The sequence below is a fragment of the Pseudoalteromonas sp. L23 genome, assembly GCF_021728455.1.
Taxonomy (GTDB): Bacteria; Pseudomonadota; Gammaproteobacteria; order Enterobacterales; family Alteromonadaceae; genus Pseudoalteromonas.
In genome coordinates this window covers 194,688-252,358 of record NZ_JAKKCW010000005.1, presented here as the reverse complement: position 1 = coordinate 252,358, position 57,671 = coordinate 194,688, and the positions used below count along the sequence as shown (strand labels likewise).

Sequence of the window (57,671 nt, the reverse complement as noted above, 5' to 3'; positions counted from 1 at the left end):
CATCTAAACCAATAATTGCCGCCATTGAACCCGTACCAGCAGGAACTGCTTCTTGCATGTATAAACCACGTTTTTCAACTAACTTAACGGCATCTGCAAGGGTTAATACTTCTGCACATACTAATGCAGAGTATTCGCCTAGACTATGGCCTGCAAACGTCAGTTCAGCTTCAACACCTTTCTCTTGCCACGCTCTAAAGATAGCGACACTTGCGGTCAATAATGCTGGTTGAGTACGGTGCGTTTGGTTTAATTCTTCTTCAGGACCGTTTAGCACAAGTTCGGCTAAATCGTAGCCTAGTGCTTCTGACGCTTCAGCGAACGTCGCTTTAACGATGTCAGAAGATGCTAATAATTCTGATAACATGCCCACGCTTTGTGAGCCCTGCCCTGGGAAAAATAATGCGATTTTTTGTGACATATTGTGCTCTTATTTTCTCTGTTGTCGCCACGTCCTCATGTCACTTAGAAGTGTTAGGGATGCGGACCTGACGGTTGTTTTTCTGTGTCGACCTGAGCAAACACCGTTTGGATCTTTTCAGGGATCTTACGTTGTACTTCTTGCGCAGCTTCTTCAATCGCGGCTAAAAATGCCTTCGTTGTGGCATTTCCGTGACTTTTCACAACAATACCGCGCAATCCTACCAGACTTGCACCGTTATACTGGTCGGGGTTCACCCTTCTATACAATTTTTTTATAACGGGTCGAAGTAAAAAGGCCAACGCTTTATAAAAAAAGTGCTTTTTTAACGCTTTGCTAAACTTATGCATGATGAGTTTGGCAATCCCTTCACAGGTTTTCAAGGCAACGTTGCCGACAAATCCCTCACACACAATAACATCGGCTTTGCCAGAGAACATATCGCTCCCCTCACAATAGCCTTGATAATTAATAACAGATGAGGATTTCATTAATTTTGCAGCTTGCTTGATACCATCATGACCTTTGATTTCTTCAGAGCCAATGTTTAGCAAGCACACTTTAGGTGAAGGAATATTTAATGCCTCTCCAGCCACGATTGAGCCCATAATACCAAACTGATAGAGGGTCTCAGGGTCACAATGCACATTCGCACCAAGATCAAGCAGATAAACGGGCTGTTTTTTCTCTGTTGGAACGGCTGAAATTAACGCGGGACGCTTGATGCCAGGCAACATTTTTAGCACATAGTGGGCCATAAAAAAGAGCGCACCTGTATTGCCTGAACTTACACAAGCCTGCGCTTCGCCAGATTTCACCAAATCAAGCGCAATACGCATTGAAGACTGCTTTTTATTTCTAAGTGCAGAGGCAGGTTCACAACCGTTAGTGACGACTTCTTTACAGTGTTTAATTTTGAGTCTTGGATGATCCAGCATATTTGCTTTAGTCAAAGCACTTTCAATAACTTGCTGATTACCACAGAGGATTAGATTTAAATTTGGGTGCTTAAGCACAGCAGCGATGGCTGCGGGGATAGATGAACGGGGGCCGTAATCGCCCCCCATCATATCTAACGCAATGGTTAGATCAGTCAGCATAAAGTAATCTCTTACTTAGAAATTACTTTAACGCCTTTGTAGTAACCGTCAGCAGTCACGTGGTGACGACGATGAGTCTCGCCAGAAACCTGATCTACAGTTAGAGCTGGTCCACTGATCGCATCGTGTGAACGACGCATACCACGACGTGCGCGTGACTTCTTGCTTTTTTGTACCGCCATTAGCCTTCTCCTAAGAATCTTTCTTAAGTTGTTTCAAAATTTCAAATGGATTTGGTTTGCTATCTTCTGCTTCAATTTCACCAAAGCTCTTTGGCTTATCAGAATAAGAGCATAGTGCTTCATCATGCGTCGGGACTATCGGAATCGCGAGTAGCAGTTCATCTTCGACGATTTGTCTTAGATTAACTTCACCCTCTTCATCCAGTTCCAACACATCATAACGCTCGGGAAGATCATCCGACTCTGCACCTAATCCGACTGGCGAATACGCAAAGTCTTGTTCCAAATCCAACCCTAATTCATCATTACAACGCTGACATACAACAGTTAGATGGGCTCGGACTTTGCCTTGCACAACAACCAAACCTTGTTCGTCGATGTTGAAATGAATGTCTACCGCTATTTCACTATTTTGATCACGCACAACTTGCTGCAATCGAGAAAGTTCTTCAAGCATTACAACACCGTCATAAGATGCTCGACGTTGCGCTGCTCTGCATGGATCAATAGTGATGGGAATTTTCACCTTTTGCATAGGGGCTGCATCATATAGATAGTTACTGTGTTAGTCAAAGTAAAAATACACTTTCCCTTTGTTTTTCGCGTTATTGCGCATTATCCTGTTGGCAATGTTGTCACAAAGATAAAAATCTCATGAAAACGCCCCTTATTCTAGCCTCAAGTTCGCCATTTAGGCAGTCAATTTTGAAAAAATTAATGCTTCCTTTTGCATCTTTTTCACCGGATGTAGATGAGCAAACACTCGAAGGTGAATCAGCGCAGCAACTTGTTGCACGGTTGAGCGAATCAAAAGCCAAAGCAGCAATAGCAAAATATCAACAAGGTGTGGTGATTGGTTCAGACCAAGTCGCGCTGTTCAACGGTGAGATCCTAGGAAAGCCGCATAATAAAGAGAACGCGATTAAGCAACTAAGCCTATTTAGTAATAATCGCGTGACTTTTTTGACTGGTTTAACCGTTTTCGACATTGAAAGCGGCAAAACGGTCACTGAAGTAGTACCGTTCTACGTTTACTTTCGCCAACTTACCCAAGCACAGATCAGTAACTATTGTGATGCGGAAACACCTTACAACTGTGCTGGAAGCTTTAAAAGCGAAGGATTAGGGATCTGTCTGTTTGATAAACTTGAAGGAGAAGACCCCAATACCCTGATTGGCCTTCCCCTTATTCAACTCACTAAAACACTGCTCACATTTGGTATTGATGTGCTCGCTGAGCAATCAGGCCAACAATAGGTTAGACAAGTCATGATAGTTATCGCAAATATGGGCAGCCGATGTTTGCGATAACAGCTCTCTTGTTGCAACACCCATAGTGACGCCGATCGCGTCAATGCCTGCATTCTCCGCTAAATTCATATCAATTATCGTATCGCCTATCATGACAGCCTCTGTAGCTTCCACATTTAGTTCAGCCAAAATCTGAAGCAACATATCGGGATGCGGTTTAGACTCCGCCTCACATGCTGTCCGTGTCGTGACGAAAACATCACTCAACCCGCTTTCTGTCATCAGACGGTCAAGCCCGACTCGGCTTTTTCCTGTTGCAACCGCAACTTTGACTCCATTGCCATGTAATTGCTTTAAAAGTGTTTCAGCGCCTTCAAATAGAGGCGCTGGAGTTTTATCTTGATGTTTATAGATATACTTATAAGCCGCTATTAAAGACGCTAATTTGTCTTCATGATTTGGAAAAAGTGTCAGTATCGCTTTATCGAGAGACAGGCCGATAATACTTTTCGCCGCTTCGTTACTGACGGGTGCAATTCCACAAGATTCAGCAGCTTGATGAATAGTGTTTACGATTTTTGGCACAGAGTCCATGACGGTACCATCCCAGTCGAAAATTACACACTTATAACGCATGTTACTTCCTTAATTTAACTAAGCATGCTTCCAAAGCCCCATCCAATGGCGCCTCTACATGGTGTGTCGTTTCTGTTTTTGGGTGCATAAATCTGAGTTCTTTGGCATGCAAAAACAGCCTATTTAATCCCACTTCACGCATTTTGGCATCAAACACCTGATCGCCATACTTATCATCACACGCAATCGGATGTCCTTTACATTGAGTATGCACTCGGATCTGGTGCGTTCTGCCTGTTACTGGTGACGCCTGCACTAAAGTTGCGGACTCAAAACGCTCGACGACTCTAAAACGAGTATGAGAAGGCTTGCCTTGCTCATGATCCACTCGCACCACTCGCTCACCTGACTTTAAGGTATTTTTACGTAGCGGTTCGGTGACATTTTTATGTTTGGCATCCCATTGCCCTGAAACCAGCGCAAGGTAATTCTTCTCCATGGTCTTTTCTCTTAACTGTTCATGAAGTCCTTTAAGCACAGCGCGGCGCTTTGAAATCAACAAACAACCCGATGTGTCGCGGTCCAAACGGTGCACCAACTCCAAACTTTGCTCTTGTGGGCGTAATGCTCTTAATGCTTCAATTAAGCCATAGCTTAAGCCGCTGCCACCATGTACCGCCATACCGGCTGGTTTATTTATAACTATCAGATACTTATCTTCATAAAGAATGGCATCTTCTAAGTTTGCGACTTTATCTAGATTTTTAGGCACAAACTCTGTTTTCTCCGCAACACGCACAGGTGGAATACGGATTTCATCATTGATTTGTAGTTTATATACAGGCTTCACCCGCTTTTTGTTTACGCGCACTTCCCCTTTACGAAGAATTTTATATACGGCGCTTTTTGGCACCCCTTTCAAATGCGTAACTAAAAAGTTATCGATCCTTTGACCTTCTTGGTCTTCCGTCACGGTAACGAAGCTAACTTGTAATGCGGGTTTCTCTGACATTGCCTAATCACTGATTTGAGTAATAATTTAGTTGCTATCTCGACATTATTAGTGGGATAATCAGGCCGCAAATTTTTGCGAGGTGCTTTTTATCGCAAAAACAATATCGTGATGCACATCTTGGATGGCAGATCATACAGATTAGAGCTAATATTTCCAAAGCTTTTATCATGCATCTAAGATAAACACGTGCGAACAGTCAATGCGAAGCGCGTAATATTTCGTTTAATGACTGGACACGATGAACAAACCAAAAAGCAAGAAATTAAAATTTGTCTGATACGTTTACCACAGTTGCAGTAATACCCGTGCATAGCAGGCCGCAACTCGTGAATAACCACAAAGCAATCAAGTCAAAAGATGGTGATAGCCAAGCTTGGCAAACCAAGCTCAACTTGCCCCGTGCATGACTACTTTGTGAAACGAATAAACGTGCAAAGAGCGAACGTTGGATCAGTGATTTTACCCTGATTTAAAGCGGAAACTGTGAATATGTTCCCTTTCCCCCAGTCGTGAGACTGCATCATTTAATAGGAACATCCAAGGTGTAGCACGCTGTCGCTGGCAAGACGTATCAGGCGCTGTAAATAATTAAGTAGAGAATTACAATATGAAACGTATGCTGATCAATGCAACGCAGCAAGAAGAAATGCGCGTGGCACTGGTTGACGGCCAGCGTCTATACGATCTAGATATAGAAAGCCCTGGTCACGAACAGAAAAAAGCCAATATCTATAAGGGTAAAATTACCCGTATCGAACCATCCCTAGAAGCCGCATTTGTTGATTATGGCGCTGAGCGTCACGGATTCCTTCCTTTAAAAGAAATCGCTAAAACGTATTTCCCAGATGGCTATACATTCAATGGTCGCCCTAACATCAAAGACGTGATCAAAGAAGGTCAAGAAGTCATCGTTCAGGTTGATAAAGAAGAACGTGGTCAAAAAGGCGCGGCACTCACAACATTTATCAGCGTTGCAGGTAGTTACTTGGTGTTAATGCCTAATAACCCGAGAGCTGGCGGTATTTCACGTCGTATCGAAGGTGACGAGCGCATTGAGCTTAAAGAAGCATTGAGTCGCTTAAACGTACCTAAAGGTATGGGTCTTATCGTACGCACCGCGGGCGTAGGTAAATCTTTCGAAGAACTAGAGTACGACCTTAAGGCGCTACTCGTTCATTGGGACGCAATCCAAAACGCAGCAAATAGCGGTAAAGCACCTTTCTTAATTCACCAAGAAAGTAACGTGATCTTCCGTGCTATTCGCGATTATTTACGTCGTGATATCGGTGAGATTCTAATTGATAAACCGCGTGTTTTTGAAGAAGCGAAAGCGCATATCGAGCGTTTCCGTCCAGATTTCATCAATCGTGTTAAGCTTTATCAAAACGATGTGCCGTTATTCACGCATTATCAAATTGAGAGTCAGATTGAGTCAGCTTTCCAGCGTGAAGTGCGTTTGCCTTCAGGTGGTTCTATCGTTATTGATCCAACAGAAGCACTCACTTCTATCGATATCAACTCGTCAAAAGCGACGAAAGGTGGCGATATCGAAGAGACTGCGCTGAATACTAACCTAGAAGCGGCTGACGAGATTGCACGCCAGTTACGTTTACGTGACTTAGGTGGATTAATCGTTATCGACTTTATCGATATGACCCCGCCTCGCCATCAACGTGAAGTAGAAAACCGCTTGAAAGAAGCCGTTCGTACTGACCGTGCTCGCGTGCAAATCGGTAAGATTTCTCGTTTCGGCTTATTAGAAATGTCGCGTCAACGTTTGCGTCCGTCTTTAGGTGAAGCGAGCCAACATACGTGTCCACGCTGTGACGGCCAAGGCACCATTCGCTCAAACGAATCCATTGCTTTGTCTATCTTGCGTCTAATCGAAGAAGAAGCGATCAAAGATAATACCGCTCAGGTCAACGCCCAAGTGCCTGTCGCTGTTGGTGCTTATCTATTAAATGAAAAGCGTCGTTCTGTGCAACGCATCGAAAAGCGCCACGAGTGCCACGTTGTTATCATCCCTAATCAACACCTAGAAACACCTCACTATGAAGTGGTTAGGTTGCGTAAAGATGAAACAACAGAAGCTGCAAGCTATGAGCAGATCACCGCGCCAGAGCCTGAAGTCGTTGAAATTGCTCGAGCTCAAGCGATTGTGAAAGAGGAGCCTGTGTTAAAAGGTGTCGTTATGCCTGATGCACCAGCACCGGCGCCTGCGCCAGCCCCTACTCCAGCTCAAACAGCAAAACCACAAACGCGTAAGCCACAAGCACAACCTGCTCAAAACGGCACCAGCCTGTTTGCAAAGATTGGTCAATGGTTCAAGAGCCTATTTGCTAGTGACAGCGATAACCAAGAAGAAAACAAGCCTTCTGAAGAAAAATCATCACGCGATAACAACCGTGATAATCGCCGTCGCAATAATAACAATCGTCGTCGTAACAATAACCGCCGTCGTAACGATCAACAAAAAGACACAACGGTTGAATCGAAAGACGAAAACAACAGTAACGAGCAACGTGGTGATAACCGCAAACGCCGTCGTCCAAATAACAGAAAGCGCCAAGATCAGGACAAAGCAAACCGTCCAGCTAAGGAGCCTGTAAACGATAACGTTGAAACGGTTCAGGCTAAAGACGCGCCAGTTAAAGAAGCGACAGTAAAACCACGCAGACAAAGACGTAATCTTCGCAAGAAGGTACGTGTGGAAGAAACCAATGCGCAGGATACTAACACGTCAGAGCAAGCTAGCACTGAAGAAGTGAAAGTAGAAGCAAAGCCGCTTGAACAACCAGCGAAAACGGCAGCTGAGTCTAAAGCTGAACAAAAGCCAAGGCAAAGAAAAGCGAAACCTGTCGCGGACAAATCAGAACAAGAGTCTGCAACTAACGAACATGTAGCAGCACCTTCTGAACAAGCTGACGTACACGCTCAAGCAAAGCAGCAAGAAACTGCTAACACTGAGCGCCACGAACAAAACGATGTTACCGAGGTGGTATCTGCCGAACTTTCAGAATCGCAAAATGATGACGAAAATAAAGAAGGCCGCACTCGCTCTAGACGTTCTCCGCGTCATCTGAGAGCGGCAGGTCAACGTCGCCGTCGTCAGGATACGCCTGAAAAAGGTCAAGCTGCTGCATTTGTGCCCGTTGCAGATCAAGCAGCTGCAGAATACGAAGCAGAGCTAAAAGCAAAATCTTCTTCTGACATTGACGTTCAAGAAGGTGTACAGCAAGAAGCAAATACAGTTGAGACTCAATTGTCACCTGAAGCGGTAACTGAAGATAATGCGCCAGCGGCAGAAGTGACAGTTTCTGAGACACACACTGATGCAGAGCAGCATGTCGAAACTAAGCCAGCCGAAGCACAGGTTGACGAAAATGCAGCGCAAGAAGCGGAGCCTGTAAAAGAAGTTGAGGCAAGTACTGCTGAAGCACCATTGCAACAAGCTGCACAGCCCGAAACATCCGCAAGCGCTGACGAAGTAGTCGCAGAAGCAGTAGAAGCTATGCCGCCAGAAGCAGCAAAAGAGGTGAAAGCTGAGCCAATCGCTGACACAGTAGAGGCTGAACAAGTTGAATCGACAGAGGAAAAAGTTGAGGCTGAAACTGCAGTTGTAGAAGAAACTCAGGCTTCTGACACTGAGGCAACACCTGAAGTTCAGGAGCCAGCAGCCGAGGCACCGGCAGCAGAAGCGGTTGAGGAAACAACAGCTGCTGAAACTGTTACTGAATCTTCAACTGAAGATACACCAGTCGCTGAAACAGTTGAAGCACCTACTCAACAAGTAGTAAACAGCAATTCAGTACAAAGCCGTATACGCTTCAACCAAACGGCTGCCGCGCCAATGACAAAAGCACAAAGTGTGATTGAGGATGTCGTGGTAGAAACACCATCTGCGATGCCACATGAACAGCGTCAGACTGTGGCGAATAGCGGATCAGGTGTTGGCTCTAAGTCACCAACAGGCAGAGCAAGCGCCGACATGGCCTCTCCTGCTCAGGTTGACTAAGCAGTAATTGAAAAGCCAGTCTTTTTAGACTGGCTTTTTTGTGTCCGAATTTTACTGAGCAGACAAATGGTAATACCAGTCCTTCGTAGCACTCCGTGTTATTTATCAGTAGAATGCCGTCAATTCTTTGATCGTTAAAGTCAAAAGTATGATCACACTTAAGAGATTTAAAAACGCCTCTTTAAAAGGTGACCTATTCGGTGGTGTAACCACTGCAATTATTTCTTTACCACTCGCACTCGCTTTTGGTGTTGCCTCTGGTGCTGGCGCAGAAGCTGGGATGTGGGGCGCAATTTTAGTTGGCTTATTTGCCGCGCTGTTCGGTGGTTCAACCTCCCTCATTTCTGAACCAACCGGCCCAATGACTGTTATCATGACAGCAGTACTCACCGCCATGATGAGCAAGTACCCCGAGAATGGTCTTGCGATGGGCTTTACTGTTGTCATGATGGCAGGTGCTTTTCAGGTTTTACTCGGTACGCTCAAGTTAGGTAAATACGTTACCTTGATGCCTTACAGCGTCATCTCCGGATTTATGTCTGGTATTGGTGTTATCCTCATTATTTTGCAGCTTGCTCCTTTACTTGGACATCAAGCGCCTGCAGGTGGTGTTGTTGGCACTTTGTCTAACTTGCCCAGCCTGCTGATGGACTTACACTTTTCTGAGTTGTTCCTCGGGGTGATCACACTTGCAATCTTATTCAAAATGCCAAGTAAGTGGCGCCAGTACGTGCCAGCTCAACTGGTCGCACTCGTCGCCGTTACACTGCTTTCAATTATTATTTTTGATACCGATAGTATTCGCCGCATCGGAGAAATTCCAAGTGGCCTGCCAAGTATTGTGTTGCCAGTATTATCACCAGAGCTCTTCGTTGAAATGCTTATCGACGCATTGGTACTGGGCACTTTGGGTTGTATAGATACGTTGCTAACAGCAGTAATAGCCGACAGTTTAACGCGAACCGAGCATGATTCTGATAAGGAGCTCAGAGGCCAAGGTATTGCCAATATGATAGCTGGCCTTTTTGGTGCATTGCCAGGTGCTGGCGCAACGATGGGAACTGTGGTCAATATTCAAGTGGGCGCTCGCTCGCCCATCGCTGGCATATTCAGGGCACTAATTTTGATGGCCATAGTCTTTATCGCGGGCAGTTTGACCGAGCCAATCCCAATGGCGGTGCTTGCTGGTATTGCAGTGTATGTTGGTTTTAATATTCTGGATTGGAGTTTTATCCAGCGTGCTCATAAGCTTAGTGTCAGTCAAATGGCGATTATGTATGGCGTAATGCTCCTTACCGTTTTTGTTGACCTGATTGTTGCCGTGGGCCTTGGCGTATTTATCTCTAATGTGATGATCATAGAGAGATTAAGCCGAGTGCAAGCTAATCATGTTAAAGCAATTAGCGACAGTGATAGCGATGAAGATGTGCCACTAACAAAAAAGGAAAGCGAGCTGTTAGATAAAGCCAACGGTAAACTATTATTCTTTTATCTTTCCGGGCCAATGATTTTTAGCGTCTCAAAAGCAATCGCAAGACAACACCGCAAGATTAGTGAATACAAAGCCATGGTATTAGATTTAAGCGACGTAGCTATGATTGATGTCACCGTGGGCTTAGCCATTGAAAATGCGATTACAGATGCGCTTGATGCTGACTGTAGCGTGTTTATCTATTCACCGAATTTGGAGACCACCGATAAGCTCAAGCGCTTAAACATTCACGACCGTCTAGGCGACCGTGCATTTTGTGATAGTCGCGAGATAGCGCTCAGCCAAGCCATTGATACTATGGCTAAAACTTATTAAAGTGCGCACTTAAGTGATCCAGTAATAACCGTAAGCTGGTCGCGACAAATTGTCTGGGTGGATACAGCGCCCAGACGCCCTCTTCCTCAGGTCTAAAGTTGGTTAGTACCTCCGTTAACTCACCACTCTCTAGCGCCTCTTGCACGTAATAATGTGGTAACTGTACCAAACCTAAGCCTTGCTTTGCTGCTTCCAAGAGCCCCCAACCACTGTTGCAACGCAGTGGCCCCGCCACTTTAATTTGTCGCGTTTTACCGTGCTCAACAAAGCGCCATTCGCTACTATTGCCAATCAAACATTTATGATTGCCAAGCTCAGCGAGCGTATGCGGTTGGCCAAATTGATTTAAATAGATATTCGCGCCACACACCATGGTTTTACGTGTGGTTAGCCGTTTGGCGCGCAGTGATGAATCCTGTAACTTACCGAGTCGAATTGCCAAGTCAAAGCCCTTATCGAGCAAGTCGACTTGATTGTTCGTCAAATGCATTTCAACCTCAACTTTTGGATACAAACGCATAAAGTCAACCACGGCAGGCATGACATAAGATTCGCCGTACATTACCGGTGCGGTAAGCTTAAGTTTGCCTGTTGGCTGTCTATCACGTTGACGGATTGCAGCAGTGGCGTCATCTAATCCATGCTGCAAATGCTTTGCGTGAGATAAAAACACTTCACCTTCCTGAGTCAGCGCTAATTTTCGGGTGGTGCGCGTCAAAAGTTGTATGTTGAGCCGCTCCTCTAACATTTTCACTCGGCGACTAATTTGCGCAACCGAAGTATTTAACTGAGTTGCAGCCCCACTAAATGAGCCATTACTCGCGACCGCTACAAACTCATCAATGCCAATCCATCTATCCATTATTACATATACGTAAAAGTCTTTATGATTTTTATAGATTATCAAAAATCATAATGTAGTTATACTGCTTTCAACTTTTAAGAAAGGAACAAACCATGTCTGAATTTATTAAATCTAAAGCAGCAATCGCTTGGGGCCCAGGTCAACCGCTTAGTATTGAAGAAGTTGATGTTATGCCACCGAAAAAAGGCGAAGTCTTAGTTAAAATCACCGCAACAGGCGTATGTCATACCGATGCTTTCACTTTGTCTGGCGACGATCCTGAAGGCGTATTCCCAGCAATCTTAGGTCATGAAGGTGCAGGTATTGTTGAAGCGATTGGTGAAGGCGTTACTAGCGTTGCCGTTGGCGACCATGTGATCCCATTGTACACACCGGAATGTGGCGAATGTAAGTTCTGTAAGTCTGGTAAAACGAACCTTTGTCAGCAGATCCGTGAAACCCAAGGTAAAGGCTTGATGCCTGATGGCACAACCCGCTTTTATAAAGACGGCCAACCAATTTATCACTACATGGGCACGTCAACGTTCTCTGAGTACACTGTGCTGCCAGAAATCTCTTTGGCTAAAGTAAACAAAGCAGCGCCTCTTGAGGAGATCTGTTTGCTTGGCTGTGGTGTCACCACAGGAATGGGCGCAGTAATGAATACCGCTAAAGTGCAAAAAGGCGATACCGTCGCCATTTTCGGCCTAGGTGGTATCGGCTTGTCCGCTATCATTGGCGCGGCAATGGCTGGCGCGAGTCGGATCATCGGTATCGACATCAATGAAGATAAGTTTGAGCTGGCGACAAAGCTTGGGGCAACCGATCTTATCAACCCGAAAGACTTCGACAAACCTATCCAAGAAGTGATCGTTGAAATGACCGATGGCGGTGTGGATTTCTCGTTCGAATGTATCGGTAACGTAGATGTTATGAGAAGTGCCCTTGAGTGCTGTCACAAAGGTTGGGGTGAGTCTGTCATCATCGGTGTTGCAGGCGCTGGACAAGAGATTTCAACACGTCCATTCCAATTGGTTACCGGTCGCGTATGGCGCGGCAGTGCTTTTGGTGGCGTAAAAGGTCGCTCAGAGCTTCCTGAGATTGTTGAACGCTATATGGCTGGTGAATTCAAACTCAATGACTTTATCACTCATACCATGAAGCTCGAAGATATTAATGAAGCCTTTGATTTAATGCATGAAGGCAAGAGTATCCGCTCAGTGATCCATTACTAGTACCCGCTCAAGGACGCACAGGTTGCGTCCTATTTCGCTTAATTAAGGAGCACTTGATGGAACTGATTTCCAGCAACAAAGTATCCGGCGGTTGGCATAAGCGCTACACACATACCAGCCAGTCGACACAGTGTGAAATGACCTTCGCCATTTTTTTACCTGAAATTGTCAACGAGGGACAACAAGTCCCGGTTTTATATTGGCTCTCAGGGTTAACCTGCAGCGATGAAAACTTCATGCAAAAAGCAGGCGCGTTTAAAAAAGCCAACGAGCTTGGTATCGCTATTGTCGCGCCAGATACAAGCCCGCGTGGAGAAGGCGTTGCAGATGATGAAAATGGCGCTTATGACTTTGGTCTAGGTGCGGGGTTTTACGTCAATGCGACACAGGCACCGTATAGTCAACATTATCAAATGTATGACTACGTGACCGAAGAGCTGCCCCAGTTAATCGAAGCGCACTTCCCTGTTAGTCCGCAAAAAGCCATTAGTGGTCACTCCATGGGGGGGCATGGTGCGTTAATTATTGGGCTTAGAAACCCTGATGCCTATACGAGTATCTCAGCGTTTAGTCCAATCGTGAACCCAAGTAACTGCCCCTGGGGTCAAAAAGCGCTAACAGGATATTTAGGGGACGACAAACAGCGCTGGCAACAATATGACGCGACCGAATTATTGTCGCACTATGTTAGTCCAACGAAACGTCCGATACTCATTGAGCAAGGTTCAAGTGACCAGTTTTTAGACGAGCAGTTAAAGCCTTGGTTATTCGAACAAGCTGCAGAAAAAGCAGGCTACCCTATCACGCTAAACATGCATGAAGGTTACGATCATAGCTATTTCTTTATCTCGAGCTTTATTGAAAATCATCTTGAGTTTCATGCTAACTATATGAGATGAGCCTGACTGCCGCTTGCGCTTTGAGCACTAAGCTAAAAATAAAAAAGGCGTACTCCCTGTACGCCTTGCTTGCTTAACATTAGGGCCTGTTTATCTTCCAAGTTTGTTTTTGCAGCAGTTTGATTGGTATTTATACAAGGCAGAGCCTGCGTAGCATAGTTGTTCTATGTGAGTCAGGCGATAACACAGTAGAAATGCCAATCAAGCGCTGCCCTTTGGGTTCACCTGAGTGCGCTTTGTTCATTGTTGCTCAACTTTTGCCTAGATTACTAGGTGGCAAGTCGAGCGTCGCGACCAAAACACACTCAGAAGAACAAAAATCAAACAGCAAAGGTCAACAGGCCCTATTCTTTGTATCAAATCATCAGATTAAATCGCCGTATGGATTCGTTGGGCAAAGCTGTATACTTTGCTCGAACCCAGGAATGGCTAACTCTTGCTGACTTAAATTCAATTCAGACTCATCAATCATGCCATTGCCAAAACGGTAAATGAGTTCGTACTGACCATAATCGGCCGCTTGCTGATATGCAATTTGCCTTTGTGTTGTAATGGCAAGTTGTTGCTCATAATTTGCAAACTCAGCTTGGCTATAGCGCTTGCTTAGTAGCTGCTTCGTGAGCTTTGGAGAAAGTACAGTTGCCGTTGCATTGTTGCCGCCAAAGCCCTTGGAGTTTATAAAGGCGATATCCATTGGCTCGCACTCATAGTGCTCGGTACGAATATCTAAATGCTCGGCGTGAACATCTTCTGCTACTGCATTGATTGTGGTGATCCCGGGCATAATATTGTATTCGAACACCCCAAGTGCCATCGCAAGCTGGTCGCCAGACGCCGGCGCGATGGTATGACCAACATAGGCTTTTGGCGCCGCCACTTTCCAACCATTAATCGCAAAGGTTTCTGCAACTTTGTGATAGATACGCGACTCAGTGACCCGGTTTTGTGGTGTGCTTGAGCCATGTGCCAAAATAAAGCTGCGTTTTACTAAAGCCTCTGTGCCTGCGATTTGCTGAGCCAGCGCGACCGATTTTGCCATGGTTATATAGTTACCAGGTCCAGGTGCCGTAATCGACTTTTTCACGCCGTCTGCATTGACATATACGTCAGCCACAGAGCCCATGATCTGCGCGCCAAGTTCAATTGCTAAGGCGTCATCCATCAAAATCGCCACTTGTGCCCCTTCACCAATCGTAAAGCCACAGTTTTCACCAAAAGGACGACTTGTTTTGCGATAATCTACATGCTCAGTACCATCAAGTTTACGCAAACCTTCTTCATTTGCGAGTGCGCCCATATTACCGAAGCCTTCGATGATCTCTGGTGTAATGGCACACTCAACACTGGCTACAATCGCCACTCGAGTACGGCCAGCCTGAATATCATTCACTGCAGCGCGGAGGTTATATAGAAACGTCGCACAGGCACCTGATGTCGTAAACGTTGTGCCAACGCTGCCAGTAACATAAGCATTGATAAAGTCAGTGGACATGGTGTTGAGTCCTAGCGCTAACTGCTTAGTGCTTACTCGGTCGCCACGCAAACGACTACGTACTAATCCACCTAAGCCCTCATCATTCATTTGCCCTGCCACAGAGGCGGAGTAAGTGCCGATTTGGTCCGGTCGCACGCAGTTCATTACCTTGTCCCACTCAAGACCCGTTGAGCGGATAGCGTCGGTTGCAGCAAAAATCGTCGCCTGAAGACCGCGTGGTTGGTAACGGCTGTTATACATGAGTGACGGCTCAAAGCCTGTTGGTAATTGACCAGCGGCTTTAATTGGATTGTCTCTATAGCTATCGTGCTTAACTTCAATCTGGTCCGCAATGGTTACTTCAACCGTTTTTGGATCAAGCTCAATCACTTGCCAAGCTGCAGGAACAGGCTCTGGTAAGTCACGTTTACGACAACTGAATACTATCTTGCTGTCATCATTTGCTTTCATTGTGAGCTTTTGCTGCCAAGGGGTCGCATCTACATCAAAATGGTTTTTTTCGATTTTACGGATCAACGTTCCCGCTATGATCTGCTCACCAAAACGCGACTCAATCTCCACCTCTTGAACAACTTGGTCGTTTTGGTCAATCAGCTGGCCATTTTCATAACGCACTAAGTTCATTAAACTCGCAAGGCCCAAATAGGTCTCTTGTCGGTCTTTAGCATTTAGCTTATCGAGTACAATACGTTTGTAGCCTTGATGGAAAGAGGTGCGCCCCGCGGCGTTAATACCCCCCATTCCTACAATAATTGGCAATGCTGTCATGTCGTTCCTACTTCTGAACTAAGATAATGACTTGATTTTAATTGCATTCGAATTTAAGTTTTTACAAAATACGCCACATATAAATCATTTTTCGCCAAAATTAAGAGGTCGGAGCAGATGAAATCCTATACTAAGGTCGCCATTGTGCTTTACAAGCATATGCTCGTTACCAGTGTCACCTTACCGCTGGAAATGCTCAAAGCCGGACAAGCCTTTGCTAAAGTACATCTAAAAGAGGCTTATGTTCCTTTAGAAGTTCTCCTTTGCAGCAGCCAAGGCGAGGCGGTCAACGCCGATAATTACCTGACACTTGAGGCACAAAGTGACTTTAGCTCATTGCCTTTATATGACTACATTATTGTGCCAAGTATATGGCGAAATCCAAGACCTATTGTAAGACAAAACCAAGCGCTGAGTGAGTCACTTGCGGATGCATGGGGAGCAGGAAGCACACTGATAGGTGTTGGTACAGGTGTTTGCTTTTTAGCAAGTTCAGGCCTGCTTGACGGGCATTCAGCAACGACCCACTGGCATTTTGCCAAACAATTTTCTCAGCTATACCCCAATGTTGAATTAAAACCGGATTACTTTATCACTCAATCAGAGCGGATCTACACTGTAGCCAGCTTAAATGCGCTGGCTGATGTTATTGTACATATTATTGAACTACTGTACGGGATAGATGCCGCACACCATGTGCAGCAAAACTTTTCTCATGAAATTCGTAAACCATACGAAGAACAGCGCTATTTAGAAGGGGCTGTGGACCGTCATGCTGACGAGCAAATTGCCGCAATTCAATTTTGGCTGAAAAATAACGCCGCATCGGAAATCTCTTTACCCGCTGTCGCGGCGCAATTTGATTTGAGTTATCGCACCTTTAACCGCCGCTTTAAACAAGCAACAGGACAAACCGCCGTTGCCTACTTGCAACAGGTGCGTATAGAAATGTGTAAAGAGCTACTCGCGAGCAGTAACCTCTCCATTCAAGATATTGCCCTTGCTTCTGGATTTAATTCACAAGGGCAATTAAGTAGAGTATTTAGGCAATTAATGGGAAAGTCACCAAGCACATACCGGGCAATAGTAAGAAAGAAATTGTTCTCGTAGCAACTCGTAGCAAAACGAGAGTAAACTACTCTACAGTATTTGCATCACGGTTAACGTTTGCTGTTGGCCGTTGAAGAAAAACGAAATATCTTCGTCTACCGTTAACCCCTTTAGCCGCTTGCCAAGAGGCGCATCAAACGTTAACACCAACACTGGTGTTTCTTTATGTTGGATTTTTAGCCCGCCTTCGCAAGGCGCAAAATAGAACCAATGACAGTTGCCCTGCTCGTCTTCAATTTCAACTAGTGCGTTATGTGCAATTGTATTGCTTACAGCTAGAGCCAACTGATTCAATATTGTTTGTTTTGCCAAATGCATGGCATCAACGCGCTCACTTTGTCCTTCTGCCAAATACCCATATTCGATACTCAACGAGTCATATTGTGTTTCAGCAGCACTTTGTTCATGGGTAGCATCAGCACGTGCACTGTTTGCCGCTTCAGTGGCTTCAATCAGCTTTTGTTCAAGTGCAAACTTGAGATATTCGATAAAAACAGATTTATTCATTGGTAGTTTACAGCTATTGGATGACTGGTAGTAACAGACTGGCCGTTAACGGTTAGCGCCAAACGTAAAATCCAACGCATAGATTTATCCGTGCAAACACCGACCATGGTTTTTGCTATCAGTGTGTTTTGGTCAAAGAACACGGGAATTCTCCCCATGTTCATATTTTCTCCCTCAAGCCATGCCGAAACGACCTCTACTTTAGTCGCACTTTTTAGCCCAATGGTAAATTCTGTTTCAGGTTGAACCTGCTTTGAGCCTAGATAAATCTGCACTTGTGGAGTTAAATCACAGGGCGTTGAAAAATTACAGACATTTCTTGTTACTGAACTTTCACTTTTTTCTGAACTTTCATGTATAATAATAGTCGGGTCTGAACAGGCCACGAGGAAAACACCTAGCAACCCGATTGTTAATTGCTTTGCAATCATGAGGGATTTACCGTCACTTCTGAATCCTGCGCAGTGTACGCAAGTTTCAGGGCAAATGCTAGGTTGCTTAAGAAGCGAACAAAAAGCGCGTGAAAACTTGATTGATGTCATAATTTTAGGCGTTTTAGGTATCTTTTCATAAGCAAAAAAATTATCATTTCCTCGCAAAAATAAAGGTTTCTCGGGCTGGTTAGGTTTTCACTCATCTTTTGAGTTAAAACATGACGGGCTTGAAGAAATATAACTAGGGCCTGTAATTCAGGTAATTCATTTCTAATCGCAATAAATTGCAGCGGAATCCAGAAAATGAGCCAAACAGTAGCATCACAAACTGAGTACAATTATAAAGTTGTACGCCAATTCGCTATCATGACAGTGATTTGGGGCATTGTTGGCATGGGTGTAGGTGTATTTATCGCAGCGCAACTTGCGTGGCCTGCGTTAAACTTCGACATTCCATGGTTAACTTACTCTAGACTTCGTCCGTTACACACGAACGCAGTAATCTTTGCATTTGGTACAAGTGCACTATTTGCAACCTCTTACTATGTTGTTCAGCGCACGTGTCAAACGCGCCTGTTCTCTGACAAACTTGCCGCATTTACCTTCTGGGGTTGGCAAGCCATCATCGTATCTGCGGCTATCACGCTTCCTCTAGGTATTACTTCTTCAAAAGAATACGCTGAACTAGAGTGGCCGATTGATATCGCAATCGCGGTAGTATGGGTTACTTATGCTGTAGTATTCTTTGGTACTCTTATCAAGCGTAAAGTGTCACACATCTATGTAGCAAACTGGTTCTACGCTGGTTTCATTATCACTGTTGCAGTGCTTCACATTGTAAACAGTATGGCTATTCCTGTATCACTTACTAAATCTTATTCAATCTACGCAGGTGCTGTAGATGCGATGGTTCAGTGGTGGTATGGTCACAACGCAGTAGGCTTCCTACTTACCGCTGGTTTCTTAGGTATGATGTACTACTTTGTACCAAAACAAGCAGGTCGTCCAGTTTACTCTTACCGTCTATCGGTTGTTCACTTCTGGGCACTTGTTTCTCTATATATTTGGGCTGGTCCTCACCACCTTCACTACACAGCACTACCTGACTGGACACAGTCTCTAGGTATGGTGATGTCAGTTATCCTATTCGTTCCTTCTTGGGGCGGTATGATCAACGGTATCATGACGCTGTCTGGCGCTTGGCACAAACTACGTACTGACCCAGTACTGCGTTTCTTAGTTGTGTCTCTATCGTTTTACGGTATGTCTACGTTCGAAGGCCCAATGATGGCTATTAAGTCTGTAAATGCGCTTTCACATTACACAGACTGGACAGTAGGTCACGTACACTCTGGTGCACTAGGTTGGGTTGCGATGATTTCTATCGGTGCAATTTACCACCTAATCCCTGCCCTATTTGGTCACGGTAACATGTACAGCATCAAGCTAGTTAACACGCATTTCTGGCTACACACTGTTGGTGTTGTGCTTTATATCGTTGCAATGTGGATCTCTGGTGTTATGCAAGGCCTAATGTGGCGCGCAGTAAATGCTGACGGTACATTAATGTACAGCTTTGTTCAGTCACTAGAAGCTTCTAAGCCTTTCTATATCATGCGATTCCTAGGCGGTGTATTCATCGTAGTTGGTATGCTGGTAATGGCTTACAACGTATTCCGTACGGTTACTGCAAAAAGTGGTCAACTTGCCACTGATGCAAACCCGCAAGTGGCTTAAGGGGTATTGAGTATGAGCAACAATAACTCAACAAACAAACACGAAATCGTTGAAAAGAACGTTGGCCTGATGGCTATCCTAACGGTATTCGCGATTAGCTTCGGTGCACTAGTTGAAATTACTCCACTAATGTTCCAAAAAGATACCACTCAGCCAGTAGAAGGCTTACGCCCGCTTACCGCGCTTGAAATGGAAGGTCGTGACATCTTCGTACGTGAAGGTTGTTACAACTGTCACTCACAGATGGTTCGTCCATTCCGTGATGAAGTTGAGCGCTACGGTCACTACTCTGTAGCCGGTGAGTCAGTATGGGATCACCCATTCCAGTGGGGCTCTAAACGTACAGGTCCAGATTTGGCACGTGTTGGTCAGCGTTATTCTGACGACTGGCACTATGCGCACTTAATGGATCCTCGCTCGGTGGTACCTGAGTCAAACATGCCAGGCTACCCTTGGCTTGATAGCACTAAAGTAGATACCACTTATACTCTGAAAAAATTACAAGTGTTCCGTGATGCATTTGGTATTGATAAGTCGTCAGACCGCTACAATGGCAAAGGCTACGGTGATGATGCTGAACTACAAGCGCAAGTGGATGAAATCCACGCGATGAACGGTGGTGAAGGTGCGACAGAAATGCAAGCACTTATCGCTTACTTACAACAACTTGGCACACATTTGAAGTAATTGTTATGGATTACGGCACATACAGAGGCATTTTGACTCTGGTAATTTTGGTACTGTTTATAGTGATTGTTGTGTGGGCATATAGCAAGCGCTCTAAGCGCCGTTTCGACGACGCTGCTAATGCCATTTTTGAAGATGAGAAAAAACATAACAACACTATCTCTAACGAGGAAAAGGAGTCTGAAAAATGACTAGCTTTTGGAGTATTTGGGTTATTGTACTAACCCTAGCGTGTCTAGCTCTGATTTTCGGCCTGCTAATTTGGAACCTGAAAAACTACACAGGTGTCAAAGAAGGCGAAAGCTGTGGTCACGAGTTCGACGGAATTGAGGAATTAAATAATCCACTACCAAAGTGGTGGACTTACATGTTCTTCGCGACTTTTGTTTGGTCAGTATATTATCTTGCTGCTTACCCAGGTCTTGGTAACTTTAAAGGTTTCTTAAACTGGACGAGCTCTAACCAAGGTATTACTACCTTGGCAGAGTCTAAGAAAGCAGTCGCTGAAGCACATGAAAATGGCCAGTGGGTACAACTTGATAAAGAAGTTGAAGCAGCACAAGACCGTTTTGGCCCTATCTTCCAAGAATTTGCAAAGCAAGACGTACTTGCGCTTGCAAAGAATGAAGAAGCACTTGAAATCGGTCAACGTTTATTCTCGCAAAACTGTGCTCAGTGTCATGGCTCTGATGCTCGTGGTGGCGCAGGCTTCCCTAACCTAACTGATAAAGACTGGTTATATGGTGGCACGCCTGACAAGATCAAAGAAACACTGCTTAACGGTCGTGTTGCAGCGATGCCAGCTTGGCAAGATGCACTTGGTGATCAAGGCGTAAAAGAAATGACTGCTTATGTACTAAGCCTTTCTGGACGTACTGTTAACCAAAAAGATGCTGAAGCAGGTAAAGCTAAGTTTGCAATGTGTGCAGCTTGTCATGGTATGGATGGTAAAGGTTCTGTTGCACATAACCTGCCGTTCGGTGCACCAAACTTAACCGATAATATCTGGCTATACGGTGGTTCTCAACGCGCAGTTGAAGACACACTTCGCCACGGTCGTGCGGGTGTTATGCCAGCATGGAAAGATATCTTAGGTGAAGATAAAGTACACCTTCTAACAGCGTATGTTTATAGCTTGTCACAAGACCAATAAGCTTAGCTTTTAGAACATTATTTGAGATCAAAAAAGCCTCCATTTGGAGGCTTTTTTTTAGGTATTTACCGCAACTTACGGTAGAATACGAGCAAGTTTTATAGCCATGTGAGCAACTATGAACCCTACCCCTTGGTATAAGAATTTTTGGCCTTGGTTTTTAATTTTTTTCCCACTCGTTACTGTCGTTGCCTGTGTTTTTCTCATCACGTTTGCAGTCGGTAATGGTCCTGATATGGTCGTTGATGACTACTACAAAAAAGGTAAAGCAATCAATCTAGAGCTGAGTAAGTTTGATAAAGCAAAAGCGCTCTATTTACATGGTGACCTGCAAGTAGCAGAGCAAAAAGTCACCTTTAAATTTACCAAGGGCGACGCTTCTAAAGTTCATGCATTAAAGCTTTCGTTTTACCACCGCACTATTGAGAAATACGATTTTGCAGTCACGCTGACTAAAAACGCCAGCGGCGAGTTTACGGGCTTATTTGATGAACCACATAGCGGTGTGTTCACGGTATTTATAGAGCCTATGGACAACAGTTGGAAAATGAAAGAAAAAATCCAACTGCCACATGATGGTATTATCGCGGTCACTCCACAGTATAAGTAAGCTGCCATGGCAAATTCGTGTTTTCATTGTTTGGAGCCTATTCCTAAAGGGTTTGTAGGCTCGGTTACCTTTGAGGGTAGCGCACAACCGGTTTGCTGTATTGGCTGTCAGGCCGTTGCCGAAACCATTATTTCTCAAGGTATGAGTGACTACTATACTTACCGCACAGAAAGTGCAGGTAAAGTTGAAGAGCTTGTACCTGAACAACTCAAAATGCTACTCAGCTATGATAACGACGAGATCCAAGAGGACTTCGTCGAAATTAGCGGAGAACATAAAGAGGTACTGCTCAGTGTTGAAGGAATAAGCTGCGCCGCTTGTGCTTGGCTTATCGAAAAGCAACTGCTGGCGCTCGGTGGTATCGTTCGTGTTGATGTTAACACCTCCACTCACCGCGCCATGATTGTATGGCAAGATAAACACGTTAAGCTTAGCGATATCATTAAATCTTTGATGGAAATCGGCTATAAGGCCTACCCATTTCAAGCCGATGAAGAAGCTGCACAGAAACAAGCCGTAGCGAAAGCATACATCCGTCGTTTAGGCGTTGCTGGCCTCATGACTATGCAAGTGATGATGTTTGCATTTGCCATGTACTTTGGCATGTTTTCAGGCATGGAAGAGAACTTTGAACAGTACTTTCGTTGGATAAGTCTCGTGCTTGCCTCTCCTGTTATTCTGTATTCAGCGATGCCATTTTTAACGAATGCGGTTAAAGGGCTGAAAGCTAAACAACTGAATATGGATCTCCCTGTTTCACTTGCTATATTCGGAGCTTACGGCGCCAGTACTTACGCGACTTTTATGGAAGTCGGCGAAGTCTATTTTGAATCCATCTGTATGTTTACCTTCTTGCTGTTGTTAGGTAAATACCTTGAGTTCAGGGCCAGATTAAAAGCCAGTGAGTTTACTGCAAACCTGCAAAAGCTGCTGCCATTGACCGCCAGAAAGGTTGATGAGAATAACAATGAGCAACATATTGCCGCCAAAAAGCTAAAACTGAACGATCTGATATTAGTTAAGGCTGGAGAAACTATCCCTGCGGATGGCTTAGTGATCAAAGGCCATACCACAGTTGATGAGTCGATGATGACAGGCGAACATTTGCCAGTTAAGAAATATCAAGGCCATCAAGTGTATGCTGGAACCGTGAATCACGACGGTATAATTACGTTAGAGATCAATAAAATTGGGCAAAATACCCTGCTCAACCAAATTATTCGACTGCAACATAACGCACTAACCAAACGCCCTAAGTTGGTGGAAATCACCGATAAAGTCGCGCAGTGGTTTGTTGCCTGTCTATTAGTTTTTGCCTCAATTACCGCCATCGGCTGGTATCCCATTTCACCAGATAAGGCTTTTTGGGTCACGATTTCGGTGCTAGTAGCAACCTGTCCTTGTGCATTGAGCCTAGCTATACCCACCGCGCTGACTTGCGCCGTGGCGTCACTTACAAAGAAAGGGATCTTGATTAAAGAGGCCCATGTATTAGAAACGGCAACCAAATTAACGCGTGTTGCCTTTGACAAAACAGGCACACTGACCGAAGGCCGTTTCTCAATCAAACATATCGAATTGCTACAAACTGACTATAACGAGCAACAAGTCTTGGATTTTGCAGCAGCGTTAGAGCGGTTTTCTGAGCACCCTATCGCTCGCGCATTTGCACATATCACCCCAACCGAAAACCTAGTCCAAGATGTTGAAGTTGTGTCTGGTTCAGGTATCCGTGGTCACTGGCAAGGAATCACTATTGCCCTTGGGAAAAGCCATTGGTTTGATAACCACGCGTCATTTGCTCAAGCAACCTTGTTCATTGATAACAACGCAGTCGCTGACTTTTACTTCAATGACAAAGTAAAAAGCAATGCAGAAACAGTTGTTGAACAGTTACAACAAGCGGGCCTTACATGCCATATGCTAACTGGGGATAGCTCCAATGCAGGTAAAGAGTTATCGCAGCAGTTAGCATTAGATAGCTACCAAAGCGCTTGCACACCAGAGATTAAGCAACAAGCCGTTGAGGCTTGGTCCAAACAAGGCGAGATTGTCGCTATGGTAGGTGATGGCATCAACGATAGCCCAGTATTCAATAGCGCTCACTTGTCAGTTGCGATGGATACCGGCGCTGATATCTCAAAAAATACCGCTGATGTAGTGTTGTTAAATAGCGATTTGAATGCCATTCTAGCCCTTCAGCAAGTAGCGAAACAAACGCGCAGAATAGTAAAGCAAAACTTAACCATATCACTTTTGTATAACGGCTCCATTTTGCCACTCGCTGCACTTGGCCTTATTCCACCTTGGATAGCAGTTATTGGCATGTCAGCCAGCTCGATCATCGTGATCGGTAATTCATTAAGGTTATTAAAGCTATGAGTATCATCTACGTATTAATACCTATCGCCATTTTATTCGTCATTATTGCTATTGGTATTTTCTTTTGGGCAGTAAAAAGCGAACAATTTTCAGATTTGAATAAACAGGGCCACAGCATCTTATTCGATGATGATAAAGCGCAAACGGGTGATAAGTCCGTAAAACCATCAAATGACAAAAGTAATAACGACAACTAGCATGAATGAGATAAGCTTGCTGAGTGCATTTGTGATGGGGCTTGCGGGAAGTGGCCACTGCTTGGTGATGTGTGGCAGTATTGCCAGCTCGCTACAACTGGCGAGCAAGCAACTTTCTGCGGTGGTTGTTACCCTGTTGTATAATATCGGACGTATCTCCAGCTATGCGCTTGCTGGCAGCCTTGTTGCCCTACTCGGGGCAAGTCTCGCCAAGCAAAACACATCTCTCGCCATTATATTACAATTGATGAGTGGTATTTTTATGGTGCTTGTCGCTATCTACGTAATGCGCTTAGCCAGTACCTTAAAATGGCTAGAGTCGTTTGCTAAAAGCTTAATTTGGCAACATATTGTTAAGCTCAATCGCTACTTAGTCCCGGTCAACACAAAAACCAAAGCATTTTGCTACGGCGCCTTATGGGGCTGGCTACCCTGTGGCCTAGTTTATTCGGCTTTAACATGGACATTACAAGCGAGATCAGCAACTGAAGGCGCACTCATTATGCTCGCCTTTGGTGTCGGCACAATGCCTGCAATGATTGTAATAGGACAATCGGCTCAGCTGCTACAAAAGTTTATAAATCATTTAGTTACACGTATTATTATGGGTAATTTATTGATTTGGTATGGTGTTTATTTAATTATTATTGCAACTGATAAGTTAGTACATTAACCTATCCTTATCTAAGCAAACTCATCATTTAAGATTATTGGTTAGCGCTTTGAGATTAGGAGCTCCAATTGATAACCAAATTTTCTTTTGCGTGTCATATGAGTTTGTGGCGATCTGTAGTACCAAAGCCGTTATGCTTTGTACTAGGTTGCCTTCACGTGCGTCATAGACTTATGGAAATTTTATGGACTTAAGTAATCAAAACCGCTCAAAGAGCCAATGCACAATCAGCTGCAATAATTGCAGTATCAGTCAACTTTGTCTCCCATTTTCGCTCAATGGCAGTGAAATGGACAAGCTAGATGAGATCATTGAACGTAAAAAGCCGCTTCATAAAGGAGATTTTCTTTTCGAGTCAGGTGCGCCATTAAATGCTATCTTTGCCGTTCGTTCCGGCTCATTTAAAAGCTACACACTGTCTGAACAAGGTGATGAGCAGATCACAGGATTTCACCTTGCGGGCGATCTTGTGGGTTTTGATGCCATTAATAAAATGCAGCACCAAAGCTTCGCACAAGCTTTAGAAACCTCTATGGTATGCGAAATCCCTTTTGACACCCTTGATGAGTTAGCTGGTAAGCTGCCAAAACTGCGCCAACAGATCATGCGATTAATGAGCAGTGAAATCAATTACGACCAAGAAATGTTGTTATTACTGAATAAAAAGACTGCTGAAGAACGCTTAGCAACTTTTATCTATAACCTTTCAAATCGCTTTGGCGAGCGTGGTTTTTCTCGTAAAGAATTCCGCTTTACGATGACGCGCGGTGAAATTGGTAACTACTTGGGTCTTACTGTAGAAACCATTAGTCGTTTACTCAGCCGTTTCCAAAAAGCTGGAACAATAAAGGTCGAAGGCAAGTTCATTACCATTATTGATGCTGCAGCCCTAGCTGAAACAGCCGCGATTGCATCTTGATTTAGAACAAACTATTTATCGTTAAGACTTTATCCTTAGATAGGATCGGTTACACTCAATAAGGTCAGAGGTGAAAAGCTTCTGACCTTATTTGTATACCGTTTTAAGGAGATAGTCGTGGATAAAATCAAAAGTATACTCACCGTAATTGATCCAACTAAAGAGCGCCAAAATAGCTTAGAACGCTCTATCAATCTTGCCAAGCGTACCGGTGCAGCCATCACTGCATTTATGTCTATTTATGACTTCTCCTATGAAATGACCACGATGTTGTCTAAAGACGAGCGTGAAGCAATGCGTGAAGCGGTGATCAAAGACAGAGAAGCATGGCTTGCCGATATGGTTAAGGACTTTTCTGATGTGAGTATCCAAACTAAAGTGTTGTGGCACAATCGCCCCTACGAAGCGATCATCAAAACCGTGCTTGCGCATGATTATGATTTGGTCATTAAATCTACGCATCAACACGACACCCTGAAATCAGTGATCTTCACCCCAACCGATTGGCATTTAATTCGCAAATGCCCTGCGCCTCTATTACTGGTTAAAGATCACGCTTGGCCAGATCAAGGCAACATTATTGCAGCGGTAAACTCTGTCAGCGATAACGAGCAACATCAAGAACTTAATAAACGTATCATTACGGATGCTCAGTTTTTATGTGAATTAGCCAATGCCAAATTGAGCCTGGTAAACACCTATCCAGCAACGCCTGTTAATATTGCCATTGAAATTCCCGAGTTTAACCCATCGCAATACAATGAAGCCGTGAAAAAACACCATGAAGACGAAACGTTTGCACTTGCAGAAACTTATTCAATAGATAAAAGCGACTGCATCATCAAAGAAGGTCTACCAGAGGACGTTATCCCCTACGTTGCTAAAGAAAAAGACGCTGAGTTGGTGGTCATTGGCACTGTCGGTCGCACTGGACTGAGTGCAGCGCTGGTTGGCAATACTGCTGAACATGTGATTGATAGCTTAGATTGTGATGTCTTAGCACTAAAGCCTGATGGCTATAAATCCCCATTAGAAGACTAAGGCGTAGACTCGGAATAACAGCTGCTAGAGAAAAGAGCTGATCACAAGTTTAGATTGGAATGTGCGGCAAATACACAGCCACACATTCCATTTACTTGAGCTGTGCAAGCCAAAAAGTAAAATAGTTAAGAAGTATAAGACTATTTAGGCTAGTCTGGGTAAATCACTATTGAGAATTAAATATTGGTTACATCAATGAACAATGATTCATCAATGTTTGTCGAGGAAACCACTGCTTCGTTAAAATCATAAGCTTCTCGCTCACCGTCTCTATCTAGAGGCAAACTTTCAAAATCAAAGAGTTCAGTGTCAGCCAGTTGGCTTGGACTAACATTCTGAATTGATTTGAAAATATTCTCTACTCGACCTGGCGTCTTCTTGTCCCACTCAACCAACATAGATTTAATATTTTGACGTTGCAGGTTTTCTTGCGAACCACATAGGTTGCACGGAATAATAGGAAAATCCTTGTGTTCAGCGTATTGAATAAGATCTTTTTCACGTGCATAAGTGAGTGGGCGGATCACCACATTACGACCATCATCAGAACGTAGTTTGGGTGGCATCGCTTTCATTCTCGCACCGTAGAACATGTTTAAAAACAGCGTTTCAACAATATCATCTAAGTGATGACCCAGTGCGATTTTTGTCGCGCCAATCTTTTCAGCAAATGAATACAAAGTACCACGGCGCAAGCGTGAACAAAGGCCACAAGTCGTTTTTCCCTCTGGTACTTTTTCTTTTACGACTGAGTAGGTATCTTTATCAATGATATAATAAGGAATGTCTAACGTTTCGAAGTACTCTGGCAAAATATGCTCTGGGAATCCAGGCTGCTTTTGATCCAGATTGACCGCGACCACATCAAAGTGAATTGGTGCCGCTTTTTTTAGGCTAAGTAAAATATCCAGCATGGCGAATGAATCCTTACCACCGCTGATACAAGCCATCACCACATCGCCTTCTTCAATCATATTGTAATCTTTGATGGCGTTGCCGACATTACGGCGCAGACGCTTTTGCAGCTTATTAAACTCTAAAACTTCTTTGCGATTATCTTGCTCTGTCATGGTGTTAGGTGCCGTATTCATACTTACTCAACTGCGTACTGTGCGCGTTATCGCGCTAGTACATTACTACATCAATTATGGGGCGCCGATTATACGTGAAATTAAGATGAGGTAAAATACAAAAATGGCGCCGCTTTGGGCGCCATAGTTGGGAACAAATAAATTAAAGGCCGAACACTACCTTTTCACTTTTTAGCATACGACTGCTTAGGTAGGTGAAAATAGCAAACAACCCCAGTGTGACCGCGCTCGACAATAATAGTTGTGGTACCGGTATCGCATTGCCTTTAATGATTTCAATCATTGCATTTTGCTGCGCTGCGATCGGCATCCACTGCATAATGTCAGTGGCAATGTCATAGGTCGTTGCCATACTCATCATTACCGGGATGAACAGCGCCATCGCCACATAAGATTGCGCTTCTTTAAATGATTTAGCTAAGAAAGAGATAAATATCAATAAACTGGCAGACATTAACGCAATAGGCAGGCCAATTATAATTGCTGAAATAATAAATTTAGGACCAATGACCACTGTAAAGCCCATCATTTCCCATGGCACCATATTATAAGCAAACTTAGATACTATGGTGGTTAACACTAAAGCAATGATAGAAAAACCTGCGATTGCCCCCACTTTAGCTAACACAATATGCATGGTGCTGATCGGATGGCTAAGTAATAGCTGTAATGAGTTACGTTCACGCTCCCCTGCACTACTGTCAATCGCCATACCCATCGCCGCATAAAATAGCGAAATAATAATAGATAATGTTGCAATACCTAATACGAAGCCACCTTTAGAGGTCGGTGTCGCTTGGTCATGAGTTTGGACATCAATCGCACGTGCAATAGTCGGATCGATACCACGCGCGACTAATCGCAATGAAGCGACTTCGCTGTTGTATAACATGAGGTTACGCTCTAGCCGGTTAATTGATGAACGTAACTTTTGCTCCGATTTATCAGCAATGATAAATACCGTCGCACTCTTACCTTGCATCATATTTTCTTGGTAATCTTCGCTGATCTCCAAGGTAATGGCTTTAACTTCTTCGCCTTCACCATGTTCAATTTCTTTACTCGCTAAAAATTGTACTAAGTTTGGTGCATTTTCTGCGTTATTAATGGTGATTTTGAGTGCTTCAGGCGAAGCCATTTGCTTAAACATGACGGTAAACAATACACACATTAGAATAGGTGCACCGATACAATAGTAAAGGCCAGCCATCACTGAACGTTTGTCGCGGCTTGCGTCTAACACTTCTTTTTTAAATAAAACTGAGATTAATTTCATCATGCTGCAATTCCTTCATCTGTACCTATCAGGGTAATGAAAGCTTCCTCAAGCGACGCTTTACCTGTTTGTTCACATAGGGCCTCTGGAGAACCTTCCGCGACCACTTTGCCTTTCGCCATGACCACCACATGATCACAAAGTGCTGCAACTTCTTGCATCACGTGGCTAGAAAATAAGACACAGTGACCTTGCGCCTTAAGCATCATCAACAAATCCCGTAACACTCTGGTACTCATTACATCTAAACCACGTGTTGGCTCATCAAGTACAATATTCGTTGGTTTATGCACAATTGCCTGTGCCAACGCCGTTTTCATTCTTTGGCCTTGTGAAAAGCCTTTACAGCGTCTATCCGCGATATCCAACATTTGTAGCTTTTCTAATACTTCTTGCGTCGCTGTAGCGGCCGATTTTGCGTCCATTCCACTTAGTTCAGCGTAAAATTGGGTATATTCACGCGGCGTCATGCGCTCGTAGAGCCCACATGGGTCAGGGAACAATCCTAATTGTTGTTTTGCCCTGGTTGGCTCTTTGGCAACATCAATACTATCGATAGACGCCATACCTTGATCAGCTTGAAGCAGGCCAAATACGGTCCGTAAGCAAGTCGTTTTACCAGCTCCGTTGGGTCCCAATAGTCCCGTAATTTGACCATCACGAGCGGTAAATGACAGCCCGTCTAGCGCGTTCACTTCACCAATCTTTTTATGTAAGTTATCTACTTGGATCATGAGTTACTCCTTATCAGCTGTTGCAGGGCCATTGATGTTCATAAAGAATTGTTTGCGTGTGTCTTCTTCAAGACAACTGGTATCAAAGTCTCCCACTGTCTTTTCATCGTAAAACTTAGCAATAAGCTTATTAGCACAGCTTTGTCCTGCGACAATATGCGTTGCCGTTGGTGCAACTAAGTGTGTGGCATTGCTTAGTTTTTCCATCGCAACTTCGGCCCACTGAGCAGGCGTTGCTGGGTCTAATCCGCCAGAAAGTAGTAAGGTTGGAATATCGGACGCAACGGGTTCATAGTAACTACTCGACACCGGACTCACATTCCAAATTGGGCACGTCGCATCCAATCCTGTAATCATCATCTTACCCATATAGTTTTCACCATATTTCGCTTTGTCCGCAGCCGTTAATCGTGGCCAATCTTCTCCACATACAATTGCCTGATGCATCCCCATGGCCAATCCAAGGCCGTCTTCACTTGGTGCCATCATGCCAACTAGAGGAGCAAGGTTACCTTTAGTCGCTTCACTAATCGCAAGCGGCACCAATGCTCGGGAGGTATGAGAGTAAAGCGCCATCCTAATCGCGCTAAATAGCTTCATTTTGGTCATCGTCATTGCGAGCGGTTTACTGGTTCTAGGGTGAAGCACAGAAACCTCTATCGGCGTTTGCCCAACTTGCTCCAGCAAGCTTTGCCATTGCTGCTTTAGATTAGGATAATTATTTGCACACTTTTTATCGGCTTCACATTGTGCAAATAGGGCGTTCAATGACTCTTCTATCGCGCCACCAATCGCCATTAAACTTTGGTTATTGGGTGCAAGACCATCTAACACGGCCGATGCAACACTATCAGGGAACTGTCTCATATACTCAAGTGCGATGCGTGTTCCATATGAGCCACCGTATAAGTGTAACTTGCTATAACCGAGTGCGGTTCTTACCGCGTCAAAATCTTTTGCTGCCGCAACAGTTGTGTAATCGGAAAGATCTGTGTCTAGTTTTTCTTTGCACTTTAGGGCATCTTCTTTGTAAAAATCGAGACCCAGCAAGGTATCATTTAGCGCAAATTGTTGTTCAAGGTTATCCATATCACATTGCAATAGATTGGATTTTCCGGTTCCCCGTTGGTCAACAAGTATGATGTCTCTACTTTCTCTAGCGTATTTAAGGATCCTTTCAAAATTTGCTGCGATTTCGGTGGCTGATTGTCCAGGCCCCCCTGCAAACGCAATAATCGCTTCTTGTGGGTAAAGCTGTTTTATTGCAGGAATAACCATAAAGTGAATATCAATTTTTTGTTCTGTTTTGGTTTCACTTAATGGTTGTGAGATTTTGCCGCATTGTGCTCTATCATCGAGCCCCTTTGCATAGCAAGCGGATAATTCTGCTGTTGATGCTGCTGCTTGTAATGGCAGCACAGTTCCTAAAACGAAAGGAAGCAGCGCTAGCTTTACTAAGCTTTTCTTAAACTTAAATGGCTTTTTCATAGTTATTTCCTTGTTGACTCACGGTCAGTATGCTAACTTTAAGTGAGTGTATCAGTGTATTATTGTATTAATACAGTAGAATTAGAGTAATGCTAGATCTTATTCATGTCAACCCCAACAGCGCAGAGCCGATTTATAAGCAGCTATTTGATCAGGTAGTGCGTTTAATTGTGTCAGGTAAAGCACAAGCCGGAGAAGAGCTACCTTCTGTAAGAAAGCTAGCTGAACATTTCTCGGTAAATCCGATGACTGTCTCTCGAGCAATCGGGCAACTTGTCGATCAAGGTTGGCTTGAACGAAGACGCGGTCAGCCGACACGAGTAGCACAACAGCCAACCACACAACAGACCGATAGTCTGCTCAACAAAAACCTAGATATTTTAATTAATGATGCGAAACAACTTGGGATCACCAAGGTTGAGTTGATATCATTGATAGATAAAAACTGGGGACAAGAATAATGACAAGCCCACTACTACAATTCACCAAAATCCATAAACAATTTTCCGACAAGTCTGTTCTTGAAAACATAAACCTTACTATTGAACCTGGTATGGTTATGGGTCTACTGGGACGAAACGGTGCAGGTAAAACTACGCTACTGCGAATTGCACTTGGACTAATCGAACAAAATAGTGGTGAAGTTAGCTGCCTCAACAGCAGCAATCTAGAGCTGAGTCCTACATGCAAGAGCCAAATTGGCTATGTGCCACAGCAACCCTGTGGTTATCAAGGTTTTAAAGTCAAAGACGCCCTCGCACTGCACCGCAGCTTTTATCAAAATTGGGATAATACGCTAGAACAAGAGTGGCTTTCTCGCTTCGAGTTAGACGAAAACAAGCTAGTAAGTAACCTTTCAGTTGGTCAGCAACAAAGCTTAGCGCTGATAATGGCGATGTCGTATCGACCTAAGTTACTGATCCTTGACGAGCCTGTTTCAAATCTCGACCCCATCGCACGCCGAGAATTTATGTCGGACTTATTTGAGCTAGCGCTTGAGTCCGGCTCTGGTGTACTTTTCTCCTCGCATATTACATCTGACGTTGAGCGCGTCGCGAGTCATATTGCTATTATTAAAGATGGTAAGGTATTGGTTACTGGCGAACTAGATACACTGAAGGAACAGATTAGACTTGTTCCGCATCACCTTACAAGCAACCTTCCATCAGCAGAGCTGCTTCACCAATCTGAACGTTTTAGCATTTACCAAGCTCAAGACGGCTCAAATTGGCCAACGGACCTACAGCAAAGCCATAGCAACCTTGAACAACTTTTTGTGGAGCTACACACATGAGCACGTTAACTCGGCGCAATTGGTGGACAGGGTTTTCCGGCTTTTGGTTACGAGAGTGTGGCTCTGCAAATTTTTTCATTCCGGGGATCTTAGCTTCTATTGCTACACCATTATTAACCTTAATAGAAGAGCAAAACATACAAACATTTAGCTTGGTCTTTGCTATCAGCGCCTTATGGATGGCTTTTTGCTGGCAGTTAGTGAAATTACAAGCACAGGAAAGCGCATTACTATTCCCTGCAATTAAACGGCACGTATACTTACAAGGACTTGTAATACTAGTCGTTGGCTACATGTTCAATGCACTCGCTCTTTTCAACCGCCCCGCGCCAGAAGTTGCTTATGCCATGTTGTTTGCAACAAGTTTTGGTGGTAGTTTCTTTTTATTATGTATTCGAAATAGCTTTTATTTCAAACATAATAGCTACGTTTTCATGCTCGTACTCATGCTCGCTATGTTTTTTGGTGATACTCCACAAGTTTTAGCACTACTCGCCATTCCCTTCATATTAGTGGCAGTTTATCTGCTGATTACACGAAATAATAACTGTCAATGGCATCATTTGGCATATCAAACCTACATAAATAATATACAGACTGGCTGGCTCCCGAGTAATACCTTTACCCCTGATTTCCTCACTCAGCGGTTTAGGCAATTTTTTATGCCGATGAGCTATTTTTCAGGCAACCTGTTGATACAAACTTGTCAAATATTTTTTCTCTCTGGGCTTTTAGCCATTGTGGCAGTCGGCTTTTTTGGAGTCACAATTCAATTTATCACTGGCTTTACCGATATGCTTGTTTTGATGGTCGCTATTTTTGTCTGTTGGTCCAAACTACAAACAAAAATGACATGGGACCAGCTCTATCTATTACCTGTCTATTCAAGCCTAAAATCAATTAAACAGGCCTATCACGTTGCAGCAGTTAAGCTTGGCTTTTGCTTATCTTTGTTTCAACTTACAGTACTGCTGGTTTGCAGCTTCCTTACCACATTTGAGACTGTGGTTTTCTACCTTATGATATTTATCGGCTCGGTTGCAGGATTTATTCTTTGCGTTGCACTAGGGAGCATCATAACGAGCGCCCTTACGTTGTCACTTTCGTGCATGTTCGTAATCATTTTACATAGTGCGTTTAAATCTTACCTGTTAAATCACGAACACTCAGTTGCCACTCTATATCTGTTATTGGGCTATGTTGTGGTAGCCACTTCATTGCTCCTTTACAGTAATAGAAAGTTTGACTAAGACGTGCTCGGATCCGAGATGTTGCTCATATAGGCGTAGCACGAACCAAAGACTGTGCTAATAAGAATAAAAGAGTGATAGTGAGCATAAGTCGATTATCACTCTTTTTATCCGCTATATTTAATGGGAGTGGGTTCGACTATTAATAAAGTCGGTAACCGAAAACAACACCCCAGAGATCACGAAAGTAATATGTATGCCTACTTTCCAAGCAAGCTGCTCACTGGTTAAGTCTTGAGAATGGATAAAGACTTTGAGTAGTTCTACCGCAGATATTGCTACGATGGCACTGATCAATTTGATTTTAAGGCCCGAGAAGCCAACCTTTCCCATCCAAGTCGGCTTATCTTCTTGGGGCTCAACATTGAGCTTAGAAACGAAATTCTCGTAGCCACTAAAAATAATAATGATCAACAACCCGGCCAGTAAAGCCGTATCAACCAATGTTAAGATACCAATGAGTAACTCTTGGTTTGTCGCCGTAAGCGCACTGATGGTCATCACATAAAGCTGTTTAAAGAACTTAAGTAACAACAACACAATCGCGAGCAGTAGGCCAACAAAGAAAGGCGCTAACAGCCATCTTCCTTTAAATAAGGTTCTTTCTAAGAGATATTCATAACGATTAAATTGCTCATTCGCAGACTTAGTTTCTTGCTCCATGTTTTTGATTTTCACCATGTTTAGTTAGTTTTACTTAACCTTTAAATGTAGCATCAACGCTTGTATTTCTCACCATTTATTAATGTAAATTTGAATCAATTTTCTGCTCTTAAGGAGAAAATTAATTCGTTTTCCTTATTTTAAATTTTGCTTTAAAACATGCTTGTTCTTTCAACTAACAGGTAACACGAATGAAAACCTTAGTTTCATCATTAATCATCGCTCTATCTCTTTTTGCTTGTGTACAAGTACAAGCGGATGAAGAGTTACCAGTCGCGCCTGCAGATTTGGTTCAAGAGTTAACTCAAATGTGCCTTGATTGGGCAAAAGATGATGATGTACAAGCATCTGAGATGAAAAAATATGTTTTGAATTGCGTTAACGACGAGCTAGAAGCAACTGGCTATCAAAAAGTCAAAGACGTAAACATTAAATAACACCATTTGTTTTAAGTAAATGAGTTATTTCACCCTTCAAATTGCTTGGAGAATTAGTGTAATTGGTATAATACCAGTTCGCTTAATTAAGTGATGGCATTCATGATGAAAAGGCCGCTCAATACGTTGAACGGCCTTTTGTTTTTAATAACATTTTGGACAAAATATCCATAGCATCCGAAGACGCTTATCGATGTTTGGCTAGCTGTTAAGCTTTCTTTTTCTTGGTAGTTTTCTCTTCTTCTACCCATTTACCATTGCTATACGTCGCTTTCCAACCCGTCGCTTTACCATCCACTTCTGTCATCACATATTGTGTCTTGGTTTTTCTAGAGTAACGAACAATCGCAGGATTACCATCCGAGTCTTGCTCAGGCGCATCAGCCAGATAATAGAATTTAGGTGAAATTCTATCTCTAAAGCGTTTTAGCTCTGATACTTTAGGAGCACGTGTTTCACGTGATTTCGGGAATGTGTGCGCCGCTAAGAAAATACCTGAAGCGCCATCTCGAAGCACAAAATGCGCGTCCGATTTTTCGCATTCTAGTTCCGGTAGCGGAACTGGATCTTCTTTCGGTGGCGCAGCTTCGCCGTTTTTCAATAGTTTACGTGTATTTTTACAGTCTTCATTTGTACAACCAAAATACTTACCAAAACGGCCAGATTTAAGCTGCATATCCGAGCCACACTTGTCACACTCAATCAGTGGTCCATCGTAGCCCTTGATCTTAAATGCACCTGTCTCAATGACATAGCCCTTACATGCAGGATTATTACCGCATACATGGAGTTTTTTCGTTTCATCAATAAGATATGAATCCATTGCTGTTTCGCAAATTGGGCAACGTTTCATATGACGAAGAGATTCGGCTTCCGCCTCTTCATCCGCATCCGCGGCAACCGCTTCATCACCTGACACGAGATTAATTGTCGTAGTACAGCGCTCTTTTGGCGGTAAGTTATAGCCTGTACAGCCAAGGAATACCCCAGTAGAAGCAGTACGAATACCCATCTTACGTGAACATGTAGGACAATCTATGTCTGTTTCGACCATCACATTTTGTCGCATGCCGCCTTCACTTTCATCACCAGCTGCAATTTCTAGCTGGTTAGAAAAGTCGGCGTAAAACTTATCAAGTACCTGCGTCCATAAGCGTTCACCTTCTGCGATATCATCAAGGCGACCTTCCATTTTGGCGGTAAAGTCAAAGTCCATTAAATCATTGAAATTCTCAACGAGTCTGTCAGTAACGATCTCGCCCATTTTTTCAGCGTAAAAACGGCGGTTTTCAACTCGAACATAACCACGGTCCTGAATCGTCGAAATGATAGCAGCATAGGTAGACGGACGACCAATACCACGCTTTTCTAATTCCTTAACTAAGCTTGCTTCGCTGAAACGTGCTGGTGGTTTAGTAAAGTGCTGCTTAGGATCAATTGCAATAAGATCAAGCTTGTCGCCAACTGAAACACTTGGAAGCGCCTGCTCTTCTTCATTCTTCTTACGAACGGCTGGTTGTACACGTGTCCAACCATCAAAACGTAGCACGCGCCCTTTCGCTTTTAACGTGTAATCTTCCGCAGCGACGGTCAGCGTCGTTAAGTCATACTCTGCAGGCATCATCTGACACGCCACAAACTGACGCCAAATAAGCTCATAGAGCTTCTTAGCATCAGCCTCTACGCCGTCTAAATGACCGGATAAGATTGTCACATCAGAAGGACGAATTGCCTCATGCGCCTCTTGTGCGTTGCCTTTTGCGGAATAACGCAGCGGTGCTTCTGGTAAATACTTACTACCAAATTCACTATCGATATAGCCACGACACATTTCTAACGCATCGTTTGATAAATTCGTCGAGTCTGTACGCATATAGGTGATGTAACCCGCCTCGTATAGACGCTGCGCTAACATCATGGTTTTCTTTACGCCATAGCCTAAACGAGTACTTGCCGCTTGCTGCATTGTCGAGGTAATAAATGGCGCACTCGGCTTACTCTTACTTGGCTTTTCTTCAACCTTGACTACTTCGTAAGCACTGTTTTCAAGCACTTGTACGGCTGTATCAGCTTGCGCTTTATTTACTGGCTTAAATGCTTCGCCTTTAAACTTAGTAACCGCTAGGCGAATATCATCTTTTGTTGCTTTAACATCAGCGTGAATATCCCAAAACTCTTCTGGAATAAACGCTTTAATCTCACGCTCTCGTTCAACAAGTAATCTCACAGCAACAGATTGTACACGACCTGCCGATAACCCTCTTGCTACTTTTTGCCAAAGCAGCGGGGACACCATAAAGCCAACAACACGGTCAAGGAATCGTCTTGCCTGCTGCGCATATACCATGTCGGTGTTAAGGTCGCCAGGCGCCTCAAACGCTTGAGTTATCGCGTTTTTGGTGATCTCGTTAAAGACCACACGCTTATACTTGCTCTCATCGCCACCGATAATCTGCTCAAGGTGCCAAGCAATGGCCTCCCCTTCTCTATCCAAATCGGTTGCGAGATAGATATGGTCAGCATCTTCAGCAAGCTTTTGTAGTTCTTGAACTACTTTTTCTTTACCCGGCAAAATTTCGTAATGCGGTTCCCAACCCTTCTCAGGATCAATCCCCATCCTCGCAACTAAATTTGCATAATCTTTTTGCTTTTTATATTGCGCTTTTTCTTCAGGTGACATTTTACGTACTTCAGCTGGCGACTTAGTTGCCAAGCCTTTCGTTTTACCTGCCCCTGAGGTAGGAAGATCTCGAACATGGCCTACACTGGATTTAACAATGTAATCCTTGCCGAGGTATTTATTGATTGTTTTTGCCTTCGCGGGAGACTCTACAATTACTAGCGATTTGCCCATAGCTGCCTATTTTTGACCGATTCTGTCTGATGTTTGCCCTTACTTGGGCGTTAAATTACTTATAGGTATATCTACAAACACCTATTGTTACAAGCTAAAAATACTAACTTTTCCCTGATCACCGAATTATTATCCAATTTGTGTACAATATTCAGCCAATTTAGGGACGCATTCATATATATAAGGTTAAGGCACGGGAATATAAAGGAATAGAAACAAAAATGCCAACCCGAAAGTTGGCATTTGTTGAATTATCCTGCGTCTGTAACGCTTATTCCTATTGATTGTGTCTTTCGTTCGTCATCATCATCTCCCAAAGCTGGAAAAGTAAATTTGATCCCTAATACACCAGAAAGTTTGTTGTTTGGCTCAGCTTCCCTCGCCAACGTAACGTTGAAGAAGTTTGGCTTGTCACTTGTGTAATTCCCTAAGGTGCCAGACACACTTCCACTGGTTAATTCACCGTTATTTGTTGAAATCTCGACTTCTGTGCCAGCCGGAAGCGGATTACCAAACTCATCAGTGAAATAAATTGTAATAGGAACAGCTGAAGGGCTACCTGCTGCCGTAAAATCTACACCGGCGAGATCGCACATTCCCTCTACTCCAGATGGTTCAAGCACTAAGCCATTCCCACTTGGGCACGTATTCGAACCTGCAAGCGCAGCCGGCACTGTAAATCGCACAAAAGCATTATCACCAGACATTATCAATTCAAATTGTCTGTATACATTAACTAGCTCTTTCGTACATTCTCCTGCAGCTTCAGCGGCTTCTGAACAAAGCAAGCCATTATACTTGCCGTCCCCTTCATAAACACCGTTACCATCGTTATCAAAATCAAAGCGACCATTGTTATTGCTATCCATCCACCAATCGTCATGACCGCCATTTACAGTTCCGGTTGGAGAACAAGGTCCAGTGTTTGCGGCAGAATCACAATTCTCTTTATCAAAGCGACCATTTTCATTGGTATCTAGGAATGCTTCTGTAAGGTCAAACTCTTGGCGATATTCGCCAATATCAAATCGACCATTACGGCGCTCTACACCACCGCTTGATTGCTCATCTCTGAAATTTTCTTGGCCTTTAACAAAAGCCAACACACTTACACGCCCACCCATTACAATTCGTCTAAGCGCAGTTGCAGCATCGTCACCCGACGAAGCGTCTTTTTGTCGTAGCATGCCATTAATACATGGTGCAGCACTACCAAAATATGGGTCACAGTTCCAATTAGCTGAGTCTTGCTTTTGAGTATTTGATAATGTAGCTGCTAGCCTAGGCGCTACCGCTTCAAAGGTATTCGCATTGCCATCTATATCACCAATGCGGTTACCCCAACGATATTCATAGAAAGGTCTATCTCCTTGGCTGCGCCATACCACAGTACAAGCAGCATTATTCGTTCTACAATCATAAGTGTCCTCAGACTCAGTACTACCAATAGCACCGGCTTCAGCAATCACCGTTGCAGCGACACCATCAGCATTAAACTGATTGAATTGATCACCAAAGAACAAGGTAATATTTGTCGTTACCCCATTATAATTAAGCGAGTTGGTATTGAATGTAACAGGGGAGGCATCAAACGTATCCTGATCTGTGACACCTGAGCTTAAAATTAACCCTGACGATACGCCAAATATTTGCTCACTTAGCTCAATAGTATGCATTACGCCTGTAGGACAACGAGCATCGTCGTTTGATGCATCTGCATCATTACATGCTTTGGCGATATCCGTCCAACAGGTAATCGCATCACCATCAGGTAAATTCGCGTAAGATTCTTCAGGGATATAACATGCACTAACAACGAGCGGACCTGGCACAATACCAGACTTAACAGTCGTTCTTACAATACCATTTGCATTGGTGTTTCCGGTAATTTGCGTCAGCGATGCAAGACCTTGCTCATCTGACAACCTAAAGTCGACTCGAGCACGTGGAATTGCAAGGTTATCTTCATCTACCAGTTTAAAGCTCACAACAGATTGGGTTGGTAAACCGCCTTCACCTGGAGGTAAAGCAATAAACTGATTAAATCCATCTTCCTCAGGTAAAAACTGTACCGCTTGTGCAAGTGCACTATCCACTTCAATAATTGTTTCTTGATTTATTGGAGAGCTGCCGTTTTGAATAGTAACAGAAATTCTATCTTCGCCTTGACAACCTTTTGCACGGTAAGTAGAGCGGGCGAAGCCATTGGAGGTATTTACCGTTTCATCTAATTCGGCCAGCGCAGGGGTTGCTATAGAACAAGCTGAGCTAAATGCAACTTCAACAGCACTATTGATTAATGCCCCATTCTGATCTTTCAGTGTCACAGTAATAACCGTACTTCCACCTGCGGAAAGCTTTTGTTGGACGCCATTGCTATCCACCAAACCGTTGTCAATCGTAACATTCAACTGAGCAACACCAACATTAAAATTGATAGCCTGAGTGACATCGACATAATCTGGAGAGTTTACGGTAATGGTACCTGCGCCACCTTGGTTACCAGGCTGAAACTTTAAGATTGCAATACCAAAAGAATCCGTCAACGCAGTGCCTGTCGATGGTAAAATAGTCCCTAAAGTAGTTTCAGCGCTAATTAACCCATTGGCAATAGCATCGCCAGTTTGGCTAGATGTCATTTTGATGAATACATCAGCCGTCTCGTTTGACGATACTTGATTGACGCGAGTACACCCAGCAGCGATAGGATCTATCATGGCCTGATCTCGGCTATCATCCCATCCAGCAGGGCATTTACTTAATAGCATGACCTCAAGTTTTGCAGACGCTGTTACATTGCCGTCATCGCCGCCACCTTGAGAGGTAAAATCAAAAGATCCCGTTGCACTATTATCGCCTTGAGTGTAAGTCGCCGTAATACGTCCAGCACCTACAGTAGCAGTTACTTTTAGAGTAATTGACGCTTTACCCTCATCATTGGTAAGGACAGACCCTGAGCTGGGTTCCATGGTTGCAAATTCGTCGCTCTCAAAAACGACTCGACTATTTGCCAGAGGGCTACCATCTTTTGTTAACGTGGCAGTGATTACTAAAGGAGATGAAGATGAAAGTGTATTCGTAGAATTACCACTAGTATCCGCTCCTGAAAGCGTAATGGCATAAGTGCCATCGCTACCATCATCACCATTATCTGTATCTTTTTGAATACTGCCACCGCCACCGCACGCGGTCAGTAAGAATGCTAGCATCAGTATGCTAAAATAGCGCATCAAGGGCATTCACCTATCTCCCTAGCTAAGTTAATTTTATTATTGTTCAATAGTAACCCAATTTTATCGATAAAATCACAATTTTTTATTAGATTAGGTAGATTTTCTGTCGTGAAATGCTGTTCATCTGCGCCAAGCCTGTTAAGCTTTAGCAGTTTTAAGATACATAGTGTTAGGGCAATGTCAGAAAATAAAAAAATGGGCCTAACGGCGCGCATTATGATAGGCATGGTGTTGGGGGTTGTACTAGGCCTCACCCTTCAAGCCATCCTAGGTAAGAATAAAGAAATACTTATTCCTTTAGGTCTCTTTGACCTCCCCATTAAAGGTTTCTTCGTTGACGGTTTATTCCACATCGGTGGGCAGATCTTCATTGCAAGCTTAAAAATGCTTGTTGTTCCTTTAGTGTTTATTTCCCTTGTATGTGGCACATGTAGCCTTAGTGACCCAAAAAAATTGGGCCGCTTGGGTGGTAAGTCCATTGGTTTGTATCTCATTACAACAGCAATCGCAATCACGGTAGCGATTACGCTCGCACTACTTATTGCACCGGGTGGTGGCGTTGAAATTCCAAACAGCGCGTCATTTGACGCAAAGCAAGCGCCGACACTTGTGCAAGTCATAATCAACATGTTCCCGACCAATCCAATTGACGCGATGGCCAACGGTAACATGCTTCAAATCATCGTCTTTGCGCTACTATTTGGCATCGCTATGGCGCTCAGCGGCGATGCTGGTGCTCGCCTAGCAACCGTATTTGAAGACCTAAATACAGTGGTGCTTAAGCTAGTCACTTTATTGATGAATGTCGCTCCATATGGCGTATTTTGTTTAATGGCTAAGTTGTTTACAACCATCGACATGGGGTTAATCGCCGAGCTCGGCAAATACTTTATGGTAGTGTTGGCAGCTCTGCTAATTCATGCATTCATTAACTATTCAATTTTGTTCAAGCTGTTAACAGGCTTGAGCCCTATTATCTTCCTGAAGAAGATGAAAGACGCATGCATGTTTGCCTTTAGTACGTCAAGCTCAAGTGCAACTATGCCCGTAACACTGGAGACCGCGACTAAGAAACTAGGTGCGCATAACTCAGTTGCCTCTTTTACGATCCCTCTGGGTGCAACCATTAATATGGATGGCACGGCTATCATGCAAGGTGTTGCAACGGTCTTCATCGCTCAGGTATTTGGCGTAGACCTCACCATCAATGACTATCTCATGGTTATCTTGACTGCGACTCTTGCCTCAGTTGGTACGGCAGGCGTGCCTGGTGTTGGCTTGATCATGCTTGCAATGGTGCTTAACCAAGTTGGATTGCCTGTTGAAGGTATCGCGCTTATCATTGGTGTAGACAGACTATTAGATATGACAAGAACAGCAGTTAACGTAACAGGTGACTGTATGGTAACTTGTGCTGTCGCTAAATCTGAAAACGAATTTGATATTGATGTTTTCAACGACCCTGATGCTGCAAAAGAACTGGAAGAAACCACTTCTAAAGCAAAAGCGTAAATATCAATAACGCAGCTAGTTATAATAGCTGCGTTATTCTCCTCAATAAGCTAACTCAATACTCTCCTAGCGACATATCTGCTATCCATACCCTTTTCTTCATTGCCATTTTTTCCTAAGTACAGAATAAGATTAAGCAGAAGATTCTCCGTGCCTATGCATATGAGTACTTTAGTTATTGCAGGATTTGGACATGGAGTTACCGGTAAGCCTTTCCATCTCAAAGCTAGGCCACTTAATTAAGCGAATTGGTATAAGAAAAAGCCGCGCTATAAAGCGCGGCTTTCATCTTAATAAACGTTAACGAATTAGAATTGGTATGCAAACTTCACGTATGCTTGACGACCAAGGATACTGTGCGTTTTATTGTCAATTCCCATTGACTCTGAAGGAGCAAGCGGCGCTTCTTCATTGAACAAGTTAGATGCACCTAGAGTTACTGTCAGCTTTTCTACGCCAATATAACTGACACTTGTATCTACAGTAGTCCATGAATCAATCTCATATTTATTGCCATCACTGTCAGCAAGATCTTTATAAGAATCAACATAGTTTACGCTGATATTTGCAAGCCAATCGTTTTTAGCCCAGTCCATACCCGCTGTCCAGCGGAACTGCGGATGCTGATACTCTCCATTGAGATCTTCAGCAACATTGAATGTGTTACCTTGTTCGTCACTTTCAAACGACTGTTCTTCAAAGTTAAGCGCGTAAGTTAAGTTGTAATTGAACTTAAACTCACCCATTTCACGAGTAGTTAATGCATAGGCTAAGTTAACATCGAAACCGTCTGTTTCACGACCACCAATGTTAACAAAGGTGTCGTTAATGGAGAGAATACGACCAAGTGTGCTACCTTGATTAGGCGCACGAACTACCAGATTAGGATCGGTACCACAACAATCAACTAACTTCTGTGCTCCAATTTTCTTGATGAGATCTTCCTGATCATAATTCCAGTAATCTACACCGATACTAAAGTCATCAGTTGCTTGCCACACTACACCTAAATTGTAGTTTTCTGACTCTTCTGGTTGTAGGTTTTTGTTACCAGACACAATCGCAGTGTATTCATACGGGCTACAATCATCATCAGCACCCGTTTGGCGACAACGTTCACGGTCTATCACGCTTGGTGATTCGTCTGTTCTACCAAGATGTAGCTGAACAAGAGAAGGCGCTCTGAATGCTGTCCCCCAAGAACCACGAACCACTAAACTATCAAGCGGTGACCAACGGAATGCTACTTTTGGATCTGTTGTAGTTCCAAAGTCGCTATAGTCTTCATAACGCAAAGCTAATTGCAGCTCTAGTGTATCTAGCACTGGTACGCTAAATTCTGCGAATATCGCAGTATTATCGCGATCTCCGTTAGCTTGCGTTGCTTCTGTACCAAAGATTTCGCCTCTGATGTATTGACTATCCGGGTTATCTTCAATTTTCTCGTAGCGATGTTCAAAACCAAACGCTGCGGCAACGTAGCCGGCTTCCAATTCAAATAATTCGCCCGAGATAGTACCATCTAGTGACTGCATGGTTGATGCACCATAACGCGTAGTGGTAGTTTCAAAAAACGCCAAACCGGCTTCTGTATTAGTGCTTGGTTCAAATGGGTTCCATAAACCTTCATCAATCGCTTGCTGCGCTCTTAGCTTGTTAGGAAAACCATCAAAGCCTTTTTCAACTGCACTTGAACGAATAGCAGAGTACGCAACTTCCCAAGACCACGCGTTCCACTCACCACGTGCTCCAAGGACTGCACGATAGTATTCTGAATCGACATCTTTTTTACGGTTGCCGATATCAACCGTTCGACGACGCATTGAAATATCTACACCATGTAAGAAGTGGTCTGGATCGTTAAATAATGGGTGGTTTGGGTTATCACCATCCATAAATAGTTCTGTAAAGCTCGGGCTACCTGCACCTTGAATGAAAGTTGAAGAGTGCTGCGCCGAGATTTCGGCAAAACCTTCAATACCATCGATGATTTCTTGTACGCCATTGTAGTTAAAGCTAATACGTTCCGTCGACGGAATAGCAGTCATGTACGGTGCATAATCGTAGCGACAGATATCACCAATATCTAAAGCAGGGTCGCATTTGTCATTCCCCCATACGTCCGTAAAGATAGTCTGCCTTACCTGAGTGCCATCATCTTCAACACGAACGACTGGTAATCCTGCCCACTGTTCGTCTGTTAGCATGCTTCTCATCACCTCAACGCTGCCGGGAATACCTGCAGAGCTTAATGAGTTGTTACCACCGCGAAAACGTTGATCAGCAGAAGCTGTGTAGTCACGATCGGCATAAGTTAGGTGACCGCGTTTGAAATAATCGAGTGAGAAATTATGATGGCCATTTTGCGTTGACGATCCCCAAAGAAGAGTAAAGTTCTGTTCTTCAGCCCCACCATCGGCGGTGTTGGATAATTTACCAGCGACCTCGAAACCGTCTATATCGTCACGTAAAATAATATTAATAACCCCTGCGACCGCATCAGAACCATAAGTTGCAGAAGCACCGTCTTTTAAAATATCAATACGTTTAACTGATGAAACAGGAATGGTATTTAAGTCCACAAATGATGTTTCTATATCTTTTGCAAACGGGCTCACGGCAACACGACGACCATTAATAAGAACAAGCGTAGATGATGCTCCTAATCCCCTTAATGCAACACTTGAACCGCCATTTGCGGTGTCATCGCTGGAGTTACCTTGTGTACTAAAAGTACCAGTACCCGACACAGGCAGCTTTTGTAACGCCCCAATAAGGTCGGTAGATCCCGTTGAAGCTAGGTCAGCAGCTGACAAGCTTTGAATTGGTGACGGACCTTCTAAGTCTGTTCTTTTAATGTGAGAGCCTGTCACTTCAATACGTTCAACTTGCGTCGTCTCTTCGGCCTTAACTTGTTGATTCATGCCGATTAATACGGCAATTGAGAGCGCACTGAGTGGTAATTTATAGGTCATCCTGTTTCCCCTTAAGTTAATAATTACACTGTAGTTTTTTTAATAATCCAGCCATTATTAGCATACCAAAGCAACTTTAACAATGCATTTATTTAACATTAAGTTTCCATTTTGGGGGTTTAATAGCAGAAATTCGCGACGAAAGAATATCGTTATTTATCAGTATGAATTATTGTTGAAATTGGGATTACAGGGAGGAGAAGCGTTTTACAAACAGCTTCAAAAAGTTGATAAGACGCCTAAAATCTTTACTGAATAAGAGCGGTTTCTTAGCCTAAAGTTTAAAGACGTCAATGATCGTGTTGTAACTACTTAACTATAATGCCAACCAAGGTTGCACTGACTTCACATTTGCAGAGTCGGCAAAGTGAGTATTGTCGTTTGACCACGTCTTCGGGACACTGATTCGACAGACTTGCGACTCACACTTCACTGTAGCATCTGTGACGTTTTGACTTCTGCCAAAGGTCACGATGACTCCCTGTTGCTCAGGCAGCAAAAATGACAACAGGTTTTTAATAAAGAAGCCTGATAGATCAGCCAGCAACTCTTCAAACTCCTGTTGCATTTTATACAGATCAGACTTGCTTAGAGATCTCGTATTAAATAACTCGGCCTCAATCTGCATTTTTAGCTGGCAGTCCGAGCTTTCGCCCTTCGTTTCAATTACCACTTTAGCTTTGTCTTTGTCCAATTCTTTGTCAAATGGTAGCAATAATTGCGCTTCATTGGTGTACGACAATGGAAAGCTCGCTTCCTCGGTCACAATATTACCCGCCGTGATTTTACACGCCTGCATGCTAAGTGTATCGACAAGGTAAAATCCCACACGTGCAAACTCAAACTCGCCTTTATTTACCACTTTCAGTCTGTCGTAAAAGCTGTCGTATGCAAAGGTGACCGTTTTAGCGGACGCTATCGCACTCCAAAGTGTCATTATCAGGACAAGTACAATCTTATTCTTCATCAAAATACGCTCGGTTATGCCTTATCATATCGTTAAGTTCATTTACGTAGTCTTCACCACGCTCTGAATAACTCAAAAGGCCACTTGTTAATACTGTAGCGTCAATCGGTGCTTTTTGAGCTCGCAGCTCTGCTCGTACCGCGCGCAAGTCTTTGTATGCATCATTAGTATTGATATTCCTAAAGTACGATTTGACCGCGGCTCTTACCGACTGAAAGGCTCTTACTTCGTGATCGGCCGCATCTTCTCGCCGTTTCGGCACCATACCGCAGCCTTTGGTGTAACACCATTGACCAAAAAAGTTTAACCCAATTCGCGCAAATCGTGACGTACCCCAAGCAGATTCATTAGCGGCCTGCATCAACGCCAGCTCTTTAGGAATAATATCCACGCGGCGTAAAGCACGTTTAAGCGAAGATTCATTGATGGCTTCACCTTTTAAATCATACTTTGTGAAAATCAATGCAACCTTTTCTATTTGTTTGCGTGTCAGGGTTTCATCAAATTGCAGCATCATTAGGGCGATTTCAAGTGTTGCCCGCTGCTCTAAGATCTGTTTATTTTCGGCTTCTACGTGCGGTTTAATAAAGTCGAAAAATGCCGTTTTCTTCTCCTTGATATCACGAATGGCTGCAAAATTAGGTAGTTTTACGCTATGGAGTGGCTTTTCGGGCACCTTAGGTACAACCTCCGCCCCCGTATCCTCTTGATCTAATACGGTGTCTTGCGGACTTTTATCTTGGATAAAAGGGAATAAGAGTGCCCAAATAGTCACTAGGGCAACAAAGAGTTTAATCAGTTTAGCTTGCATACTTCTCCTCGCAGCGGCGGTGTTCTGGAAACGGAGTCTCTTTCCTTAAGTCTCTAAGAACTTTTATCAAGCCCACTCTGTAACAGAATTATTCTGTTACTATAGTTTGATAGAGCGTTGATAAATTACGCCAAAATAACAGTATTCAAAAATAGCGGCTGATAATATCAAAAGCCGCAATTAAACGCGAATTTTCGTTCAGTTATCGTACATAGTTTAGACGAGTTTAAGATATAAAGAAAAAGGAACAGAAGTATGACGTCTAACGCTTGGCAGCAGCGTCTGCTATCGCAGCAAAAAAACCGCCCTAACGACAATCGTTCAGCATGGCAAATAGACCGTTCTAGGATCATACATGCCGCGGCTTTTAGACGCTTGCAAGCCAAAACCCAAATTATGGCAATCGGCGTTAACGACTTTTATCGGACTCGCCTAACTCACTCTTTGGAAGTATCGCAAATAGGCAGCGGTCTACTGCGCCATTTAAGAAAACAACACCCTGAGTTTGAACACTTTCCTTCGACTAGTCTTATTGAAACTTTATGTCTAGCGCATGATATCGGCCACCCGCCCTTTGGCCATGGAGGAGAAATAGCGCTTAATTACCTTATGCGTGATCATGGAGGGTTTGAAGGAAACGCTCAAACCTTGCGCATTGTCACCAAATTGGAACCATACACTAAAGGTTATGGCATGAACTTAACACGCCGTACCTTACTAGGTTTTATTAAATATCCTGCATTAATCGACACACTTTGGTATCACCAACCAACGCAAACACAAAGTCGAAAATACATTTTATCTAGTGATTGGCTGCCAGCAAAAGGTATTTATCAATGCGACCAATCGGTATTTGATTGGATCCTCTCGCCATTTTCTCAAAACGACCGAATAAAGCTGCAAGAAACCGAGGTTAAAGACACCTTCCGTCGCAAGACTAAGTTTAAATCGTTAGATTGCGCCATTATGGAATATGCCGATGATATCGCCTATGCAGTTCATGATTTAGAAGATGCGATTGCAACCGAGACCCTTAACGAGGCAGCATGGCATGATTTCGCTCTACCTGAATTACAAAAGTTAGACTCACCTTGGTTAAAGCACAACTTACAACGCGTGAGCGAGAGTTTATTTTCAGAAGATGAATCTAATCGTAAAGATACCATAGGTGAGCTCGTGAACCTGTTTATTGTGCACTGTAAACTCACCGTTCAAGACTCAGATTTTGACTCCGCCCTACTTCATTTTACCGTTGAGATGGCACCCGAATTTCAGGAAATCCTGCAAGTGTTAAAAGTGTTCGTATATCGAAGATTAATTCGTGAACCTAAAATGCAGCAAATTGAGTTTAGTGGTCAAAACCTGCTTATTGATTTATTTGAAGTTTTTGCCAGTGATCCCATGCGATTATTGCCGTATACAACCCAAACACTGTACCAGCAAGCAACCGATGAAACGCAGCAAATGCGCGTGTTAGCGGACTATCTTGGTGGCATGTCTGATGAGTATGCGCGAAAAACGCATCGACGCTTATTTACCGGGGAACTGTAAGTAACCTGAAGTTGACAGCTGGGAACTTGGTTTATCAATGGAAACTCACTTTTAAATAGCGCTTCAAAGGATCAATGTAAAGGTGATGGTGCTCCCTTCCAACGCAACAGTGAGTTCCGCATCAATGGCTTCAGCAATAGGCAACCCTAACCAAAGCAATCATTCGCACTTCTCGAGTGTCGTTCTTCTGTTGCCTTAGCGCTTTAAGCACACTTATGCTATCCAAACTGGGCAACATGATATCTAAAATAATTACATCATAGTGATCCATCAGCGCCATACTCAAACCGCTAGAGCCGTCCGCCGTATCATCTACCGTAAAGCCCAGTTTAGAGAGCCCTAAGGTTAAGCTGCGACGCAAGGACTCAGAATCTTCAATCAGTAAAGTAACACATTCATAAATAAACCTTTGGCTAGTGCTTAATGTCACATAGCTTAGTTGCTCAAACTTAAGATTCGCTAAAGAGAACTTCAACTTTCATCAATTCCGAAGGATTTCCTAAGCTTTTCTTAAGTTTCGCCGGATAGTCTTGTGATAAATGCAACTATTCCTAACATTCTATGAATAAAGTACACTTTTCAACTCCTTATGCAAAACCTTTCATGGTGTTTTTCCTTTCCTTGTTGATGATTTTGACGCTTAGCCGTTTAGGACTATCAACTTGGATGTTAGAGAGAATGACTGGCTCTGATCCTTTGACCTTTGTGATATCAGGCCTGCGAGTTGATTTGAGTACTATCGCATATCTCGCGATACCACTCTTATTGTTAATGGTCACGCACTATTTTATGCCCAAGCCACTGAAGCCTTTACTTACTGCGCTAGTAACGGGGTATATTGCGTTGGGTATTGTATTTGTCCTACTACTCGAAGCTGCAACTCCTGCATTTATTTTGCAATACGACATCAGACCAAACCGTTTATTTATTGAATATCTGATTTACCCCAAAGAAGTCATTTCAATGTTGTTGAGTGGTCACTTGGGCACAGTGATATTGACCCTACTTTTATGTACTTTGGCTTTAATAACCACCTTGAGATATTTTCCTCGCATTAGCAACGATGCGCCATCAAAGCGGAATATGGCTATCTCTACTTTTTGTAGTCTTATCTGTTTAGCGCTGTTAGCAAGAGGCACTCTGGGTCATAGACCACTTAACCCTGCTACCGTCTATTTCTCACAAGATGCATTGGTTAATTCGCTGACCATCAACTCAGCTTATAGTGTTGCGTTCGCAGCAAAAAATATGGGCAGCGAAAAAAGTGCCAGTGCGCTTTATGGTTCGCTATCCAAAGAAAAGGTTTTTGATACAGTAAGAAAAGCAAGTTACAAACAAGGTTTTATCTCAAATACACTTCCTACCCTAGCCACTAATCCGGCATATCATCAGGGCAAAAAGAAAAACTTAGTGATTATCTTAGAGGAAAGCTTAGGCGCACGTTTTGTCAGCTCGCTAGGGGGAGCAAACCTAACCCCAGAGTTAGATAAACTGTATCAAGAAGGCTGGGGACTGGAGAACCTCTACGCAACGGGCACCCGTTCGGTTCGCGGAATTGAAGCCGTGATCACCGGCTTTATCCCCTCACCATCACGCTCCGTCGTTAAGCTTTCAAAGTCTCAGCAACAGTTTTGTACGTTGGCGGATATTTTAGCCAAAGAAAACTATACCACACAGTTTATTTATGGTGGCGAAAGCCACTTCGATAACATGAAAAGCTTCTTCTTAGGAAATGGCTTTCAACGTATCGTTGACTTTGATGATATTGAAAACCCAGAATTTGTTGCGTCTTGGGGCGCCAGCGACGAAGATCTGTTTAATCAAGCGGATAAAGAACTAACTCAGCTGAGTGAAGAAGAAAAGCCATTTTTTAGTTTGATCTTTACATCTAGCAATCACGACCCGTTTGAAATTCCTGACGGAAAAGTAATGTTACCAACAAATCATAAAAGTGATAAACCTGCGCGAGATCTCGCTATCAAGTACGCCGACTATGCGCTCGGAAAGTTTATTGATAAGGCCAAGCAAAGCCGATATTGGCAAGATACTATCTTTTTAGTCGTTGCAGATCATGATGTCAGGGTGTATGGATCCGAGCCCGTCCCTATTAAGTCTTTTCATATTCCAGCCGTTATTTTGAATTCAGGCTTTAATCAGAAACAAGATAAAAGGTTGGTCAGTCAAATTGATTTACCTGTCACTTTGCTTTCTTTAATAGGGGTTGAACGCCCAACGCCTATGCTTGGCTTTGACTTAACCAAACAATATCCAGTGCAAAGAGCGATGATGCAATATTACGATAATTTTGCCTACATTGAAGATGACAAAGCCGCCATTTTGATGCCAGGCAACAAAGTGAGTTATTGGCAATATGATACGGCGACTAAGATGCAAAAACCACTGGTGAATACAACGCACACCGCTGATTTGAAAGAAAAAGCACTATCTCATGTATTATTTAGTAATTTGGCCTATCAGGAGCAAATTTATCGATTAAAAGAGTAAAGCATAAGGTTGTCTTAAGTATTTCTATAGAAAATAAAGATAATTTAGTTTTTATTTTCTCGTCAGGAGTTAGACTGACGAATTAAGCCTATGTTTGGATAAAAGTGAGTCCAAACATAGGCTTTTGCTCTCACCCTGGTTTAGCCGATTGCTTTAGAGTGCGTTGCTTTAACATCATAAACCAAGGTCGCGCTAACCCATTACTTCCTTCTACGCTTGGTTCTTGCTCCTAGAATACGCTTTTTGTCTCTTTGCTTCTTAGACTTACCAGAATTACGGCGAGTGTCTTTAGGCTCTTTGGTCAAATCAGGTTCATAGCCTGGCAGCCATTGCGGCGCAAACCGCTCATCTAGGAAAATTTCTATTTCTTCCAGTAGCCACTGCTCATCAATACTCACAAGCGAAATAGCTTGGCCGTTTTGTCCAGCACGACCACTACGGCCGATACGGTGCACATAGTCTTCAGCAACATAGGGTAACTCAGCATTGAAGACATAGTTTAGCGAGTCAATGTCAATGCCACGGGCAGCTACATCCGTTGCGATCAAGACGCGAATTTCATCTGATTTGAATTGAGATAGCGCTTTGTCACGCGCGCCTTGAGACTTATCACCGTGGATCGCTGCGGTTTTAAGGCCATCCTTATTCAATTCTTTTGCGTAGCTATCAGCACTATTTTTTGTGCGAGTAAACACCAGTACCTGATGCCAATTATTTTTGCCAATCAAGTGGGAGATCAATTCACGTTTGCGGTCTTCGTCTACCGAATAGAACGTTTGCGTAACTGTACTTGCGGTGCTGTTCTGGGATTCAACACCTACTCGCTTAGGGTCGTTCAACCAAGGCTTTACTTGGGATAACACAGCATCGTCAACCGTAGCTGAAAATAGCAACGTTTGACGCTTAAGCGGCATAGTGCGCATGATCCGCTTAATTTCCCCCATAAACCCCATATCTAACATGCGATCTGCTTCATCGAAGACCAAGTGTTGAATATTTTTGAGTGTTAATGTGCCTTTGATTAGGTGGTCAAGTAAACGCCCAGGTGTCGCAACTACTACGTCTACACCCGCTCTTAAGCGCTTTTCTTGCGGGCCAATATTTGCACCGCCATATAAGCACACGACATTTAAACTGGTGTTCACCACTAACTTTTCAGTGTGCTCTGCAACCTGCTGTGCCAGCTCACGAGTCGGCGTTAATATCAATGCCTTAACCGATTTCTCACCTTGCGTGGCGCCTATCAGCATGGAGTGCAAAATCGGCAGCATGAAGGCGGCTGTCTTACCGGTTCCAGTTTGGGCACTTGCAATTAAATCACAACCACTGAGCAGAAGTGGAATACTCTTTTCTTGAATTGGTGTGGGTGACGCAAACCCAAGCTCAGTAATTGCGCTTAGTAGTTCAGGGTGAAGTTGTAACTCGCTAAATGTCATTGGAGATCAGTGTCTATTACCAAAATTGTGCAGATTATAGCAAAGGATTGTAAGGAAAAAACTGGGAGATAGTTTTATTAAGCTAAATAAGTAAAGGTAATTAACTGATACTATTTTAAGAATCTAATTAAAGCAAACAACTCATTATTAGATAAAAAAGAACAAAACTATTTATAGCTCAGACTTGACAAACACCCAAATTGAAACAAAATTGTAAACCAGGTTAACTAAAGGTTCTCCTGCTTAAATATTACGATTATTAATTTAAAAAAGGATTTAATATGAAATATCTGTTTTCAACTGTCATTATGGCAGCATTTTTGTTCTCTAGTTTTACCTTTGCTATGAATGATAATACTACAATTTATCTCACTGAAAACGGGATTAAAGGAGTTATCCAGGCTCAACATAGCGTTAAAACAGAGTCGTTTGATCAGAAAGGCATGCATTCTCCAATCGAGTTTTCAGTATCCAATGACTTGCTTGATACTATTTCCGCATCTATCACATATCAGGGCAATCACTATGCTTTGTTACTCAATCAAGTTAAAAAACAAGTTAAGATAACTGGTACTGATATCAATAATAAACCTCTTATTAATACCCCAGCACTTCGTGCCGACATAAAGAATATGCTACACGACGTAGAGCTTAATAGTGGTTTGATTATGAAAAGCCAATCAACTCTAGATAAGGAGTCGAAACTTGCACTCTTAAAATTCTTCGAATTTTTATCTACCTATCCATTAGGTGAAGCAATTGATCAGCAAATAGAGAGCAAAATCAGTGCACAAGATTGGACTGATCTCTGTGCGTATATGGGTAAATCAAAGACTGCTGTTTGGGATATTACCAACTCGTCTGTAAAGACAAAAAATTATATCGTCGGTGGTCATGGCTTTTGTGCAGCTAGATGTGGTGCGGGTTGTCCAATGTTTGGTGATGGTCAATATACCCAAGATTGCTTGAATCACGATGCCTGTGCCGATGTTGAAGGTGAGCAACTAGGTGTATGTGGTGACGAATGGACTTCAGCCTCAGACGACTTTTGGTTTTCTCCTGACTGTACAACTCCACCACCATCATTACGTTAAAATAATAATTTTTGGCTGGTATGCTGTTTTGCAAGCGAGATCACTACATCCATATAGGCATTGAGCATGACTAAGTGAAATCGGTATTATCAGCCTAGGTTAATCTATCGGGGGCACAGTCACCTGAAATGACTAATAAGGAAATGTTCATGTCACGACAAAGATTGAAGCTATTAACGATAGGTCTTTGCTTAATAGCCTTTACACCTTTGCTTGGTTTACTTCTTGCGGAGCTTATCGCTGAAATTCTTCACTGCCATGTTGCAGAAAGTGCTAGCTCAGATTGTATTGTCGCCGGCTATGATTTTGGTATGCCACTAGCAATTTTATACACAGGTGGTTGGGTAAGTATGATTACGGTCCCTGTTGCGGGCTTGGCAGCTTTAGTTTGTTACATCAAATACCGTGATGCAAAACTAAATAACAACCAATAAAAAAGGGGCTTAACGCCCCTTCTATTCACATCAACTTGATTAAATTGCTGCGTTTCTGAATTCTCTTACAAATTGCTTAACAGGCATATCGTTACAACGTAAGTTGCGAACCTGTTGGTTATTCAAACGTAGGTGATTAACGCCGTGACGTACTGCATCTAAGCATAACTCAGTTGCTGTATCTGACTTTTCAGCAATTAGCTCCACTTTCTTTTCTTGCTTTTGCGAGCGCTTCGCTGCTTTTGCAAACTCACGAATATCTTCACCATTACAGTGGATGCTTGGTGAGAAGCGAGAAATAAATAGGCCTAGTGATGCAGCTTCTTTACGTGCTGCACTGAAACCTTGCTCTGCTGCAACAGCACATACTTTTGTCGCTGGTGATGCGTCAGCTTGAGTGAACTCAACCTGTGAAGCGAAAGCTGTTGTAGAAACCAAAGAAACAAGACCAAAGAAAGAGAGAGATTTAAGCATAATATACCCCAATTGAACGATTCGGCGCGGATTATAATTACAACGACGAATAAGTAAACAGCTAAATCATGCAATTTTGGTTATTTAATGATCTATTTACACTAAGCTAAAATCCTCGTTATCCTCTCGCTAAACTTGTGCAAAATTTAACAACTGCCAACATGCTTGTCAGCTGACTAAATAAGTAATTTCACCCAAGCGCTGACCCTCTCGTTTTTAAGTGATAAACTTTGCCAAATAACAGCAAGAATCTAAAGAGAGCGCTATGAAAATTGTTTCGTTTAATATAAACGGCCTCAGAGCTAGACTACATCAATTACAGGCATTGATTGAAAAACACCAACCTGATGTCATTGGACTGCAAGAAATTAAAGTCCATGACGAAGCTTTTCCTATCGACGATGTAGAAGCACTTGGCTACCATGTTTACTTCCATGGTCAAAAGGCGCATTACGGTGTGGCACTACTCTCCAAGAAACCTGCAAAAGCTATCCAAAAAGGCTTCGCTACGGATACTGATGAATCACAACGTCGCATGATCAGCGGTACGTTTGAAAGTGATTCAGGTAACGAAGTTACCGTTATGAATGGTTACTTCCCTCAAGGTGATAACATCAGCCATGAAACAAAATTTCCGTATAAAAGACAATTTTATGCAGATCTCATGACCCACTTAAATGATTTTGCCGATCCTCAATCTAACCTTGTAGTCATGGGCGATATTAATATTTCTCCATTGGATGTGGATATTGGTATTGGTGAGCAAAACCGCAAGCGTTGGTTAAAGACGGGTAAGTGCTCGTTCCAACCAGAAGAGCGCGAGTGGTTAAAAACACTGCTAGATTGGGGCTTTAAAGATACATTTAGAGTGCTGACACCTGATGCAACCGAAAAGTATTCGTGGTTTGACTACCGCTCAAAAGGGTTTGATGATAACCGAGGTCTGCGCATAGATGTGGTTTTAGCAACCGCTCCATTAACGGCGAAATGTATTGAAAGTGACATAGATTACGAATTGAGAGGAATTGATAAGCCCTCTGATCACGCACCAATTTGGGCAACTTTCGACATTTAATCATCTGCTTTTTCCGCCGAGACTGTAAATACAGTGCTCGGCATAGAGCAAAATCACCAATTTTAAAAACTGGATAGAAACGTGACGTTTATCGCTGCCCTTGGGTTATTTTTACTCAGTTTTCATCGCAAAGAATACCTGCAATTACTACAAGTACCAGCCAGACAAACCGGCGTATTAAGTTGTGCGGTTATCCTCACGTTACTGTGGCAAATAAAAGCAGGCATTTTACCTGAGCTGAACATTCATATTCTTGGAATAACAGCAGTAACGTTAATTTTAGGTTGGCGACTGGGTGCGTTGAGTGCAACTTTGGCCTGCCTCGTCCATAGTTACTTTAGTGCTTTTACCTTGGTGGAGTTTGGTAATTTTTGGCTGTTTACTGCACTGATACCTGTCTACTTAAGCTATGGACTTTTTGCCCTTTGCTATCATCATTTACCGCGGCACTTTTTCGTTTATATTTTTGTTTGTGCATTTATTTTCGCAGGTACGGTGGGCTGTTTAAAGATACTTCTAAGCGCATTCTATTATTATGCAATCGATGCCTATACTTGGTATCAGTTGGCAGACAATTATCTCCATTTTGCCGTCATAATGTGGTTCCCTGAAGCCATGTTAAACGGCATGGCCATCACCTTACTCATTACATATCGCCCACATTGGGTAAAAACTTTTTTGATAGGGAATACTTAGACAAATGATCTCCCACTACCGCTGTCCACTGTGTAAACTGCCTTTATATCAAGGTGGTGCAAGCTACAGCTGCAATAATAATCATCAATTTGATATTGCCAAAGAAGGCTATGTCAACTTACTACCCGTGCAAAATAAAAAATCAAAACAGCCGGGCGACAACCAAGAAATGGTCGCAGCGCGTCGGGCATTCTTCGAAACCGATCATTATCATTTTCTACGTGATAGGCTTGCACAAATCGTCTCTGAAAAAGCGCCGGCTACCCTGCTGGACTTAGGGTGTGGTGAAGGCTTTTACACCCATGAAATCGCAAATCGCTGCGAGAATGCCAAAGTCTACGGGGTCGATATCGCAAAACCTGCTGTCCGCTATGCAGCTAAACGCTATCCTCAAGTAGAATTTAGCGTAGCCTCCATCAAAGAGGCTCCTTTTGAAAATGAATTTGCAGATGTGATTGTGAGCATTTTTGCGCCAGTGTTCGCCGAAGAACTCGCCCGTCTATGCAAACCATCAGGCAGTTTGTATGTCGTCTCACCTGGTGAGCACCATCTATTCGAACTCAAGTCTTTGATTTATGACAATGTAAAGCTACACAAGGCACCAGAAACACCACAAGGGTTTGAGTTGGTTGAACGGACTAAATTACAACAAACACACAGAATGGAATTTGAGTGTGTTGAACACTTAATCATGATGACGCCATTTGCATGGAAATTTAAGCAACAACACATGGACAGATTACAAAAGATGGACCATATCGAA

Annotated in this window: 50 protein-coding genes and 2 pseudogenes (2 of these 52 cut by a window edge); 29 read left to right on the top strand and 23 right to left on the bottom strand. The window is 43.3% G+C overall.

The genetic code is table 11. The features are described 5' to 3' along the window. The 4 genes in view from fabD to yceD are tightly spaced (at most 53 nt apart) and all read right to left on the bottom strand, a layout consistent with a single transcriptional unit that may run on beyond the window. Positions 1-421: the 5' portion of an ACP S-malonyltransferase gene (gene fabD, locus L3V43_RS11260; RefSeq protein WP_237116514.1), read on the bottom strand. The gene continues 506 nt to the left of window position 1, outside the view; 421 of the gene's 927 nt are visible here — the first part of the coding sequence; it begins with the start codon at positions 419-421; its stop codon lies beyond the left edge, outside the window. 53 nt (positions 422-474) lie between these two features. Beyond that, complete coding sequence (gene plsX, locus L3V43_RS11255) at positions 475-1,521, bottom strand: phosphate acyltransferase PlsX (protein WP_010605000.1); 1,047 nt, start codon at positions 1,519-1,521, stop codon at positions 475-477. An 11-nt stretch (positions 1,522-1,532) separates the two neighbouring features. Further along, on the bottom strand, positions 1,533-1,703 hold the full coding sequence (gene rpmF, locus L3V43_RS11250) for a 50S ribosomal protein L32 (RefSeq protein WP_010374010.1): 171 nt from the start codon (positions 1,701-1,703) through the stop codon (positions 1,533-1,535). 10 nt (positions 1,704-1,713) lie between these two features. Then, positions 1,714-2,238 (bottom strand): 23S rRNA accumulation protein YceD, encoded by a 525-nt coding sequence (gene yceD / locus L3V43_RS11245; RefSeq protein WP_010374009.1) that lies wholly within the window; start codon positions 2,236-2,238, stop codon positions 1,714-1,716. 119 nt (positions 2,239-2,357) lie between these two features. Here yceD and L3V43_RS11240 point away from each other — a divergent pair, with 119 nt between their 5' ends. Then, positions 2,358-2,960 carry a nucleoside triphosphate pyrophosphatase gene (locus tag L3V43_RS11240; protein ID WP_010605001.1) on the top strand — a complete coding sequence of 201 codons (603 nt, stop codon included), beginning with the start codon at positions 2,358-2,360 and terminating at the stop codon, positions 2,958-2,960. Here the strand turns inward: L3V43_RS11240 and L3V43_RS11235 are convergent. Both L3V43_RS11235 and rluC read right to left on the bottom strand, forming a co-directional pair. Then, the gene (locus L3V43_RS11235; RefSeq protein ID WP_102056960.1) at positions 2,946-3,590 is read right to left on the bottom strand and encodes an HAD-IIIA family hydrolase; all 645 of its coding nucleotides are present in this window, start codon (positions 3,588-3,590) and stop codon (positions 2,946-2,948) included. The two genes, L3V43_RS11240 and L3V43_RS11235, sit on opposite strands and share 15 nt — an antisense overlap. A 1-nt stretch (position 3,591) precedes the next feature. After that, complete coding sequence (rluC, locus tag L3V43_RS11230; protein WP_010374006.1) at positions 3,592-4,542, bottom strand: 23S rRNA pseudouridine(955/2504/2580) synthase RluC; 951 nt, start codon at positions 4,540-4,542, stop codon at positions 3,592-3,594. 610 nt (positions 4,543-5,152) lie between these two features. On the opposite strand from rluC, the gene rne reads away from it, so the two are divergent. Next, on the top strand, positions 5,153-8,560 hold the full coding sequence (gene rne, locus L3V43_RS11225; protein ID WP_237116515.1) for a ribonuclease E: 3,408 nt from the start codon (positions 5,153-5,155) through the stop codon (positions 8,558-8,560). Positions 8,561-8,708: 148 nt separating this feature from the next. Then, positions 8,709-10,367 (top strand): SulP family inorganic anion transporter, encoded by a 1,659-nt coding sequence (locus L3V43_RS11220; RefSeq protein ID WP_237116516.1) that lies wholly within the window; start codon positions 8,709-8,711, stop codon positions 10,365-10,367. Here the strand turns inward: L3V43_RS11220 and L3V43_RS11215 are convergent. Beyond that, the gene (locus L3V43_RS11215; protein ID WP_211866275.1) at positions 10,354-11,229 is read right to left on the bottom strand and encodes a LysR substrate-binding domain-containing protein; all 876 of its coding nucleotides are present in this window, start codon (positions 11,227-11,229) and stop codon (positions 10,354-10,356) included. The genes L3V43_RS11220 and L3V43_RS11215 overlap by 14 nt on opposite strands. 95 nt (positions 11,230-11,324) lie before the next feature. Here L3V43_RS11215 and L3V43_RS11210 point away from each other — a divergent pair, with 95 nt between their 5' ends. The 3 genes from L3V43_RS11210 (at position 11,325) to L3V43_RS23815 (ending at position 13,788) form a co-directional block, all read left to right on the top strand. Then, the gene (locus L3V43_RS11210) at positions 11,325-12,446 is read left to right on the top strand and encodes an S-(hydroxymethyl)glutathione dehydrogenase/class III alcohol dehydrogenase (RefSeq protein WP_237116517.1); all 1,122 of its coding nucleotides are present in this window, start codon (positions 11,325-11,327) and stop codon (positions 12,444-12,446) included. A 56-nt stretch (positions 12,447-12,502) separates the two neighbouring features. Next, on the top strand, positions 12,503-13,345 hold the full coding sequence (gene fghA / locus L3V43_RS11205) for an S-formylglutathione hydrolase (protein WP_237116518.1): 843 nt from the start codon (positions 12,503-12,505) through the stop codon (positions 13,343-13,345). A gap of 194 nt (positions 13,346-13,539) precedes the next feature. Beyond that, on the top strand, positions 13,540-13,788 hold the full coding sequence (locus L3V43_RS23815; RefSeq protein ID WP_323054432.1) for a hypothetical protein: 249 nt from the start codon (positions 13,540-13,542) through the stop codon (positions 13,786-13,788). Here L3V43_RS23815 and L3V43_RS11200 read toward each other — a convergent pair. Further along, positions 13,710-15,608 (bottom strand): beta-ketoacyl synthase, encoded by a 1,899-nt coding sequence (locus tag L3V43_RS11200; RefSeq protein ID WP_237116519.1) that lies wholly within the window; start codon positions 15,606-15,608, stop codon positions 13,710-13,712. The two genes, L3V43_RS23815 and L3V43_RS11200, sit on opposite strands and share 79 nt — an antisense overlap. A gap of 117 nt (positions 15,609-15,725) precedes the next feature. Between L3V43_RS11200 and L3V43_RS11195 the strand changes: the two genes are divergently transcribed. After that, positions 15,726-16,718: a helix-turn-helix domain-containing protein gene (locus tag L3V43_RS11195; RefSeq protein ID WP_237116520.1), complete on the top strand. Its 993-nt coding sequence runs from the start codon at positions 15,726-15,728 to the stop codon at positions 16,716-16,718. A gap of 30 nt (positions 16,719-16,748) precedes the next feature. Here the strand turns inward: L3V43_RS11195 and L3V43_RS11190 are convergent, their stop codons facing one another. Continuing rightward, entirely contained in the window at positions 16,749-17,225 is a 477-nt protein-coding gene (locus L3V43_RS11190; RefSeq protein ID WP_237116521.1) for a transcription elongation factor GreAB, read from the bottom strand. Then, complete coding sequence (locus L3V43_RS11185) at positions 17,222-17,656, bottom strand: hypothetical protein (RefSeq protein WP_237116522.1); 435 nt, start codon at positions 17,654-17,656, stop codon at positions 17,222-17,224. Before L3V43_RS11185 ends, L3V43_RS11190 begins: the two co-directional genes overlap by 4 nt. A 306-nt stretch (positions 17,657-17,962) precedes the next feature. Between L3V43_RS11185 and ccoN the strand changes: the two genes are divergently transcribed. The 10 genes from ccoN to uspE all read left to right on the top strand — a co-directional run bounded on the left by ccoN (position 17,963) and on the right by uspE (position 27,058). Then, a complete protein-coding gene (gene ccoN / locus L3V43_RS11180; RefSeq protein ID WP_010373997.1) occupies positions 17,963-19,396 on the top strand; it encodes a cytochrome-c oxidase, cbb3-type subunit I in 1,434 nt (477 codons plus the stop codon). 12 nt (positions 19,397-19,408) lie between these two features. Beyond that, on the top strand, positions 19,409-20,083 hold the full coding sequence (ccoO, locus tag L3V43_RS11175) for a cytochrome-c oxidase, cbb3-type subunit II (RefSeq protein WP_010373994.1): 675 nt from the start codon (positions 19,409-19,411) through the stop codon (positions 20,081-20,083). A 5-nt stretch (positions 20,084-20,088) separates the two neighbouring features. After that, on the top strand, positions 20,089-20,274 hold the full coding sequence (locus L3V43_RS11170) for a cbb3-type cytochrome c oxidase subunit 3 (RefSeq protein ID WP_010373992.1): 186 nt from the start codon (positions 20,089-20,091) through the stop codon (positions 20,272-20,274). Next, positions 20,271-21,236 carry a cytochrome-c oxidase, cbb3-type subunit III gene (gene ccoP, locus L3V43_RS11165; RefSeq protein WP_102056969.1) on the top strand — a complete coding sequence of 322 codons (966 nt, stop codon included), beginning with the start codon at positions 20,271-20,273 and terminating at the stop codon, positions 21,234-21,236. Before L3V43_RS11170 ends, ccoP begins: the two co-directional genes overlap by 4 nt. A 118-nt stretch (positions 21,237-21,354) precedes the next feature. Beyond that, positions 21,355-21,846, top strand: a complete 492-nt coding sequence (locus L3V43_RS11160; RefSeq protein ID WP_010605013.1) for a FixH family protein — start codon at positions 21,355-21,357, stop codon at positions 21,844-21,846. Between the two features lie 6 nt (positions 21,847-21,852). Then, positions 21,853-24,228 carry a heavy metal translocating P-type ATPase gene (locus L3V43_RS11155; RefSeq protein ID WP_235367738.1) on the top strand — a complete coding sequence of 792 codons (2,376 nt, stop codon included), beginning with the start codon at positions 21,853-21,855 and terminating at the stop codon, positions 24,226-24,228. Continuing rightward, positions 24,225-24,425 (top strand): cbb3-type cytochrome oxidase assembly protein CcoS, encoded by a 201-nt coding sequence (ccoS, locus tag L3V43_RS11150; protein WP_102056971.1) that lies wholly within the window; start codon positions 24,225-24,227, stop codon positions 24,423-24,425. Before L3V43_RS11155 ends, ccoS begins: the two co-directional genes overlap by 4 nt. Position 24,426: 1 nt before the next feature. Continuing rightward, complete coding sequence (locus L3V43_RS11145) at positions 24,427-25,098, top strand: sulfite exporter TauE/SafE family protein (protein ID WP_102056972.1); 672 nt, start codon at positions 24,427-24,429, stop codon at positions 25,096-25,098. 184 nt (positions 25,099-25,282) lie between these two features. Further along, positions 25,283-26,017 carry an FNR family transcription factor gene (locus tag L3V43_RS11140; RefSeq protein ID WP_010373979.1) on the top strand — a complete coding sequence of 245 codons (735 nt, stop codon included), beginning with the start codon at positions 25,283-25,285 and terminating at the stop codon, positions 26,015-26,017. A 117-nt stretch (positions 26,018-26,134) separates the two neighbouring features. Continuing rightward, the gene (gene uspE, locus L3V43_RS11135) at positions 26,135-27,058 is read left to right on the top strand and encodes a universal stress protein UspE (protein ID WP_010605017.1); all 924 of its coding nucleotides are present in this window, start codon (positions 26,135-26,137) and stop codon (positions 27,056-27,058) included. Positions 27,059-27,234: 176 nt separating this feature from the next. Here uspE and ttcA read toward each other — a convergent pair whose 3' ends face one another. The 4 genes from ttcA to L3V43_RS11115 form a co-directional block, all read right to left on the bottom strand. Continuing rightward, positions 27,235-28,128: a tRNA 2-thiocytidine(32) synthetase TtcA gene (ttcA, locus tag L3V43_RS11130; protein WP_010373971.1), complete on the bottom strand. Its 894-nt coding sequence runs from the start codon at positions 28,126-28,128 to the stop codon at positions 27,235-27,237. A 163-nt stretch (positions 28,129-28,291) separates the two neighbouring features. Beyond that, on the bottom strand, positions 28,292-29,428 hold the full coding sequence (locus tag L3V43_RS11125; protein ID WP_010605018.1) for an ABC transporter permease: 1,137 nt from the start codon (positions 29,426-29,428) through the stop codon (positions 28,292-28,294). Further along, positions 29,425-30,159, bottom strand: a complete 735-nt coding sequence (locus L3V43_RS11120) for an ATP-binding cassette domain-containing protein (RefSeq protein WP_095729531.1) — start codon at positions 30,157-30,159, stop codon at positions 29,425-29,427. The genes L3V43_RS11125 and L3V43_RS11120 overlap by 4 nt, the downstream gene beginning before the upstream one ends. A 3-nt stretch (positions 30,160-30,162) precedes the next feature. Next, positions 30,163-31,647 (bottom strand): alpha/beta fold hydrolase, encoded by a 1,485-nt coding sequence (locus L3V43_RS11115; RefSeq protein ID WP_102056974.1) that lies wholly within the window; start codon positions 31,645-31,647, stop codon positions 30,163-30,165. Between the two features lie 89 nt (positions 31,648-31,736). Between L3V43_RS11115 and L3V43_RS11110 the strand changes: the two genes are divergently transcribed. The 3 genes from L3V43_RS11110 to L3V43_RS11100 are packed head-to-tail and all read left to right on the top strand — an operon-like array spanning position 31,737 to position 34,191. Beyond that, positions 31,737-32,108, top strand: coding sequence for a GntR family transcriptional regulator (locus L3V43_RS11110; protein WP_010605021.1), 372 nt, complete (start codon positions 31,737-31,739; stop codon positions 32,106-32,108). Next, entirely contained in the window at positions 32,108-32,941 is an 834-nt protein-coding gene (locus tag L3V43_RS11105) for an ABC transporter ATP-binding protein (protein ID WP_102056975.1), read from the top strand. Before L3V43_RS11110 ends, L3V43_RS11105 begins: the two co-directional genes overlap by 1 nt. Beyond that, positions 32,938-34,191: a hypothetical protein gene (locus L3V43_RS11100; RefSeq protein ID WP_010605023.1), complete on the top strand. Its 1,254-nt coding sequence runs from the start codon at positions 32,938-32,940 to the stop codon at positions 34,189-34,191. The genes L3V43_RS11105 and L3V43_RS11100 overlap by 4 nt, the downstream gene beginning before the upstream one ends. A gap of 120 nt (positions 34,192-34,311) precedes the next feature. Here L3V43_RS11100 and L3V43_RS11095 read toward each other — a convergent pair whose 3' ends face one another. Continuing rightward, entirely contained in the window at positions 34,312-34,872 is a 561-nt protein-coding gene (locus tag L3V43_RS11095) for a TIGR00645 family protein (protein WP_010605024.1), read from the bottom strand. Positions 34,873-35,045: 173 nt separating this feature from the next. On the opposite strand from L3V43_RS11095, the gene L3V43_RS11090 reads away from it, so the two are divergent. Continuing rightward, entirely contained in the window at positions 35,046-35,291 is a 246-nt protein-coding gene (locus tag L3V43_RS11090) for a hypothetical protein (RefSeq protein WP_010605025.1), read from the top strand. A gap of 208 nt (positions 35,292-35,499) precedes the next feature. On the opposite strand, the gene topA is transcribed toward L3V43_RS11090, so the two are convergent. Beyond that, positions 35,500-38,145, bottom strand: a complete 2,646-nt coding sequence (gene topA, locus L3V43_RS11085) for a type I DNA topoisomerase (RefSeq protein WP_010373951.1) — start codon at positions 38,143-38,145, stop codon at positions 35,500-35,502. Positions 38,146-38,396: 251 nt separating this feature from the next. Beyond that, positions 38,397-41,375 carry a hypothetical protein gene (locus L3V43_RS11080; RefSeq protein ID WP_237116523.1) on the bottom strand — a complete coding sequence of 993 codons (2,979 nt, stop codon included), beginning with the start codon at positions 41,373-41,375 and terminating at the stop codon, positions 38,397-38,399. 180 nt (positions 41,376-41,555) lie between these two features. Between L3V43_RS11080 and L3V43_RS11075 the strand changes: the two genes are divergently transcribed. Beyond that, on the top strand, positions 41,556-42,890 hold the full coding sequence (locus L3V43_RS11075) for a dicarboxylate/amino acid:cation symporter (protein ID WP_174168722.1): 1,335 nt from the start codon (positions 41,556-41,558) through the stop codon (positions 42,888-42,890). A gap of 308 nt (positions 42,891-43,198) precedes the next feature. Here the strand turns inward: L3V43_RS11075 and L3V43_RS11070 are convergent, their stop codons facing one another. The 3 genes from L3V43_RS11070 to L3V43_RS11060 form a co-directional block, all read right to left on the bottom strand. Then, positions 43,199-45,865, bottom strand: coding sequence for a TonB-dependent receptor (locus L3V43_RS11070; protein WP_102056978.1), 2,667 nt, complete (start codon positions 45,863-45,865; stop codon positions 43,199-43,201). A 316-nt stretch (positions 45,866-46,181) separates the two neighbouring features. After that, complete coding sequence (locus L3V43_RS11065) at positions 46,182-46,832, bottom strand: DUF2987 domain-containing protein (RefSeq protein ID WP_102056979.1); 651 nt, start codon at positions 46,830-46,832, stop codon at positions 46,182-46,184. Then, positions 46,822-47,643, bottom strand: a complete 822-nt coding sequence (locus L3V43_RS11060; protein ID WP_010605030.1) for a glucosaminidase domain-containing protein — start codon at positions 47,641-47,643, stop codon at positions 46,822-46,824. Before L3V43_RS11060 ends, L3V43_RS11065 begins: the two co-directional genes overlap by 11 nt. Positions 47,644-47,898: 255 nt before the next feature. On the opposite strand from L3V43_RS11060, the gene L3V43_RS11055 reads away from it, so the two are divergent. Beyond that, positions 47,899-49,194 carry an anti-phage deoxyguanosine triphosphatase gene (locus L3V43_RS11055; RefSeq protein ID WP_010605031.1) on the top strand — a complete coding sequence of 432 codons (1,296 nt, stop codon included), beginning with the start codon at positions 47,899-47,901 and terminating at the stop codon, positions 49,192-49,194. A 190-nt stretch (positions 49,195-49,384) separates the two neighbouring features. Here L3V43_RS11055 and L3V43_RS11050 read toward each other — a convergent pair. Then, a pseudogene (locus tag L3V43_RS11050) lies at positions 49,385-49,597 on the bottom strand (response regulator); the annotation flags it as partial. 158 nt (positions 49,598-49,755) lie between these two features. Between L3V43_RS11050 and L3V43_RS11045 the strand changes: the two are divergent. Further along, positions 49,756-51,699, top strand: a complete 1,944-nt coding sequence (locus L3V43_RS11045) for an LTA synthase family protein (RefSeq protein WP_235367728.1) — start codon at positions 49,756-49,758, stop codon at positions 51,697-51,699. 200 nt (positions 51,700-51,899) lie between these two features. Here L3V43_RS11045 and L3V43_RS11040 read toward each other — a convergent pair whose 3' ends face one another. Continuing rightward, complete coding sequence (locus L3V43_RS11040) at positions 51,900-53,135, bottom strand: DEAD/DEAH box helicase (protein WP_235367726.1); 1,236 nt, start codon at positions 53,133-53,135, stop codon at positions 51,900-51,902. A 281-nt stretch (positions 53,136-53,416) separates the two neighbouring features. On the opposite strand from L3V43_RS11040, the gene L3V43_RS11035 reads away from it, so the two are divergent. Together L3V43_RS11035 and L3V43_RS11030 are read left to right on the top strand one after the other, a co-directional pair. Then, positions 53,417-54,229, top strand: a complete 813-nt coding sequence (locus tag L3V43_RS11035) for a hypothetical protein (RefSeq protein WP_010605039.1) — start codon at positions 53,417-53,419, stop codon at positions 54,227-54,229. 149 nt (positions 54,230-54,378) lie between these two features. Next, positions 54,379-54,663, top strand: a complete 285-nt coding sequence (locus tag L3V43_RS11030; protein ID WP_010605040.1) for a hypothetical protein — start codon at positions 54,379-54,381, stop codon at positions 54,661-54,663. Between the two features lie 39 nt (positions 54,664-54,702). Here L3V43_RS11030 and L3V43_RS11025 read toward each other — a convergent pair whose 3' ends face one another. Continuing rightward, on the bottom strand, positions 54,703-55,137 hold the full coding sequence (locus tag L3V43_RS11025) for a hypothetical protein (RefSeq protein WP_010605041.1): 435 nt from the start codon (positions 55,135-55,137) through the stop codon (positions 54,703-54,705). 265 nt (positions 55,138-55,402) lie between these two features. Between L3V43_RS11025 and xthA the strand changes: the two genes are divergently transcribed. The 3 genes and pseudogenes from xthA to rlmA all read left to right on the top strand — a co-directional run. Then, the gene (xthA, locus tag L3V43_RS11020; protein WP_235367724.1) at positions 55,403-56,212 is read left to right on the top strand and encodes an exodeoxyribonuclease III; all 810 of its coding nucleotides are present in this window, start codon (positions 55,403-55,405) and stop codon (positions 56,210-56,212) included. 81 nt (positions 56,213-56,293) lie between these two features. Next, positions 56,294-56,916: pseudogene (locus L3V43_RS11015) on the top strand (energy-coupling factor ABC transporter permease). Continuing rightward, positions 56,913-57,671: the 5' portion of a 23S rRNA (guanine(745)-N(1))-methyltransferase gene (gene rlmA, locus L3V43_RS11010; protein ID WP_102056986.1), read on the top strand. 42 nt of this gene lie beyond the right edge of the window; only the first 759 of its 801 coding nucleotides appear in the window; the start codon lies at positions 56,913-56,915; its stop codon lies off the right edge, out of view. The pseudogene L3V43_RS11015 and the gene rlmA overlap by 4 nt, the downstream one beginning before the upstream one ends.

Coding starts and splice junctions, on each gene's coding strand:
- plsX (WP_010605000.1), bottom strand. CDS start 1,521: ATGCTGACTGATCTAACCATTGCGTTAGATATGATGGGGGGCGATTAC.
- rpmF (WP_010374010.1), bottom strand. CDS start 1,703: ATGGCGGTACAAAAAAGCAAGAAGTCACGCGCACGTCGTGGTATGCGT.
- yceD (WP_010374009.1), bottom strand. CDS start 2,238: ATGCAAAAGGTGAAAATTCCCATCACTATTGATCCATGCAGAGCAGCG.
- L3V43_RS11240 (WP_010605001.1), top strand. CDS start 2,358: ATGAAAACGCCCCTTATTCTAGCCTCAAGTTCGCCATTTAGGCAGTCA.
- L3V43_RS11235 (WP_102056960.1), bottom strand. CDS start 3,590: ATGCGTTATAAGTGTGTAATTTTCGACTGGGATGGTACCGTCATGGAC.
- rluC (WP_010374006.1), bottom strand. CDS start 4,542: ATGTCAGAGAAACCCGCATTACAAGTTAGCTTCGTTACCGTGACGGAA.
- rne (WP_237116515.1), top strand. CDS start 5,153: ATGAAACGTATGCTGATCAATGCAACGCAGCAAGAAGAAATGCGCGTG.
- L3V43_RS11220 (WP_237116516.1), top strand. CDS start 8,709: ATGATCACACTTAAGAGATTTAAAAACGCCTCTTTAAAAGGTGACCTA.
- L3V43_RS11215 (WP_211866275.1), bottom strand. CDS start 11,229: ATGGATAGATGGATTGGCATTGATGAGTTTGTAGCGGTCGCGAGTAAT.
- L3V43_RS11210 (WP_237116517.1), top strand. CDS start 11,325: ATGTCTGAATTTATTAAATCTAAAGCAGCAATCGCTTGGGGCCCAGGT.
- fghA (WP_237116518.1), top strand. CDS start 12,503: ATGGAACTGATTTCCAGCAACAAAGTATCCGGCGGTTGGCATAAGCGC.
- L3V43_RS23815 (WP_323054432.1), top strand. CDS start 13,540: ATGCCAATCAAGCGCTGCCCTTTGGGTTCACCTGAGTGCGCTTTGTTC.
- L3V43_RS11200 (WP_237116519.1), bottom strand. CDS start 15,608: ATGACAGCATTGCCAATTATTGTAGGAATGGGGGGTATTAACGCCGCG.
- L3V43_RS11195 (WP_237116520.1), top strand. CDS start 15,726: ATGAAATCCTATACTAAGGTCGCCATTGTGCTTTACAAGCATATGCTC.
- L3V43_RS11190 (WP_237116521.1), bottom strand. CDS start 17,225: ATGAATAAATCTGTTTTTATCGAATATCTCAAGTTTGCACTTGAACAA.
- L3V43_RS11185 (WP_237116522.1), bottom strand. CDS start 17,656: ATGATTGCAAAGCAATTAACAATCGGGTTGCTAGGTGTTTTCCTCGTG.
- ccoN (WP_010373997.1), top strand. CDS start 17,963: ATGAGCCAAACAGTAGCATCACAAACTGAGTACAATTATAAAGTTGTA.
- ccoO (WP_010373994.1), top strand. CDS start 19,409: ATGAGCAACAATAACTCAACAAACAAACACGAAATCGTTGAAAAGAAC.
- L3V43_RS11170 (WP_010373992.1), top strand. CDS start 20,089: ATGGATTACGGCACATACAGAGGCATTTTGACTCTGGTAATTTTGGTA.
- ccoP (WP_102056969.1), top strand. CDS start 20,271: ATGACTAGCTTTTGGAGTATTTGGGTTATTGTACTAACCCTAGCGTGT.
- L3V43_RS11160 (WP_010605013.1), top strand. CDS start 21,355: ATGAACCCTACCCCTTGGTATAAGAATTTTTGGCCTTGGTTTTTAATT.
- L3V43_RS11155 (WP_235367738.1), top strand. CDS start 21,853: ATGGCAAATTCGTGTTTTCATTGTTTGGAGCCTATTCCTAAAGGGTTT.
- ccoS (WP_102056971.1), top strand. CDS start 24,225: ATGAGTATCATCTACGTATTAATACCTATCGCCATTTTATTCGTCATT.
- L3V43_RS11145 (WP_102056972.1), top strand. CDS start 24,427: ATGAATGAGATAAGCTTGCTGAGTGCATTTGTGATGGGGCTTGCGGGA.
- L3V43_RS11140 (WP_010373979.1), top strand. CDS start 25,283: ATGGACTTAAGTAATCAAAACCGCTCAAAGAGCCAATGCACAATCAGC.
- ttcA (WP_010373971.1), bottom strand. CDS start 28,128: ATGACAGAGCAAGATAATCGCAAAGAAGTTTTAGAGTTTAATAAGCTG.
- L3V43_RS11125 (WP_010605018.1), bottom strand. CDS start 29,428: ATGATGAAATTAATCTCAGTTTTATTTAAAAAAGAAGTGTTAGACGCA.
- L3V43_RS11120 (WP_095729531.1), bottom strand. CDS start 30,159: ATGATCCAAGTAGATAACTTACATAAAAAGATTGGTGAAGTGAACGCG.
- L3V43_RS11115 (WP_102056974.1), bottom strand. CDS start 31,647: ATGAAAAAGCCATTTAAGTTTAAGAAAAGCTTAGTAAAGCTAGCGCTG.
- L3V43_RS11110 (WP_010605021.1), top strand. CDS start 31,737: ATGCTAGATCTTATTCATGTCAACCCCAACAGCGCAGAGCCGATTTAT.
- L3V43_RS11105 (WP_102056975.1), top strand. CDS start 32,108: ATGACAAGCCCACTACTACAATTCACCAAAATCCATAAACAATTTTCC.
- L3V43_RS11100 (WP_010605023.1), top strand. CDS start 32,938: ATGAGCACGTTAACTCGGCGCAATTGGTGGACAGGGTTTTCCGGCTTT.
- L3V43_RS11095 (WP_010605024.1), bottom strand. CDS start 34,872: ATGGTGAAAATCAAAAACATGGAGCAAGAAACTAAGTCTGCGAATGAG.
- L3V43_RS11090 (WP_010605025.1), top strand. CDS start 35,046: ATGAAAACCTTAGTTTCATCATTAATCATCGCTCTATCTCTTTTTGCT.
- topA (WP_010373951.1), bottom strand. CDS start 38,145: ATGGGCAAATCGCTAGTAATTGTAGAGTCTCCCGCGAAGGCAAAAACA.
- L3V43_RS11080 (WP_237116523.1), bottom strand. CDS start 41,375: ATGCGCTATTTTAGCATACTGATGCTAGCATTCTTACTGACCGCGTGC.
- L3V43_RS11075 (WP_174168722.1), top strand. CDS start 41,556: ATGTCAGAAAATAAAAAAATGGGCCTAACGGCGCGCATTATGATAGGC.
- L3V43_RS11070 (WP_102056978.1), bottom strand. CDS start 45,865: ATGACCTATAAATTACCACTCAGTGCGCTCTCAATTGCCGTATTAATC.
- L3V43_RS11065 (WP_102056979.1), bottom strand. CDS start 46,832: ATGAAGAATAAGATTGTACTTGTCCTGATAATGACACTTTGGAGTGCG.
- L3V43_RS11060 (WP_010605030.1), bottom strand. CDS start 47,643: ATGCAAGCTAAACTGATTAAACTCTTTGTTGCCCTAGTGACTATTTGG.
- L3V43_RS11055 (WP_010605031.1), top strand. CDS start 47,899: ATGACGTCTAACGCTTGGCAGCAGCGTCTGCTATCGCAGCAAAAAAAC.
- L3V43_RS11045 (WP_235367728.1), top strand. CDS start 49,756: ATGAATAAAGTACACTTTTCAACTCCTTATGCAAAACCTTTCATGGTG.
- L3V43_RS11040 (WP_235367726.1), bottom strand. CDS start 53,135: ATGACATTTAGCGAGTTACAACTTCACCCTGAACTACTAAGCGCAATT.
- L3V43_RS11035 (WP_010605039.1), top strand. CDS start 53,417: ATGAAATATCTGTTTTCAACTGTCATTATGGCAGCATTTTTGTTCTCT.
- L3V43_RS11030 (WP_010605040.1), top strand. CDS start 54,379: ATGTCACGACAAAGATTGAAGCTATTAACGATAGGTCTTTGCTTAATA.
- L3V43_RS11025 (WP_010605041.1), bottom strand. CDS start 55,137: ATGCTTAAATCTCTCTCTTTCTTTGGTCTTGTTTCTTTGGTTTCTACA.
- xthA (WP_235367724.1), top strand. CDS start 55,403: ATGAAAATTGTTTCGTTTAATATAAACGGCCTCAGAGCTAGACTACAT.